Below are 57,671 nucleotides of genomic sequence, written 5' to 3'. Positions count from 1 at the left end.
AAATTGAGTTCCGTTGTGGGGTGCGGATTGTTGTCGCGCAGGCGCGTCAGAATTTCCAGCCTTTTTGCTTTGTTCATCAGACTTTCCCTGTTTCACCTGCCGGAACAGCGGAAGGCGCGGTTTCGGCGCGGCGTTTCTTCATTTTTTCATCAATAAGATATTTTACCGCCAGCATGAGCCCCAGGCCGATAAACGCGCCTGGCGGCAGCATCGCCAGCAGGAAAGGCGAGTCGGTGTGAAATATCTCGACCCGTAATACTTTTGCCCAGCCTCCCAGCAGGCTATCCGCGCCATCGAAAAGCGTACCATTCCCGAGGATCTCGCGCAGCGAACCCAGCACGAACATCGCGCCTGTCGCGCCCATGCCGATGGAAAAACCGTCCAACGCGGAAAGCCACGGTCCTTTTTTCGCGGCAAACGCTTCGGCGCGACCAACAACAATGCAGTTCGTTACAATCAGAGGAATAAAAATCCCTAAAGACTGATACAAACCGAACGCATACGCATTGATCAGCATCTGTACTGCGCTTACCACCGAGGCAATGATCATGACGTAAATCGGGATACGGATTTCTGCCGGCGTCCAGCGACGTAGTGCGGACACCGTAAGGTTGGTCAGCGTTAATACCAGCGTTGTGGCCAGACCCAGCCCCAGAGCGTTGGTTGCCGTAGACGTCACCGCCAGTAAAGGGCACAGGCCAAGTAGCTGCACCAGAGCAGAGTTATTTTTCCATAACCCCTGAACAACAATGTCTTTTATTTCGCTCATGGTTATTCTCCACAGGCGGTTAAATGGGGGAGCTGAGCGGGCAGTGATTCGGCGTACAGCCCGGCGCGTTTAACCGCATTCACCACGGCGCGCGGCGTTATTGTCGCCCCGGTAAATTGATCAAAATCACCGCCATCCTTTTTCACCGCCCAGTGCGTATCATTTTCACCGCTGATGGTTTTACCGCTAAAGTGGGTAATCCAGTCAGACAAACGGCGCTCAATTTTATCACCTAACCCTGGCGTCTCATGATGTTCCGTCACACGCGTCCCCAGGACGGTACCGTTGAAATCTGCGCCAACAATAAGCTGGATAGCGCCGGAATAGCCATCTGGCGCGGTGGCCTCAATGATGGCCGCTACGGGTTTATCATCCTTGCGAGCGATAAAAACACGGTGTGTGCCTTTGCCGAGGGCGGGCGCATCGACCAGATAACAGCTCTCTTGCAGATTATTATTGTAACGATCTGGCGGCAATACCTGATCGAACAGGGCATGTTGTTGTTGCAGCGCTTGTTCGTGGATGGTTGATTTTGTCATCTGATTAATCACCGCGGTCAATCCCGTAGAGCCTGCGGCAAAAAGCGCCAGCGTAATACCGTGTTTACGAATCGTTTTCAGCATGGTTTATCCTTTGCGATGTCCATAGACGCGGGGGCGCGTGTAGTAGTCGATCAGAGGAACCGTGATATTCGCCAACAGGACAGCAAAAGCAACGCCGTCCGGATAGCCGCCGAAGCTACGAATCAGCCACACTAATACCCCAGCCAGCGCGCCGAAAATTAAACGTCCACGGTTGGTCGTGGAGGCGGTAACCGGATCCGTCAAGATAAAAAATGCGCCCAGCATGGTGGCGCCTGACAGCAGATGAAGCTGCGGCGAGGCCAGCGTAGCGGGCGAGAAAAGCCAACCTAACGCGGCGCATAGCGCCAGCGTCAGCAGAAAACTGACCGGGATATGCCAGCGGATGGCTTTTTGCCACAGCAGGAATACGCCGCCGACAAGCCAGGCGAGGTTAACCCACTGCCAGCCCACGCCAGCCAGCGCGCCGCTGTATATCGGGTACTGCATGATTTGCTCAACGGAGTGCCCGGCGCGCAAGGACGTTTTAAACGTATCCAGCGGCGTCGCCTGGCTGATACCGTCAATACCGATACGTAGCAGCGTCATATCGCCGCCGCTGGCGGTATGCCCGGTAAAAATCATCCGCAACGTGTCCAGCATATCGGGCGTTGTTGCGGCTATTTCATAAGGCGGCAACCAGCTTGTCATTTGCACCGGAAAGGAAATTAATAGCACCACGTAACCGATCATGGCCGGATTAAAGGGGTTTTGTCCCAGCCCGCCATATAACTGTTTAGCGATAATAATGGCGAATCCGGTTCCCAGCACGACCATCCACCAGGGCGCAAGCGGAGGGATGCTGACCGCCAGCAAAAGCCCCGTCAATAACGCGGAATAATCCTGCAGGTGACTGGCGACCGATTGTTTGCGCAGCCTGAGGACAATGGCTTCTGCGACGAGCGCCGTGATAGCAGCCAGAACGATCTGGAAAAGCGTTCCCCAACCAAAAAACCACGTCTGCGCGGCAATCCCCGGCAGAGCGGCGATTAATACCAGCAACATGATTCGCGATGTCTGGCGCTGGTTATGGGTATAAGGCGAGCTTGCGATTCTGAATACCATTTAATCCTCGTTAACAACCTGCTGCTGTGCCGCTTTTTTTGCCTGAACGCGGGCGATAGCCGCAGCAACCGCGGCTTTACGCGGGTCGGCCGGTTCGGCAGGTTCGCTTCCGGCCTGCTGCTCCTGCTTACGGGCTTTGGCGCGAGCGATGGCCGCTTCCACTGCGGCTTTGCGCGGATCGATCGGTTCGGCAGGTTCGCTTCCGGTCTGCTGCTCCTGCTTGCGGGCTTTGGCGCGGGCGATAGCCGCTTCCACCGCGGCTTTGCGCGGATCGATCGGTTCGGCAGGTTCGCTTCCGGTCTGCTGCTCCTGCTTACGGGCTTTGGCGCGGGCGATAGCCGCTTCCACCGCGGCTTTACGCGGATCGACCGCTTCGACCGGTTCGCTTCCGGCCTGCTGCTCCTGCTTACGGGCTTTGGCGCGGGCGATGGCTGCCTCCACCGCGGCTTTACGCGGATCGACCGGTTCGGCAGGTTCGCTTCCGGCCTGCTGCTCCTGCTTACGGGCTTTGGCGCGGGCGATGGCTGCCTCCACTGCAGCTTTACTCGGGTCGTCGCCGGGTATCGCGCTGTCAGCCATCGGATGAGCGGCTTGTTTAGCGCGCGCTTGCGCTTTACGCGCTTCACGGGCCGCGATGACGGCGCTATTGTCTGGCTGACTACCCGCCTGAATAACCACCGGTTGCGTGGCCTGCGCCTGTTTCTCTTTTACCCGCGCCAGCGCAGCGGCAATGGCATCCTGATCTTTTGCCGCTGGTTGTACCGCTGCGCTCTTATGACGTGCAAGGCGGGCGGCTTTTTCGCGCTCCAGTCTTGCCTGACGAGCCTCAAAACGTGCTTTGGCTTCGGCGGCGCGTTTTTCTTCAAGCCTGATCGCATTAATCTCCGCTTTTTCCTGACGGAAATATTGGACGAGCGGAATATTACTCGGGCAGACCCAGGCGCAGGCGCCGCATTCTATACAATCAGCAATATGGTGAGCGGTAGCCTTGTCATGCTGCTGCCCTTTGCTGAACCAATAAAGCTGCTGCGGTAAAAGGTCGGCAGGGCAGGCGTCAGCGCAAGCGCTGCAACGAATACAGCTTTTCTCTTCCTGAGGCGCTCCCATTTCAGTCACGGATGGCGCCAGCAGGCAGTTGGTGATTTTTACGACCGGTACGTCAAGCCAGGGAAGGGTGAATCCCATCAACGGGCCGCCCATGATGACCATCTGGTCAGCAGAAGGGCAGAACCCGGCATCGTTAAGCAAATGACGAACGGGAGTGCCGAGCCGCGCCCAGACGTTACCCGGACGGCTTACCGCTTCACCCGTTAAGGTGACGACGCGTTCTGTGATCGGTTCGCCGTCAACCACGGCGCGTTTAACGGCATAAGCCGTACCGACGTTTTGCATCAGCACGCCAATATCAGAGGATCGCCCGCCGTGGGGAACCTGTTTTCCCGTCAGTATTTGGGTGAGCTGTTTTGCGCCGCCGGAAGGGTATTTGGTTGGGATCACACGTAACGAAATATCGTGGGCGTCAGCCAGTACGGCGCGCAGCATGGAAATAGCCTGCGGTTTGTTATCTTCAATGCCGATTAATACCTCACGCGGTTGCAGAATATGCGCCAGGATGCGAATACCTTCCACAATCTGCGCGGCGCAGTCCTGCATCAAACGATCGTCCGCCGTAATGTAAGGTTCGCACTCTGCGGCATTGATAATAAGCGTGGTGATTTTATCGCCGCCGCCCTGCAATTTAACGCCGGTGGGAAACCCCGCGCCGCCAAGCCCGGCAACGCCATACTGATGAATGCGCTCAATGAGCGCCTCACGGCTGTGGGCGCGGTAATCAGACCAGCCCTCGCGTTCAATCCAGCGGTCCTCGCCGTCGGCATCAATGATGACGCTTAACTCCGCCAGCGCCGAAGGATGCGCCGTCGAGTGGGGCGCAATAGCGATAACTGTCCCGGAGGTGGGCGCGTGTACCGGCAGCATTCTCCCACGTCCACGGGTAAGCGCCTGGCCGCGTAGCACGCGATCGCCGACGCTAACGCACAGCTCGCCCTCAGCGCCAATGTGCTGTTTTAAGGGGATAACGAAGCGCGGCGCTAAAGGCACCTGGCGCAGCGGCGTGCCGTTTGACTGGGTCTTCATTTCGGGCGGATGAATACCACCGTCGAAATCCCAGATTTTATCTTTTCTGAAAGCGGAAAATAGTTTAAGCATGTTGTTCCACGGGAATGATGCGAACGGGAATGGTGTTCAAATCCCATTTCCAACTGTCGGGCGTCTCATTCACCGGACGTAATTCGATGCAGTGCGTCGGACACGGATCGACGCACAGATTACAGCCAGTACAGAGATCGCTCATGACCGTGTGCATGGCGCGCGTTGCGCCAACGATGGCGTCAACCGGGCAGGCCTGAATGCATTTTGTGCAGCCAATGCAGTTATTTTCATCAATAATTGCCAGCATACGTACTGGCGCAGCCTGCTGTTCTTCACCATCGCATGGTTGCGGCTCTACGTTTAGCAACTCTGCCATTTTCAGCATGACGGCTTCGCCGCCGGGCGCGCAACGATTGATTTTCTCGCCCTGGAGACCCACGGCTTCGGCGTAGGGGCGACAGCCGGGATAGCCGCACTGACCACACTGACTCTGCGGCAAAATCGCATCGATTTTTTCAACAACCGGATCATCTTCAACCGCGAATCGGCGGGAGGCATAACCCAGAATGGCGCCGAACACCAGACCCAGAAGGGTCAGGGCGCCAACGGCAATCCAGATAGTATTCATTACAACTTCACCAAACCACTAAAGCCCATAAAGGCCAAAGACATTAATCCTGCGGTAATCAATGCTATCGCGTTACCACGAAAAGGGGCGGGCACATCCGCCACGGCAAGGCGTTCGCGGATGGCGGCGAACAGAACCATCACTAATGAAAAACCGACGGCGGCGGAAAATCCGTACAGCGCCGACTGAAGAAAGTGATGACCGAGATTAATATTCAGTAACGCTACGCCCAGAACCGCACAGTTAGTGGTAATCAGTGGTAAGAAGATGCCTAACAAGCGGTATAACGCCGGGCTGGTTTTCCGCACAACCATTTCGGTAAATTGCACGACCACAGCAATGACGAGGATAAAGGCCAGCGTCCGCAGATAAATCAGATCCAGCGGAATAAGTATCCAGGTGTCGATAAGCCAGGCGCATATCGACGCCAGCGTCATGACAAAGGTCGTCGCGAGACCCATCCCCATGGCGGTTTCCAGTTTTTTGGATACGCCCATAAAGGGACAAAGGCCCAGGAATTTAACCAGTACAAAGTTATTGACCAGTACAGTTCCGACAAAGAGCAGCAGGTAATCAGTCATGTTTCGGCCTGAAATAAAAAAGCCGCCTATTATCTGTCAAACTACCACAGGCGACAACAGGTTAACTGTAGGGTTATTACGGATTAACAAACGTTGTTTTAACGCGCGCTGAACGTTTGAGATAAGGCACAATGAGCGCCGTCGCCAACAATGGGAAGAGTAACTGACGCACGGCAAAGGCATCTGAGACGGGCGAAAAGGCAAATGCTTTAACCGCCAGTAACACAGACACCAGCAGCCAGATAATGTAATGCTTCGGCACGCAGCGTCTGCGCTTGAAGAATGCGATCGTCAACCACAGGGTATAGTACCACATGGCGATAGCGGTAATAAATGAAATGCCCCATAGCAGTAAATTACCGGTTTCCTGTCCGCTAAGCGTCTTGAACGTTTGCGGTGTGGCAAGCGCCATAACGTAGAGTAATAACGCCAGCGAGGCGCTCAACAACGCGACTAACAGCCAGGCTAACGGGCCAAGAAGCCAGCCTCCAATTCGTTGTGGCGGTGTTGTAGTCATATCTTCTCCGGGGTTACGCGCATTAACGGTCATGCCGCTCATTTTGGGGCAAATATTATAAGGTTTTTGATGTTAAACGCTACTTTCTTTATTGCACATAGCGCCAGACGGATTGCGGAACCTGACCTACATCAAACAGGCGTCCTCCGGAAACCAGTTCGGCACGGCGGTGATCTGCAGCGCGATACATATTAACAATGTCCATGTCATCAGTAAGGGTATAGTTAAGGTGGTCGAACAGTTTTTCCAGACTTTCGAGCGAACTAATTTTGCGGAATTTTAATAGATAATCCTGAACAGTCATATAAAGTTGATCCATATTAAATATAATGCCAACGGAGTAGTCACTGATAAAAAATAAACAAAACCGCACCAGTGAGAGGTCAGGGGTGCAGGTAAAAAGGGAATATTCTTACCGGTAAAGAGTCAGGCGCCACAGGGCGCCTGGGGCGAAAGGTTAACGCGCTTTCCTACAACAGGCAATAAACGTCAGACCAGATAGGACATATTTCGTTTTTTTTGCCGGTTTTTGACTTTTCTTTGCACCCCCCGGGGCGCCGCTTACCGTGCCACGCGAAAATGCCTTTACATTATCTGACGCTTACTTCTTCTGAACGGAAGCCGTGGGCTCTGGTGGTTGGTAATTGTCAATATGGTTGGCAATACCTAAAAGAATGACTGAGATAACGAGAACTATCCACCCAGTTAATTCAATAAGACGATTCATTATTGACGACATTTGCTTTGATTTATCCATAAACACAGGGGGTAAATGTTACTTTCCTGGCGAACGGTCGGCAAGAGGGAGGGAAACGTTTTCAGCCTCTGTTCTGTAACAAGTTAATCATTTGATGCTACGTTGATGGTCAGGACGCTATTGCGGCTAATCGCACGATGGTGTGGAATAGCGATATCTAAAACCGGAGGCAGTGAGATGAATGATAAAATCCGCGTTGGGTTAATCGGTTATGGCTACGCCAGTAAAACCTTTCATGCGCCCTTAATTATGGGAACGCCAGGGCTAGAGCTTGCGGCGGTATCCAGTAGCGATGAAACAAAAGTGAAAGCAGACTGGCCGGCGGTTTCCGTGGTCTCTGAGCCCCGACATTTATTTAACGATCCGCATATCGACCTGATCGTGATCCCGACGCCCAACGATACCCATTTCCCGCTGGCGAAAGCTGCGCTGGAAGCCGGTAAGCATGTGGTGGTTGATAAACCCTTTACCGTGACACTGTCACAGGCGCGAGAATTGGATGCGCTTGCGCGGAGCACTGGCCGGGTACTTTCCGTCTTCCACAACCGACGCTGGGATAGCGATTTTTTGACTCTGAAAGCCTTGCTGGCGGATGGCGTGCTCGGCGAGGTGTCCTTGTTTGAATCCCACTTTGATCGCTTTCGTCCCCAGGTGCGCGACCGCTGGCGCGAGCAAGGCGGGCCGGGAAGTGGTATTTGGTACGATCTGGCGCCGCACTTGTTGGATCAGGCAATTCAACTTTTTGGCCTGCCGGTCAGCATGACGGTGGATTTAGCGCAACTGCGTCCGGGCGCGCAATCTACAGATTATTTCCACGCGATTTTATCCTACCCCCAGCGCCGCGTGATTTTGCACGGTACGATGCTGGCCGCGGCGGAATCCGCGCGATACATCGTTCATGGTTCGCGCGGTAGCTATGTTAAATATGGCCTCGATCCCCAGGAAGAACGGTTAAAAAACGGCGAGCGTTTACCGCAGGAAGACTGGGGATACGACATGCGTGACGGCGTATTGACCCTGGTTGAGGGAGAGACGCGCAAAGAAGAGAACTGGCTTACGTTGCCGGGTAACTACCCGGCATATTATGCCGCCATCCGCGATGCGTTAAACGGTAACGGTGAAAATCCCGTGCCGGCAAGCCAGGCGATTCAAATTATGGAGTTGATTGAACTGGGCATGGAATCGGCAAAACATCGCGCGACGCTGTGTCTTGCCTGAGATGTCGCATTTCTCCGCCTGGGATAGCATTAAATCGCAGGCGGAGAGAGGGCGTTAGCATCAATAAAGCAATCTTACGCCGCGGCCACTTTTTCGCGCAGCGCACGTTTTTCGCCATCGCTCAGAAAGGCGATTTCCAGACCGTTAATCTGCGCCTGGCGAATCTGTTCGCGGCTCAATCCTGCCGCTGGCGCGGCGACGTGATATTCATGGATAATATCTACGCCCTGAACAGCCGGATCGTCCGTATTAAGACTGGCGAGAACGCCATGCTCAAGGAAGGTTTTGAGCGGATGATCTGCCAGCGATGCGACGGTACTGGTCTGAATATTCGAAGTCAGACAGGATTCAATACCGATACGCTGCTGTGCAAGAAAATCCATTAACGCGCGATCTTCGACAGCTTTTACGCCATGTCCGATACGTTCGGCCCCCAGTTCGCGAATCGCCTGCCAGATACTTTCCGGCCCTGCGGCTTCGCCAGCGTGAACGGTAATATGCCAGCCCGCATCGCGCGCCCGATTAAAGTGCGACAAAAACAGACTGCCGGGAAAGCCCAGCTCATCACCGGCTAAATCCAGCGCGGTGATTTTCTCTCTGTGCGCCAGCAGCGCATCAAGCTCCTGTAAACATGCCGCCTCGCCGAAGGTACGGCTCATAATGCCAATGAGTCGTGCCTCGACGCCAAACGTGTTACAGCCGTCGCGTACGCCGTCGATAACGGCTTCAACCACGCCTGCTATCGGTAACTGATGCGCCATCGCCATATAGCCGGGCGAAAAGCGAAGCTCGACGTAATGCAGGCCGTTACGTGCGGCATCTTCAATATTTTCAAAGGCCACACGGCGGCAGGCGTCAAGCGATGCCAGGACTTTTACCCCCCAATCGAGCTTAGTGAGAAAGCTTACTAAATCGGGTTCGGTTGAGGTGACCTGGACATGCGGAATCAGCGTTTCCAGCGTTTGGGCGGGAAGGGCGATGTTGAACTGCCGACCAAGATCCAGAATTGTTTGGGCGCGAATGTTGCCATCAAGGTGGCGGTGGATGTCAGTCAAAGGAAGCGTAATATCAATCATGGGCGCACTCAATTTTTAATAAAAGTGCGCACCATTATACTACAGATTGATAATGCTCTGGAAATTTTGCAAAAACGGAGTCATTACGTTGCAACTTCGCGAGAGCGCGGGAGAAATTTTGTATCATTCTCTTTAACGCGCCCCCGGTCAGCTCACGGGGGTTGTCTCTGTTATCGCCTCTCAGGATAAAGGGTCAACCCCCCGCTTGTAGACAGTATCAGCGAACGGTACGGATAGCGTTAATCAATCCGTTGACGCCTTTTTCAAGTTTCAGGCGAGGGCATCCGGCATTCAGACGCACAAATCCCCGGCCTTCTGCGCCATAGGTATCGCCGGGCATAATGGCGATTTTCTCCTGATGAATGAGCGTGTGCTGTAATTTTTGATCGTCAATGCCGAGTGGACGGAGATCAATCCAGGCCAGATAGGTCGATGGCGGCGCTTGCCAGTTCAACGTCGGAAAGGCGCCATTCAGCGCCTGCTCAATATAGCGCATATTAGCCGCCAGCGAGGCGCGTAACGCATCCAGCCACGGCGCGCCGTGCTGATACGCGGCAATATGCGCCGTGAGTGAGAGCACTGCTGGCGAAGAAGAGCGCAGGCCGACGCACAAGGTATTCCTGTCGTGTTTGCGTCACGCGCCAGCTATCTTGATGATGCGGATACCGTTCGGCCTGACAACATGCAGGCGGCGCAACTCCTGACGGAGTACCTTATTCGTCAGGGCCATCAGCGCATCGCCTGGCTGGGAGGACAAAGCGCATCTTTAACCCGCGCGGAGCGCGTGGGCGGCTATTGCGCGACGTTGTTAAAATACGGTCTACCGTTTCACAGCGAGTGGATCGTGGAATGCGCTTCCAGTCAGAAACAGGCGGCAGAAAGCATTACCGCGCTGTTGCGATACAATCCGACCATTAGCGCTGTCGTTTGTTACAACGAAACCATTGCGATGGGGGCGTGGTTTGGCCTACTGAGAGCCGGACGACAGAGTGGCGAGAGCGGTGTCGATCGTTATTTCGAGCAGCAGGTGTCGCTGGCGGCGTTTGCTGATGTGGCGGAGAACGCCCTCGACGACCTGCCGATTATCTGGGCCAGTACGCCGGCGCGAGAAATAGGCTATACCCTGGCCGAACGAATATTGCAGCGTATTGCTCACGACGAGCACCATGTGCGGAGTCAAACGATAGCCGCTCGCCTGGTAACGCAAAAGTAGAGGCTGCGCGTCGTTCGGCGCAGACCGGGTGCAGCGTCGCGACACCCGGCAAGGCGATTATTGTTGAGGCAGCGCCGGAACGTCCGGAACGGAAAGCGTCGGCATTCCAAACAGGCCGACAAAGTCTTCCAACGGCATTTTTTGTCCGTTGAGCGTGATCTGGCCATTGGCGTACTGCAAACTGGAGGCGATAGTATTATCCTTCAGCGTTGTCAGTCGGAACATCTGACCCATTGCGGACAGCCCCTGCACCTGCTGTTTTGCCAGTTTTTCCGCATCATCCTGCTGATAGCCTTCCAGTTTTGCTATCTGCGTCATAAACTCGACCGCCATATCCATTGGAATTGCCAGTTTCGCATCCAGCGATTTCACGGAGCGGTCGACTTCCTGCGCCAGCGTTTGCGGTTGTGCCGTTGTGGTTGCCGGATCTTTGAGGAACAGCGACAGATTCAGCGTGGTTTCCCCTTTGGCGTTTTTCCAGCTAAGCGGCGCCAGGGTCAGTACCGGATCGCCTTTTAACAGCACGGGGAGAGCGCTAAAGAACGCTTCAGTGACTTTTTGCTGATAAAGCTCAGGATTCTGCGCCACGTCCGGCTGATTCAGCAGCGCCTGCGTTTGCGCATGATATTGCTGACTAAACTGGTGCCAGGCTTCGCCGTCGATTTGACCGACTTTCAGCGTTAATTTACCGCTGCCCAAATCCTGATTCTGCACTTTCAGGCTGTTAAGCGAGTAATCCAACTGGCTGTTAATGGTTTTTCCGTCGTTGACGAGATCGGACTGGCCGGCAATTTCCATCCCTTCCAGCACCGCCATCTCTTTACCCTCAATGGCGATGGACAGTTTATCCAGCGTTAACTTTTGGTCGCCCACACGTTCGCCAAAGCTTGCCAGTTTACTGGTACCGTCGGTTTTCAAATTATTAAAGGTGAGTTGGACCTTCTGGTTATATTCGTTAACGGCATCGACCAGGCCGCTCTGCGCTTCGCCCGACAGCGAAACCACATTACCGTCTTTATCGGCGTTAAGCTGAAACTCGCCACCGCTAAAGGCGACCTTTTCACCGGCATTCTCGTAGTTTAACGGCTTGAGAGAGATATCGGAGCGGGTATCGCCGCCATAACCAATGCGGGTATTGATAACAAAGGGCGCGTCGCCTTTCGCGATATCAAAGAGGGGTTTTGCCGCATCGTTATTCACCAGCGTGGTTTTTACCGACGCCATAGAAGGGATCAGATTGAGCGTTTTGAGCTGGGCGAGCGGGAAGGGGCCATGTGAAACGGACTCGTCCAGCACAATGCTTTGCCCGGGCTTCAACCAGGTATTGTCTGCGCCGGCAACCGGTTTGACAACCAGTTGCAGATGGCTACTGAACACGCCACGCTGGTAGTTTTGATAACTTAATTCGACACCGGCCTCCGGCGCAGTACGCTTGAGCTGTTCATTGGCCTGAGTCACCATTTCTGCAAGATGGTTCTCCAGCTTTTTCCCCGTATACCAGGCGCCGCCTGTCCAGACGATGCCAAGTGCAATCACTACACCTGCAGCTACCAGTGTTTTTTTCATATCAATTGTCCATAAAAATGAAACCAGGCGGATTAAACCGCCTGGAGGAGTTTTACGTCTGTTATAAGCTTAGCAAGAGTTGTTAAAAAATTCAGTACGTTGCTACAGCTTGTTATAAACACGCGCTAAACGGCCCGTGCCGCTGGCGTTAACCGGAGACTCATCCGCGCCGATAAAGGCCGATTCACCCGGCTTCAGTACCAGACGCTGTTCATCTTTACGTAACGCCGCCTCACCCTCAACGCAGAACAGAATCGCGGCGCTGTGTTGGCCGATGCTCGTCTCCTGAAGCGCCAGGTCGTGCAGTGAAAAAGCAAAATCGTCAACCGGAATTGGGAAGTCCAGCTCCGCGCCGCTTTTCACCGGGGCAGTCAGCAACTCGCTGGCAGGTTTAGGTTCGAACTTCACGTTCGCGACCAGCTCAGGGATGTCGATATATTTTGGCGTAAGGCCAGCGCGCAGAACGTTATCGGAGTTCGCCATGACTTCCAGCGCAACGCCCTGCAGATAAGCGTGAGGCGTTTCGGCAAACAGGAACATCGCTTCGCCGGGATTCAGTTTGACCACATTCAGCAACAAAGGAGAGAAAAGCCCGCTGTCATCAGGATAATACTCTGAAATCACGCGGATCGTTTGCCACGGTTCGCCTTGCTGGCTGTTAAGCGCCGCTTTGAGTACGGCTAACGCGCGGGATTTTTCTTCGCCTTGCATATTCAACAGGCTGGCGAAAAGCTGGCTCAGACGTTCAGCGTTCGGCGCCTGCAAAAAGTGGGCGATAGCGGAATGCGCGCCGGCGACAGGTTGCAGTAAAGAGACAATGTCAGAAAATTCGCGGAACGCGTTCATCGCCAGGAAAGGCGTCAGGGCAAAAACCAGCTCTGGTTTATGGTTAGGATCTTTATAGTTCCGCTCTGCGGCATCCATGGGGATACCCGCCGCATTTTCTTTCGCGAAACCGATTTCGGAGTTGCGTTTATTCGGGTGCACCTGAATAGAGAGCGGTTGTGCGGCGCACAGTACTTTAAACAGAAACGGCAGTTCGCCGAAACGGTTGGCTACCGCTTCGCCCAGCATGGCGGTTTTATTCTTTTCGATGGCGTCACGCAGGGAGACGGTTTCGCCGTTGGCGGTGGTGATTCGCGAGCTGCTTTTGGGATGCGCGCCCATCCAGAGTTCAGCCATTGGCTGCTGCTGCGGATTGGCGATGCCATAAAGTTCCGTTAACGCAGTTTTACTTCCCCAGGCATAGTTTTGCACTGAGTTAATGAGTTTTTGCATTATCAAGCCCTGTTTCAATGTGGAGATCAATGGGAGGTATTAAACCAAGAAACCCGCATGAAGTAACCTCCGGGCGTAAAAAGTCGTACTTGTCTCAGTTTTTGTTAAAAAATTGTGTAGGATAGTGTTACTCGCTTTGAGTCGGGCAATGGAACACCTGCCCAGAGAATAACCATACCGAGCGGTAAGTGAGAGCACAATGTCAAACAAACCCTTCTTTTATCAAGACCCTTTTCCCCTCAAAAAGGACGATACCGAGTACTACTTGTTGACCAGCGAACATGTTTCCGTCGCCGAATTCGAAGGACAAGAGATCCTGAAAGTCGCGCCGGAAGCGCTAACGCTGTTGGCGCGTCAGGCCTTCCACGATGCGTCTTTTATGCTACGTCCCGCGCATCAGCAGCAGGTGGCGGATATTCTGCGCGATCCGCAGGCCAGTGAAAACGACAAATATGTCGCGCTGCAATTCCTGCGAAACTCCGATATCGCGGCCAAGGGCGTGTTGCCCACCTGCCAGGATACCGGTACGGCCATTATTGTCGGCAAAAAAGGCCAACGCGTCTGGACTGGTGGAGGTGATGAAGCGGCGCTGGCTCGCGGCGTATATAACACCTATATCGAAGATAACCTGCGCTATTCGCAAAACGCGGCGCTGGATATGTACAAAGAGGTCAATACCGGTACTAACCTGCCGGCGCAGATCGATCTCTACAGCGTCGATGGCGATGAATATAAATTCCTCTGTATCGCTAAAGGCGGCGGATCGGCGAATAAAACCTACCTCTATCAGGAGACAAAAGCGCTTCTGACGCCGGGTAAGCTCAAAAATTATCTCGTCGATAAGATGCGTACGCTGGGCACCGCCGCCTGTCCGCCGTATCACATTGCGTTTGTCATTGGCGGCACCTCGGCGGAAGCGAACCTGAAGACCGTTAAGCTGGCCTCGGCAAAATACTATGATGCGCTACCGACCGAAGGCAATGAACACGGGCAGGCCTTCCGCGATATTGAGCTGGAAAAAGAATTGTTGCTTGAGGCGCAAAATCTTGGCTTAGGCGCGCAGTTCGGCGGCAAGTATTTCGCTCACGATATTCGTGTCATCCGATTGCCGCGCCACGGGGCATCGTGTCCGGTAGGTATGGGCGTGTCCTGCTCCGCGGATCGAAACATTAAAGCGAAGATCAACCGGGAAGGGATCTGGATCGAGAAGCTGGAGCGCAATCCCGGTAAATATATTCCAGAGGCGCTGCGCCAGGCGGGAGAGGGCGAGGCGGTGCGCGTTGATCTTAACCGTCCCATGAGCGAGATACTGCAACAACTGTCGCAGTATCCGGTATCAACGCGCCTGTCGCTGAACGGCACGATTATTGTGGGCCGCGACATCGCGCACGCTAAACTGAAAGAACGGATGGACAGAGGCGAAGGTTTGCCGCAGTACATCAAAGATCATCCTATCTATTATGCGGGGCCGGCAAAAACGCCGGAAGGGTATGCCTCCGGGTCGCTTGGGCCGACTACCGCAGGACGAATGGACTCTTATGTTGATCAGCTCCAGTCGCAGGGCGGCAGTATGATCATGCTGGCGAAAGGCAACCGCAGCCAGCAGGTGACCGATGCCTGTAAGAAACATGGCGGCTTCTACCTGGGCAGTATCGGCGGCCCGGCAGCCGTTCTGGCGCAGGGTAGTATCAAGCGCCTGGAGTGCGTGGAATATCCTGAACTGGGTATGGAGGCTATCTGGAAAATTGAAGTGGAGGATTTTCCGGCCTTTATTCTGGTGGATGATAAAGGCAACGATTTCTTCCAGCAGATTCAGTCATCGCAGTGCGCGCGCTGCGTTAAGTAATGTCGCCGCCCTGCGGGGCGGTAACATGATTCGCTATTTTGCCGGAGAACGGCGCAAGCGCCTTATCCGGTCTACACCGTTGTGTTGTTATCGTTAATACTCATAAGACCGCAAACATGTGAGCAATGTCGACACATGATCTCATCAACTTGAGTAAGGAGCAGGTAATGGTAACGGTACGCCGCGAGAAAGATTCAATGGGCGCGATTGAAGTCCCGGCAGATAAACTGTGGGGGGCGCAGACTCAACGTTCGCTGGAGCATTTTCGGATTTCCACGGAGAAAATGCCCGTCTCGCTCATTCACGCTCTGGCGTTGACCAAGCGCGCTGCTGCGAAGGTCAACCAGGACTTAGGGTTGTTGGCGGCGGAAAAAGGCAGCGCGATTATCCAGGCGGCTGATGAAGTGCTGGCGGGAAAACATGCTGATGAGTTTCCGCTGGCGATTTGGCAGACCGGGTCCGGTACGCAAAGCAACATGAATATGAATGAGGTGTTAGCGAACCGCGCCAGTGAAATTTTGGGCGGCGTTCGCGGTATGGAACGCAAGGTGCATCCCAATGATGACGTCAATAAGAGTCAAAGCTCAAACGATGTTTTCCCAACCGCCATGCACGTGGCGGCGTTACTGGCGTTACGCGAACACCTTATCCCGCAATTATCCGCATTAACGGATACGCTTCGCGATAAATCCCACGCTTTCGCCGATATTGTCAAAATTGGCCGTACTCACCTGCAGGACGCGACGCCGCTCACCTTAGGCCAGGAGATTTCCGGTTGGGTAGCCATGCTGGAACATAACCTCAGGCATATTGAGCACAGTTTACCGCACGTCGCGGAACTGGCGCTCGGCGGAACCGCAGTAGGGACAGGGCTTAATACCCACCCGGAATATGCCCGGCGCGTGGCCGAGGAACTGGCGACGATTACCGCGGCGCCGTTTGTTACCGCCCCCAATAAATTCGAAGCGTTGGCGACCTGTGACGCGTTGGTACAGGCGCATGGCGCATTAAAAGGACTGGCGGCCTCGCTGATGAAAATCGCCAATGATGTTCGCTGGCTGGCGTCCGGCCCGCGCTGCGGCATTGGCGAGATTGCTATCCCGGAGAATGAGCCAGGCAGTTCCATTATGCCTGGTAAAGTGAACCCGACCCAGTGTGAAGCGGTAACGATGCTATGTTGCCAGGTGATGGGTAACGATGTGGCCATCAATATGGGGGGCGCATCGGGCAACTTTGAGCTCAACGTCTATCGTCCGATGGTTATTCATAATTTTCTGCAAACGGTGCGCCTGCTGGCCGATGGCATGGCGAGTTTCAATCAACACTGTGCGTCAGGAATCGAGCCAAACCGCGAGCGTATTACGCAGTTGCTGAATGAGTCGCTGATGCTGGTCACTGCGCTCAATACGCACATCGGTTACGATAAAGCGGCGGAGATTGCGAAGAAGGCGCATAAAGAAGGGCTGACGCTCAAAGCCTCAGCCGTGGCATTAGGATACCTTAGCGACGAGGAGTTCGACGCCTGGGTACGTCCGGAGTTAATGGTTGGCAGTATGACGCCGGGACGTTAATCCGCCACATACAGGTGCAGTCGCGGAATAATCAGTCGCAGCGGCTGCGCCTGTGGCTTAAAACGGTGCTGAATATTATCGGCGTCATAGTTTTCCAGCCCGCCAATATCCGGCACGCCAGCGCCGTTGTCCGTGTTGATTAATGCGATAATCGGCGAGGGGCAGGCGTGTTGCACCTGTTTCTGCTGGCCCTTATACCAGATGCGGGCGATCGGCTGTACCTTAACCGGGCGCTTAATCTTGAGTTTGGCCTGCTGCGGTAAGGCGGCGATATCCTGATATTCCCGTTCCAGCTTGAATTGCCATTGTTCGCGCGTCCACGGCGGGACGCTGCGCGGCGACGCGAGGCTTTTTTTCAACTGGCTCAGAACCTCATCCCGGCTTAAATTTTTAATAATATGTTTATTTGCCCAACCGAAACGTATGGTGGCGGGGTTATTGATAAGCGTCAGCGTGCGGTAAGCGTTCAGCGTAATTAAGCCGGGTAGATGCCGATGCACCCACTCAAAACGTGCCGCTGAGGGAAGACCGGACTCTACCGTAACCATCTGCTCGAAGGTGGTTTTCAACTGGTTAATGCGCTGTATCTGATTTTCCAGATCTAACTGTATCGCATTATCCACTTGATAGCATAAGACGCCAGGCAGGCGGACGGCGGCTTTACTGCTGCGGTTTTCGGACTGCTGTTGAATAAACAAATGGCGATAGTGACGTAGCGCCAGCGTTTCGGCCTCTTTCCCCAGATGTTGCGTTACCTCGATAGTATCCAGCGGCGCATGTTCCGCCTCTTTGGTCACCTGCGGCAGTGAAAAGACACGGGCGATAAGTAGCGAATGCTGCTGTAGATTATCCGTCAGCGCCGCCAGGTGTTGTTCTATCTGGCGAAAAGTGCCATTCAGGCGTTCAACGAGATCGTAGCGGGACATGGTATCACTCACTTTAGTTACAACATACTATCTGTATAGCACAGTTCCCGCCGCTCAACCAGCGTGCAAAATACGTCAGGCAGCGGTCACGTTGGGCATCGCGTGCCAGACCGGCCAGTGAAAGCTAAATTTTGCGCCGCCCAGTTCGCTCTCGTCACAGACGACGCTACCGCCCATCGCCAGGGCGATAGAGTGTACGATGGCGAGTCCAAGCCCGCAGCCGCCTGTCGCCCGGTCTCTACTGGGGTCGAGTCTGACAAAAGGTTCAAATACGCGCTCACGCGCATCCGCTTCAATGCCGGGGCCGTCATCTTCAACTATCAGCGTTGCCTGACTGCCGTCGAGTAACAGGCTGACCTGAACGGTGGTACGACTGTAGCGCAACGCATTATTCAGCAGGTTATCCAGCACTCGCGACATTAACCGCATATCAAGCGCGCCATAATCGCCGATTACACATGTGACAAGGTTTACGGCGCGTTCCGGGGTCACGCTTTGCACATCCTGCAAATGCGCGAGCAACCAGGCGGGGAGGTCGGGTTCGGTCAACATCAGTTCATTTTGCGGTCGGTCAAGGCGCGCATAGGTGAGCAGTTCTTCAATCAGCGCTTCCAGTTGACCAATATCGCGATTGAGCGCCTGTGATTCCGGCGGTGTCAGATTTTCACTCATTTCAAGCCGATAGCGTAAACGTACCAGCGGCGTGCGAAGCTCATGGGCGATACCGTCAATCAGCTGTTTTTTACTGGCGATCAGGGCATTAATGTTATCCGCCATCTGGTTGAACGCGACGCCCAGACGTTCGAAACTGGAACCATTATCGAAATGCAGGCGTTCAGTCAAATGACCCTCGCCAAAGCGCTGCGCGGCGGATTCGAGCCTGAGCATTTCTTGCCAGTGCGGGCGCATCCAGATAAACACAGGAAAGGCGAGAGAAAAGGCAATGAGCGCCATTAAGGCGATATCCAGCAGTCGCATTTGATGCAGGAAATAGAGATAGGGAACCGGGCCAACCGCCAGGACGTAATGGCTGCGCGGGATACGCTGAATAAAGGTGTATTGATCGTCAAGCGCGACGATATCGCCTTCACGCAGTCGCTGCGTGGTGGCGGCATCAAGCTTATAGTGATTTAACGGTTCAACGCGTAAATCGAAAGAGAGGTTCAGGTCCATCTCTTTTAACGTTTTTCCCCATTCACGCGGCGGAATTTCCCGCAGTTCGCTGCGCATCAGATAGAGCGAACTTTTCATCAGATCGTCGAGCGATTGCCTGCCCGCGCGTTCGGCAGTGAATTTGTACACCAGTCCGACCAATAAGGTCATGACCAGAAAACAGACGAACAGCAAAAGGTAAAACTGCACAAACAGCTTTTTCATCAACGCCCACCGGATCTCAATACATTAACTCTATCGCGGCGCTGACGGAAAAGATTTCCCGTCAGCGCCGCTGGTGGGTTATAAAAGCAGGCTTTGCGTCAACTGACAACCTCATTGTCCGGCGTTAAGGTCCGGACTTTCGTGAACAATGCGTCCATCGACAAGCGTCAAAACAGCGCGAATGGTATCAATTCTGTCTTCGGGCATCGTCATAAATGGCTGATTGAGTACCGCCAGATCGGCCTGTTTTCCGACGCTAAGCTGGCCCCGGTTTTGTTCGGCAAAGGCGAGCCAGGCGGCATGACGTGTATATAACGCTAGCGCTTCCAGACGCGTGAGCCGCTCGCTGGCGGGTTTACGCACGGAACCGCCTGACGCTATACCGGTGATATGATATTCGATAGCGTGCCAGACACCGGCAATGCCAATACGCGTCGAATCGGTACCGCCAGCCACGACAAGCCCTTTATCCAGCGCCAGTCGAACCGGCGGCGAATTGTCCGTCGCGCCGGGTGGATTGGCGTCACGGATGGCAAGCCCCTCAAAGTAAGGCCCCATTTGCACAGTGTATGCCAGACCCAGCTTACGCATTCGCTCAAGCGTCTGTGGCGAACCGGTATTCAGATGCGCAATAGACCAACGGAGAGGGCGCAGATCGTACTGCTGCGCTACCTGCTCAAAAATCGTCAATATCGTGTCGGCGCTATCATCGGTATAGGCGTGGATCTCAAGAGGTATTCCCCGTTTTGCCGCAAATGTCGCGACCTGGCGAAGCGCGGTTTTGTCCTGCTCTGAGGAAGAAAACCCTGGGGCCATCCGCACGCCGTCATTCATTCCGGCCACCAGGCTTTCCCCCAGGCCAAGAAAAGCCAGTTGCCCGTCATCGGCACGCGCCGGGCGAAAGGCCATCAGGTTGCTGAACCACTGCGCTTCATGACCTTTCGCTTCTGGCTGTACCGGAATGCGATACCCCACGCGCAGCGGTAAATCCCCCTGGTTTCGCATTGCAAATAAAGGCTCATAAGCGGCGGCAGGCCCGGCAGAGGGGTCAATGATGCCGGTCACGCCGCGAGCGTTCATATCAGCGAAAAATTGCCGCAGACCACCCTCGCGATCGGCGTTACGACTTATGCTGGCAAAAAGCTGGTTAAACGCGGCGATGTCACCAAATAATTTCCCCGTGGCGCTACCTTTTGCGTCGCGCTCTACGCCGATTCCCGCTAAATCAGGAGGAGGGGTGTCGTTAAGGCCAAGTACGTCTATACCGCGCTGATTCACTAACGCATAGTCGTACAGATACTGAATATAAGCCGGATGATCGGGAAGGGCGTGGCTCAGTTCGGCTACCGTCGGCGCCCGGTTTTCTGCAAATTGCGCCGGTATCCACGATCCCACTACGGCTACCCATTGATCGTGGGGACGACGGTTAGCGTCGGCGCGTAATTTATCCAGCGCGTCTTTAAGCGAAGGGCTGTCGTACCAGTAGGTTTCGAATGTCCAGGTTTGTCCGCCGCGAATGGCATGAATGTGGGTATCGGTCAGGCCGGGTATCACGGTTTTACCCTGTAAATCGATGGTACGGGTATGGTTGCCGCGCCATTCATTTGTCGCCGTATCATCGCCAATCGCCACAATCCGCGAGCCGGAAATCGCCAGCGCGCTGGCCTGCGGCTGGGCATCATTCAGAGTGATGATATTACCGTTATGCAAAATAATATCCGCTGCCGGGCGGGCGGCGGTGGCTGCGCCTGTGGCCGTGAGCAGAAAGAGAAGCGCAGTTCTGGAAAGCAGAGGCGGGACGAGACTGATCATTAGCATGTTCCTTTTGTCGGGCGATAAGCAAACCATAGAGAGCGAACAAGAATTGTTCAATCTGTGCCCAGGGAACAGTGCGTTCTGTTTTTAGAACGGTGGTAATGAAAAAAGAAAAGCCCGCCGAAACGGCGGGCTTGAGAAGAATTAATGAATAATTAGAACTGGTAAACCATACCCAGCGCGACGATATCATCAGTGCTGATACCGGCATCTTTATAGAACTGGTCGTCATCATCCAGCAGGTTGATTTTATAATCAACATAGGTGGAGAAGTTTTTGTTGAAATAGTAGGTAGCACCTACATCAGCATATTTAACCAGGTCTTTATCATCGCCATTAACGTTGTTATAGGTCAGATCTTTACCTTTAGACATCAGGAAAGAAACCGCCGGGCGCAGACCGAAATCAAATTGATATTGGGCTGTAACTTCGAAGTTTTGCGTTTTGTTTGCTACGCCGCCAGCATAACCCGCATCCGTTTTACCATAAGGCGTCATATTACGGGTTTCAGAATACATAGTCGCTAAATAGATGTTGTTGGCATCATATTTCAAGCCAGCTGTCCATGCATCCGCTTTGTCGCCGCCAGCAATCGTGCCGCCAGCATTGACTTGCTCATTAGTACGATCGGAAGTGGTATACGCAGCGCCTGCGCTGAAGCCCATGCCAATATCATAGGTAGTAGAAATACCGAAGCCATCACCGTTATCGTAACGAATATCGTCGCCATTATTACGGTTATTGGTACCGATATTTACATCGTCAGCGCTTTGGCTTTCATTTTTACCCTGATATTGCAACGCGAAGTTCAGACCGTCTACCAGACCGAAGAAATCAGTGTTACGGTAGGTGGCCACGCCGTTAGCACGACCGGTCATGTAGTTGTCAGCGTAAGTATAGGAGTCGCCGCCGAACTCAGGCAGCATATCGGTCCAGCCTTCCACGTCGTACAGGACGCCGTAGTTACGACCATAGTCGAATGAGCCGTAGTCGCCGAATTTCAGGCCGGCGAATGCCAGACGAGTCCAGGAATTAGCGCCTTCGCCTTCGGTAGTGTTAGCCTGAACGTTATATTCCCATTGGCCGTAACCGGTCAGTTGGTCGTTAATCTGTGTTTCGCCTTTAAAGCCGACACGCATATAGGTCTGATCGCCATCTTTAGAAGAGTCATCAGAGAAATAGTGCAGGCCGTCTACTTTCCCGTAAAGGTCCAGTTTGTTGCCGTCTTTGTTATAAATTTCAGCGGCGTGTGCTGCGCCAGCAGCCAGCAGAGCCGGGATGACAAGTGCCAATACTTTTCTTTTCATTTTTTTATCCTTAAAAACTTAACTTATTTGCAAAAGATTGAACTTCTACAGATTCGTTGAATCAAAGGCATCCTAATCTGAATAATATTATTTCAGCAAATGCTAACTTTTCTTATATGTTATTAATTAATACAAAAGTTACTATCGGAAACGAATATATTTATGGTGAATATATTTGTTATTATGTATTCATGTCTGTGATTTGTTTTATTTCACAATTTGCGAAAAAAGATGGCAATATAGCGGCGGGCAGACATTCTGTTATCAATTTTGTGAACTGGCTTCGAGTTTTTTTAATTTAACTTTCTTGAGCGAAAAAGACGTAATCATGAACCACAACGCAGAGAAAACGGTAATAAAGGGGCCGTTTCGACTAATAAAAATAGCATTCATGTATACAATGTCTGTTTTTTGAACAGTGGCGGTGATGAGCATCGCCACTATGACTTGATAAAGGCAGGTAAAATTTGTCGGCTAACTTATCCCGTCGTTTCGTCCCAGGCATGAGGGGCAAAAAGATAGCCTTTATTGCGAATGGTCTTTATACGATAGGGCTCAGCAGCGCTATCCAGCAGTTTCTTACGCAGGCGGGAAATCGCCACATCCACGCTGCGATCCAGACCATCATAATTGACGCCGCGCAGCGTTTTTAGCAACGCGTCGCGATCCATAATTTGTCCGGCGTGTGTCGCCAGTTCCCAGAGCAATTCAAAATCGGCGGTGGAGAGCGATATGAAATCGCCATTGAGCTGGACCGCCCGGTTAAGGGGATCGATGGTTAACGCGCCAAAACGCAGCGCTTTATGCGGCGTAAGCGCGCTCTCCTGAAGACTTTTTGCCTGTTGCGTTTGTTCGCTTTGCCGCAGGTGTAAGCGCAGACGTGCCAGCAAAACGGCCGGAGGCGTGGTTTTGAGGATGTAGTCGCAGGCGCCCATCTCCAGCGCCAGAATATGATTCATATCACTGTCCAGCGAGGTGAGCAGGACAATCGGGCCTTGCCAGCGGTGGCGCAGATCGCGGCATATCGTCATGCCATCTTTACCTGGAAGCATAATATCCAGTAAAACCAGATCGGGCTGAGTGGTGAGGATAAGATCCTCCGCCCGGTCACCACGCGGCTCAACAATGACATCAATATCATGTTTCGCCAGATAAGCGGCAATGAGAGAACCCACTTCAGCGTCGTCTTCAACAAATACAATGCGGTTCATATTATAAATGGAGAATAGAAAACGCCAACATACACCGCCTCTGTTTTCCCTTCCATAAATCTTTTCTAAACGAGAGCGGTTCCGTTATGCTACACGCTGTTGTTATTAGCGTGTTAAGGCAAGGTAATGGGACTCGTGATTAAAGCTGCCCTGGGGGCGCTGGTCGTCGTATTGATTGGTCTGCTGTCAAAAACGAAAAATTATTATATCGCCGGATTAATTCCTCTGTTTCCAACGTTTGCGCTTATCGCGCACTATATCGTGGCCAGCGAGCGGGGCATCGACGCGATGCGTACCACCATCGTCTTTAGCATGTGGTCGATTATTCCTTATTTCATTTATCTTGCAACGCTATGGTATTTCAGCGGCGTGATGCGCCTGCCCGTCGCGCTTGGCGGTGCGGTGGTCTGCTGGGGGCTAAGCGCGTGGCTGCTGATTTTTTGCTGGATTAAATGGCATTAATATTGGCAAAGACCGTGGTTTCCCCATCGTAATACAGACGGATATTACGATGGGGGGGTTAACCCACCAGCATCCACGTAGCCGGAACCGCCGCGACCAGCAATAAACCAATCAGCACGACTTCCTGACGATTTAATACGTTGTCATGCTTGTGCGTCCGACGCGCATACAGGAAAACCAGTAATCCAGGCGCGTACAGTACGACGGACAGCAGCAGGTGCATGGGACCCGACGCATATAATAACCATAAGCCATAAATACAGGCTCCGATACCGACCGCCCGATGGAGGGGACGTGTTGCAATCTTCAGCAGAAATGCGCCGACCAGAAAGTAGGGCACCAGAATCATTTCTGACGCAATCGTCAATAGCGTGTTGTAGTCCGAACCGGTCAGCCAGATCAGCACCAGACAGATTTGCACACAGATATTGGTGAGCCATAACGATGCAGAAGGCGCGCCTTGCGCATTTTGTCGCGCGAAGATGCCCGGGAAGGATTTATAGGCTGCCGCCAGAAATGGCACCTCCGCCGCCATAATAGTCCAGCTTAGATAAGCCCCGCAGACAGACACAATCAGTCCCGCTGCAATAATAATTTCTCCCCACGGCCCCATCATTTTTACCATTAGTCCGGCCATCGACGGGTTGCGCATCTCCGCCAGTTCCGGACGGGCAAGAACGCCAAGAGAAAGCAGCGTGACCAGGAGATATATTCCCAGCGCCGCGAGGACCGCCAGTAGCGTGGCGCGGCCTACATCGCGTTTATTTTTCGCTCGGGCCGAGACGACGACGGCGCCTTCAACGCCAATAAACACCCACAGCGTAATAAGCATGGTGTTCTTGACCTGTTCCCATACGGGAATACCGAGTTCAACACCAGTGAAGTCCAGTGTGAAGGTATCCAGTTTGAACATCATGATAGCCAGCACAATAAACGCGCCGAGCGGCAACAGTTTCGCCAGAGTCGCGACCAGATTGATGCTGGCTGCCGTTTGTACGCCGCGCAGGATGAGGAAATGGACAATCCAGAGCAGGACTGAAGCGCCGACAATAGCCTGCCAGGTATTACCGTCGCCAAACAGACGCAGCGCAGGCGTATCGGTAAAGAAACTCAGCGCTGAAAAAACGATAACCAAATAGGATACGTTGGCGATGACCGCGCACAGCCAATAGCCCCAGGCAGAACAAAAGCCAATCAGTTCGCCGAAGCCTTCGCGGGCGTAAGTAAAGATACCGCCGTCAAGCTCGGAGCGAATGCGTGTAAGGATTAACATGGCGAATGCCAGTAAGAGTATCCCCACGCCGGTAATGGCCCAGCCAATTAACAACGCAGCCGGACTGGCAACGGCGGCCATATTCTGGGGCAGACTGAAAACACCTGCGCCAAGCATTGAGCTTAAAACCAGCGCGGTCAGCGCGCTCAGTCCCAGTTTTTTTTCCATTGGTATCCAGCTATAAAAATGAAATTGGAAGAATAATTATTATGGCAAAACGCATAAAAATGGTGAAAGCCACTAAGGCGCGGGATTTTACGGAGAGAAGGGACCGCATGCAACGGCCTGGATAAGATTTATCGCCAAAAAAGCGAAAAGTGAGATTCATCGCGATATTTGACGGAACTGGCAACCCGCGGGAAAGTGCCGGATGGCGGCTTATCAGGCCTGCCGTTGAACGATAGTGTAGGCCTGATAAGGCAGGTATGCCGCCATCTGGCGAGAAAGCCTGATGGCGACGCGCGCCTTATTTATAGAGGTCGGCGCTGATGGTGATGTTATTACCGCGCTCCTGCCACTGACGCGTAATATGATAATACTTAGCGCCTTTCTTCGCCGCGCGTTTGGCGACCTGATAGGAGATTTCTGTCATATTGCCGTAGTTGCCGGTGAACTTAACGCTGTCGAAAGGCACCATCATCGCAGCCGTCGCTTTATTCAGCTCCTCAACTTTTGTGCCATCCGGAAGTGTGACAGTGTAACGTCCACCTTTGGAGGATTGCGTTTCGAAGAAACGGCCTACTTCGGCGCTCGGCGAGGCTGACGTGGCGACGCCTGGAATTTCGACTTTCTTCGCAGCTTCGCCGCCCTGAGCCAGCGCGGCGCGGCCAGCTTCAGAGTCTGCCGGAATAGCGTCCGGGCTCTGGACGATGCGTTTTTTCGCATCTTGTTTATAGATAAATGCAGTGATGCGCTGGTTTCCGCCCTGATTCGCATCTATCTGACGAACAATATAGAAAGCGTATGCGCCTTTTTGTTTCGCCGCTTTCGTAATGGCATCGTTAACTTCCGGCTGGCTACGGTAGAAGCCCTGAACGGTGACGGTATCATACGGTTCTAATTGTACGGCCTGGTCTTTCGGTAATTCCACGATGCCATTAATGACACGATTTTTGGGCGCGTCGGCTTTCGGCGCGTCGGCTTTATACACGTCCGCCACAACACGCCAGTTACCACTGTTGCCGAACTCCGAGGTGTCGACAACATAGAAGGAGGCTGCGCCTTCTTTATCTGCGCGGCGGGACACGGCGGAGACCGCATCGCCAATAGCATTAAAACGACCGGTAATAACGATGCGGTCATAAGGTTTTAGTGCAGCCGCTTGCTCCGGCGTCAGTTCTGTTGCTGCATGGACAGAAAAAGCAGCCGCAGAAAGCAGAGCCGACGCCAGGAGAGTGTTCTTAAGCTTCATAAAAATAATCCTTCGCCTTGCGCAAACCAGGTACTGGTATTGTTATTGACTAGAAACGTGGCTGATTATTGCATTTAAACCATATGGATGTCTGCGGGATTTTTCACGCATCGTGTCATGTATCCTATCTTTGATGATAACATTTGCCGATATGTCGAAAAAAACGGCGTCCGGGCGGCTAAGCTAATGAAGCGCATAAATTTAATAAGTTAATTTAATGTTAATTTCTTGATCGCGCCAGGGGTTTAATGATGTTTTGCTGTCAAATTTGAGCGAATTATCAGCCCTCGCAGGCCATTTTCAAGGCATTATGGCTGCTTAGCGGCTGAATCGTTCATGTTTTGCAAATTTGATAAAAAATTCTGTTTTTTGGCGCTAGATCACAGGCGTTATTTTCAGTAGGTTATAGAGAGTTTGTAACGGTTTTATTCTGCTGGGGTAACATTTACCTCAAACGCGGGCAGGCGTACGCTTCTCGCGCTTACTGACAAACCATCATCAAAAATATCGATGGAAGGGAACATTTATGCGAATTGGCATACCAAAAGAGCGGTTACCCAATGAAACCCGTGTCGCTGCGACGCCGAAAACGGTAGAGCAGCTACTGAAGCTGGGGTTTAGCGTCGCTATCGAAAGCGGGGCGGGTCAACTGGCAAGTTTTGACGACAAAGCGTTTGCGCAGGCTGGCGCGGATATTGTAGACGGCAATGCTATCTGGCAGTCGGAAATTATTCTCAAGGTTAATGCGCCTGAAGAAGAGGAAATCGCTTTACTGAACCCCGGGACTACGCTGGTCAGTTTTATCTGGCCTGCGCAAAATCCTGGGTTAATGGAGAAACTTGCCGAACGTAAGGTCACGGTGATGGCGATGGACTCCGTGCCGCGTATTTCCCGCGCGCAGTCGCTCGACGCGTTAAGCTCAATGGCGAATATCGCGGGTTATCGCGCCATTGTAGAGGCCGCGCATGAATTTGGGCGCTTCTTTACCGGCCAAATCACCGCCGCCGGGAAAGTGCCGCCGGCGAAGGTGATGGTGATTGGCGCGGGCGTAGCCGGTCTTGCGGCTATCGGCGCGGCAAACAGCCTGGGGGCGATTGTCCGCGCGTTTGACACTCGTCCTGAAGTCAAAGAGCAGGTCCAGAGTATGGGGGCTGAGTTCCTCGAACTGGATTTTAAAGAGGAAGCCGGTAGCGGCGATGGTTACGCCAAAGTGATGTCCGAGGCGTTTATCAAAGCGGAAATGGCGCTCTTTGCCGCCCAGGCCAAAGAGGTCGACATCATTGTGACCACTGCATTGATTCCGGGTAAACCAGCGCCGAAGCTGATTACCCGCGATATGGTCGATTCTATGAAGGCCGGCAGCGTGATTGTCGACCTGGCCGCGCAGAATGGCGGTAACTGCGAATATACCGTCGCCAATCAGGTTGTGACGACGGACAATGGCGTGAAAGTGATTGGCTACACCGATCTACCGGGGCGTTTGCCGACGCAGTCATCCCAGCTTTATGGCACCAACCTGGTTAACCTGCTGAAGCTGCTGTGCAAAGAGAAAGACGGCAATATTGACGTGGATTTTGACGATGTCGTGATCCGTGGCGTGACGGTGATTCGCGACGGCGACATTACCTGGCCTGCGCCGCCAATCCAGGTTTCCGCGCAGCCACAGGCCGCGCCTAAAGCAGCACCTGCGCCAAAAGAGCCGGAAAAGCCCACTTCACCCTGGCGGAAGTATGCGTTAATGGCGCTGGCGATCATTCTTTTTGGCTGGCTGGCCGATGTCGCGCCAAAAGAGTTCCTCGGCCATTTTACCGTGTTTGCGCTCGCCTGCGTGGTTGGTTATTACGTGGTGTGGAACGTGTCTCATGCGCTTCATACGCCATTAATGTCGGTGACCAACGCAATTTCAGGGATTATTGTTGTCGGGGCATTATTGCAAATTGGTCAGGGCGGCTGGGTCAGCTTCCTGAGCTTTATCGCGGTGCTTATCGCCAGCATTAATATTTTCGGTGGCTTCACCGTGACTCAGCGTATGCTGAAAATGTTCCGGAAAAACTAAGGGGTAACACATGTCTGGAGGATTAGTTACAGCTGCATACATTGTTGCCGCGATCCTGTTTATTTTCAGTCTTGCCGGGCTTTCAAAGCATGAAACGTCCCGCCAGGGGAATAACTTCGGTATTGCCGGGATGGCGATCGCGTTGCTGGCGACCATTTTCGGGCCGGATACCGGCAACGTAGCATGGATTCTGGTCGCCATGATTATTGGCGGCGCGATTGGCATCCGCATGGCGAAAAAAGTTGAGATGACCGAGATGCCGGAGCTGGTCGCGATTCTGCACAGTTTCGTGGGCCTGGCGGCGGTACTGGTTGGCTTTAACAGCTATCTGTACCATGACGCCAGTCTGGCGCCGGTGCTGGTGAATATTCATCTGACCGAAGTCTTCCTCGGTATCTTTATTGGCGCAGTCACTTTCACTGGATCGATCGTAGCGTTTGGTAAACTGCGCGGCAAAATCTCTTCTAAGCCGTTGATGTTGCCTAACCGTCACAAAATGAACCTGGCGGCGCTGGTTGTTTCTTTCCTGTTGCTGCTGGTTTTTGTCCGTACCGAAAGCGTGGGTCTACAGGTTCTGGCGCTACTGCTGATGACCATTATCGCGCTGGCGTTTGGTTGGCATCTGGTCGCTTCTATCGGCGGGGCGGACATGCCGGTGGTTGTTTCAATGCTGAACTCCTATTCCGGTTGGGCTGCCGCGGCGGCTGGCTTCATGTTGAGCAACGATTTGCTGATTGTAACCGGCGCGCTGGTCGGTTCGTCAGGCGCGATCCTGTCTTACATTATGTGTAAAGCGATGAACCGCTCTTTCATCAGCGTTATTGCTGGTGGGTTCGGTACTGACGGCTCCTCAACGGGCGACGATCAGGAAGCTGGCGAACATCGCGAAATCACGGCGGAAGAGACCGCTGAGATGCTGAAAAACTCCCACTCCGTCATTATTACGCCGGGGTACGGGATGGCGGTGGCGCAGGCGCAGTATCCGGTGGCGGAAATCACCGAAAAACTGCGTGCGCGCGGGATCAACGTGCGTTTCGGCATTCATCCGGTGGCGGGTCGCCTGCCGGGGCATATGAACGTGCTGTTGGCGGAGGCGAAAGTGCCTTATGACATCGTGCTGGAGATGGACGAAATCAATGATGATTTCGCCGATACCGATACCGTGCTGGTAATTGGCGCGAACGATACGGTGAACCCGGCGGCGCAAGACGATCCCCGCAGCCCGATCGCCGGTATGCCGGTTCTCGAAGTGTGGAAAGCACAGAATGTCGTGGTCTTTAAGCGTTCAATGAATACTGGTTATGCTGGTGTGCAGAACCCGCTGTTCTTTAAAGAGAATACGCAAATGCTGTTTGGCGATGCCAAAGCCAGCGTGGATGCAATTCTGAAAGCGCTTTAATCTTTTAAACGTGCGGCGGCCTCTTTGGAGGCCGTTTTTATACACTTCATCCTTTAAGCTGCCTCTTTGTTGGCTGCACTCAGAAACCCCGGTCACATCGTTATCTATGCTCCCGGGGATTTCTTCCCTTGCCGCCGCGAGGCATCTTGAATGATTTTGTGTATGTATTGCATTTTATCTTTTGTTTAAATCGCTAAGCAGAACGGCGATACTCTGCCCGCCGGTGGTCTGTTCGAGGGCGATTTTGACAATGATGGTTAACGGAACGGAGAGCAACATGCCCACCGGACCTAATAGCCAGCCCCAGAAAATTAACGACAAAAATACCACTAAGGTTGAAAGGCCTAAACCACGTCCCATAATTCGTGGCTCAAGGATATTGCCGAAGACCAGATTAATCAGCAGATAGCCTGCCAGCACCAGCAGCGCATTATAAAACCCGTTAAATACCAGCACCTGAATAATGGGCGGCAGGGCAGCGAGCACCGATCCAATATTAGGAATATAGTTCAGCGCGAAGGCCAGTAGACCCCAGACAAAGGCGAAGCGGACACCCAGCGCGGCCAGCATTCCCCATGCGACCAGCCCCGTCACGATACTGATCGCTGTTTTTAACACCAGATAATGGGAAACGCTATCAAGCGCGCGTTGAATTGCCGCCATGCCCTCCACCGGACGGCTCATCATCTGCTGCAGTTTTTCAGGCAGTTGTGGAACCTCCAGCAGCATAAATACCACGGTCAATAACAATAAAAAGATGGACGACATGGCATTGGACAGTTGGGTGAGCAGGTTCGTTACCAGAGTCATGGCGGCGTTTGGATCGATATATTTCGCCAGCTCATCAACCGACACGCCAATGCCTGCTCGCTGTAACCACGGTTCAATACGTTGCAACGGTATCACCAATGAGGAGCGATATTGCGGTAGCGTACGAGCCAGTTCATTTAATGATGTCCCCAAATAGGCCAGTAGCAGTACCATTAACATAACAATAATCACAATGAGCAATGATACGGCGATAACGCGCGGAATTCGGCATCGGGTCATCCGTTGCACAACGGGATTGAGAACGACTGCAATAAATAACGCCAAAATAAAGGGAACAATGATATCTGCGGCGAAGCGGATACCGCTCAGAATAACCACCAGCATTCCCAGCATAATGACGATTTTTAGACCATTGAGCGTGATGATCGGTTTTGCCATATCAGTCCCTGTTTTCTGATGCCGACACGAATAATAATATGATGTCGGTCGACCTGTTCTGGTTAAAATCAAACACTTCAGGTAAAGAAGTGAAAATATTTTGAGTTAATTCCTGGCTTATGATACAAATCAGGCGTGTTCAACTACCGAGGACAATTATCATCCGCGATGACGAGAAGCAACACTGCGGATAATTGTAATATTATGGACAATATGTTCAGCGCTTTTTTCTCCACGCAAACGCATCTTCACTCTACCTCCTTTTTCCTGCTTATCGGCGAGCAGCACTGGCGTAACGCGCTTTAGTCTCTCACTTCTGCCTGAGCTGGCGCAATGCGCTGTGCTAACTGATTTTATTTTTTAGTTTGCTGCGTGCAGCAGACTCGAAAGAGTATATTCTCATGCAGGAGAAGTGTCATGTTTTACTGGATTTTATTAGCTCTGGCTATCGCGACTGAAATTACCGGCACGCTCTCAATGAAATGGGCTAGCGTGGGTAATGGCAATGCGGGTTTTATTTTAATGCTGGTGATGATCACGCTGTCATATATATTTCTTTCTTTTGCGGTAAAAAAGATTGCCCTGGGTGTAGCGTATGCCTTATGGGAAGGGATCGGCATTTTATTTATTACCATTTTTAGCGTGCTGCTATTTGATGAAGCATTATCAACCATGAAGATTGCCGGCTTGCTGACGCTGGTCGCCGGCATCGTATTGATCAAATCAGGGACGCGTAAACCCGGCAAACCGGTGAAGGAGGCGACTCGTGCAACAATTTGAATGGATACACGGCGCCTGGCTTGGGTTGGCAATAATGCTGGAAATCGCGGCTAACGTACTGTTGAAATTTTCGGACGGCTTTCGCCGTAAATGCTATGGCATCTTATCGCTTGCCGCTGTTCTGGCCGCCTTCAGCGCGCTTTCCCAGGCGGTAAAAGGGATAGACCTGTCGGTGGCGTATGCGTTATGGGGCGGTTTTGGTATTGCCGCCACGCTGGCGGCGGGCTGGGTGCTCTTCGGCCAGCGCTTAAATCCCAAAGGCTGGGTTGGCGTGATATTGCTGCTCGCCGGAATGGTCATGATCAAATTTGCCTGAGACGATCGCTGCCGGTCAGGCAGCGATTCGCGTATTAGTCCTGCGCCAGGGCTTTCAGCTTATCGCGAAAGCCGGTAACGGATATAGCGCGGTTATCGGCGCGCCAGCGATCTTTAGCCGCAGGGGCGGAGCTTTGTACGCCAATGAGCTGCCATCCGCTATCCGTGTGCAATAATAACGGCGAGCCGCTGTCGCCAGGTAACGTGTCGCACTGGTGTGAGAGTACGGCATTCTGCGCCCAGCCGGTCACGACGCAATCCTGATGGGAATAGAGCGCATTCAGATGATCTTCCGGATAACCAGACTGCGTGACTTTTCGGTCTGCGGCTTTCAACGCCGCAGTGAGCGCCGCTTTATCGCCGGTAAATAAAGGCACTGGCGTGATACCGGAAGGTGGGTAGCGCAATATTACCAGACCAAAATCCCAGCTTGCCGCGGCAGGCGGCACAATCCAGCCATCGCCATCCGCTTTCAGGCGTCGGCCCAGCGACGGTTCAACGCGGCCTTCAATGCCGTGGATTTCATAGCGCCATACTCCTTTTCGCGCCACAAAACGCAGCGCAACCGCCTTGTCTGGTTTTCCTTTCGGTGGCGTTAGCAGGCAGTGACCTGCTGTCAGGGCGATATGCGGGGAGATAAGCGTTGCCGTACACAAATTACCGCTGGCGGTCTCTAGTTGCCCGATGGCATCCCACGGCGATTGGGTAGGATCGGCGACGGGCACCCGATCGTCATGGTTAAAAAAAAGCGTTTTAACGTCGCTGGCATCCGTGGCGTCTGTTTCAGCCCCCCTGGCTTTCGCCATAACCGGTAAAAAACACACTATGCCCAGTAATACAGCAATGGTTTTATGCATATCACACTCTGGTGGGTAATTATGATTATTAACAACAAACCCTCAGTACTACTATAGACGTGACGGTAAGAAAGTGGGAGTAAAATCAGATAACTACACTCAGGAAAGATAGAAATGCGTGGCAATAGCGGCGCATAAAATAAGCACGATAAGAATGAGCTCAAAGCGGTAGCGAGACACTTTTTTGCCCTCCCGGAAGGCGGCGCTAAACCAGAACAATTTAGCGCCGTAAAAACGGGCGCGGGGGCGCGCCGCAGCATGTTACGACTTACGCAGCCGGCTGCGAAGTTGTTTTTGACGTAGATTTGGCTGGGGCTTTTTTGCCATCTTTTTTCTGGTGCTTTTTAGCCGCCTGCGCTTTTTGCTCAACGGTTTTTTTATGCTGTTTTTTGTGGTGCTGGGTGTTCTGGGTTGTTTTGGCAGGCGCTGCGGTTTTCGCAGGCGTTGCAGTCTCAGCCGCGAATGCTGCGGAAGAGAGACCCATTGCAGCGGCAACAACCAGAGTTAATACTTTTTTCATTTTGATACCCTCGATTTGGTTTTCATTCAACCCCACTGCGGGGCCGGTGAAATGACTATATCGCTGTTATCAAAAGGCTTCCGTGAGTGATTGGTTTCGGCATGTAACGCTATGTACAATCCCCCGGTAACGCGATGTAAGCCCCCACCATAATAGGTAGCTTTACGTTACCGGCCGTTATTTTTGGTCGCAGAGTCGGTAATATCCGCCCTCCAGAATAACAGGCACACCGTATATGAATCCGATAATCTGGGTGGTATTTACGCTTCTGGCGCTGGATGCAATCAGAGAAGTTATGGGCGTATCAAGCCTGACAGGTCTATGGTGAACAGTGAGTCGTGGCGTGAAACCAGCCCGGCGATAGCGCACGTTGCTATCGCCGGATTATTTCTTTTCAGGCGTGAAGACGATGATGTAACCGCGTCCCGACCAGGATGGCCAGCACCAGCATTAGCGCGATAAAACCACCTACGCCGTTCCAGCCGTAACTATGCCAGAATACGCCGCCTAGCGTCCCGGCGATACTGGACCCCAGATAATAGCTGAAAAGATAAAGTGACGAGGCCTGTCCCTTCGCCCGGCGCGCACGCGGGCCAATCCAACTACTGGCCACGGAGTGCGCGGCGAAAAAGCCGGCGGAAAAAAGCAGCATCCCGGCAAAAATCAGCCAAAGCGAGGTAAAAAGCGTCAGTAAAAGCCCGCCCAGCATTACTGCGGTAGAGAACAGCATCACCGGCCCCCGGCCATAGCGTGAGGTCATTGCGCCAGCTTTCGGCGAGCTCCATGTGCCGGTGAGATAGGCTACGGATAACAGTCCGACCACGGCCTGGCTTAATTCCCAGGGGGAGAGCATCAGGCGATAGCCAATGTAGTTAAACAGGGTGACGAACGCGCCCATCAGTAAAAAACCTTCCGCAAACAGCAGAGGTAGCCCCCGATCGCGCCAGTGGAGACGGAAATTAATAAATAGCGTTTTAGGCCGTAGCGACGTGGGACGGAAATGTTGCGAGGCGGGTAAAATCTTCCAGAACATCAGCGCGGACGCCAGCGCAAAGCATCCGATGGCCGCCAGCGCGATGCGCCAGTTAAAAAAGTCGGTCATGACGCCGCTTAATAAACGCCCGCTCATCCCGCCGATGGAATTACCGCTAATATAGAGTCCCATAGAGAAAGCGACAAAGCTAGGATGGATTTCTTCGCTCAGGTAGGTCATTCCCACCGCGGCGACGCCGCTTAACGACAGACCGATCAGCGCGCGCATAATCAGAATACCATGCCAGCTGGTCATCATGGTTGATAACAATGTGCAGCAGGAGGCTAATAACAAGGCGGTGACCATCACCGGTTTACGGCCTATCGCATCAGAAAGCGGGCCGGTAAAAAGTAAGCCGATAGCCAGCATGGCGGTAGAAATAGAAAGTGAAACGCTGCTGCTGGCGGGGGAGACGCCAAACTCCTGGGAAAGTACCGGTAGTATAGGCTGAACGCAATAAAGGAGCGCGAAAGTCGCCAGGCCCGCGGAAAAAAGAGCCAGCGTGACACGCATGAAAGGTGCTGTACCGCGTTTAATAAATTGAACCGGCTGAGAATGGCGTTGTTCATCGATATCGCTCGCCGTGGCGTCATCGAGAATAGTTGTACGACTCACGTTAAATCCTTGCTTTACATCTCCGTCAACAGGAGACGGGTATAACCGACATGTAAAGCATAGAAAAAGCAAAATATTCTGTCTAATATATTAATTGTCTCAAATAAGACGTTAAAAATATGAATATCGAATTACGTCATTTACGTTACTTTGTGGCGGTAGCAGAAGAGCTGCATTTTGGTCGCGCCGCCGCGCGCCTCAATATCTCGCAGCCGCCGCTGAGTCAGCAGATACAAATTCTGGAGCAGCAGGTCGGCGCGCGATTACTGGCGCGGACCAACCGCAGCGTAGCGTTAACCGCCGCCGGGCGACAGTTTCTGGTGGATAGCCGACACATCCTGAGTCTGGTAAACGACGCCGCCGCTCGCGCCGAGCGGCTGCATCAGGGCGAAGCGGGTGAAATCCGTATTGGCTTTACGTCTTCAGCGCCTTTTATTCGGGCGGTATCGCATACCTTTTCGCTGTTCCGCCAGTCCTATCCGGGAGTGCATATGCAAACGCGTGAAATGAATACGCGTGAGCAAATCGCGCCGCTCAACGAAGGCGTACTGGATATTGGCTTGCTGCGGAATACGCCGCTGCCCGACACACTTAATCGCGAGGTGATTTTGCATGAGCCGCTTATGGCCATGATCCCGCGCGAACATCGGCTGGCGCAAAAGCCGGTCGTCAGTCTGACAGAACTGGCGGAAGAACCTTTCGTCTTTTTCGATCCGCATGTCGGGACGGGCCTCTACGACGATATTCTCGGCCTGATGCGGCGCTATAACCTGTCGCCGACCATCACGCAGGAGGTTGGCGAGGCAATGACCATTATCGGTCTGGTGGCGGCGGGGCTGGGTGTCTCGATTCTGCCGGCATCCTTTAAGCGTGTACAGATGAGCGAGATGCGCTGGGTTCCCCTGGCGGAAGAGGACGCCGTATCTGAAATGTGGCTGGTATGGCCAAAGCATCATGAACAGAGTCATGCCGTACAGCGGTTTTGCCAACTGCTATTACTGGCTGCCCGACGGGATTAATTACGCTTAAAAAGGGTGAAAATGTGCAGTTAATCACACGGCTAAGCAAAAAGTTGACGGCGAGTATTGAAGTGTTTCACCATAGCACACAGATTATTTCGGAGCGCGAAAATAAAGGGAGTGAGCGGTGGTTGCTGATAGTCAGCCTGGGCATATCGATCAAATTAAGCAGACCAATGCTGGCGCAGTGTATCGCCTGATTGATCAGCTCGGACCGGTATCGCGAATTGACCTGTCTCGTCTGGCGCAGTTAGCGCCTGCCAGTATTACGAAAATTGTTCGCGAAATGCTGGAAGCGCATTTGGTTCAGGAACTTGAAATTAAAGAGGCGGGCAGTCGTGGACGCCCCGCCGTCGGGCTGATGGTGGAAACGGAAGCCTGGCACTATTTATCTATTCGTATTAGCCGTGGCGAAATTTTCCTTGCGCTACGCGATCTTAGCAGCAAACTGGTGGTAGAAGAGTGTCTGGCGCTGCCGTTAACCGAAGCCACGCCGTTGCTTGAGCGAATTATTACGCACGTTGATCGGTTTTTTACCCGCCATCAGCAGAAACTGGAGCGTCTGACCTCCATTGCCATTACGTTACCGGGCATTATCGATACCGAAAACGGCGTTGTGCACCGGATGCCGTATTATGAAGATGTCAAAGAGATGCCTTTGGGAGATGCGCTGGAGCGGCACACCGGCGTACCGGTTTACATTCAGCATGATATTAGCGCCTGGACGATGGCAGAGGCGCTTTTTGGCGCCTCACGCGGCGCGCGCGACGTTATCCAGGTGGTGATTGATCATAATGTGGGGGCGGGCGTTATCACCGACGGTCATTTGCTTCATGCGGGCAGTAGCAGTCTGGTAGAGATTGGGCATACCCAGGTCGATCCTTATGGTAAGCGCTGTTATTGCGGTAATCATGGCTGTCTGGAGACCATCGCCAGCGTCGATAGCGTGCTGGAACTTACGCAGCTTCGGCTTAATCAATCGATGAGTTCAATGTTGCACGGCCAGCCGTTAACGGTAGATTCACTGTGTCAGGCGGCGATGCAGGGAGATCTATTAGCAAAAGATATTATTAGCGGCGTTGGCGCGCATGTCGGACGCATTCTGGCTATCATGGTGAATTTATTTAATCCGCAAAAAATTCTTATTGGTTCGCCGCTAAGTAAAGCGGCTGATATCCTTTTTCCAGCCATTGCTGACAGTATCCGTCAACAGGCGCTGCCCGCCTACAGCAGGAATACGGTTGTGGAAAGCACGCAGTTTACCAACCAGGGTACGATGGCCGGGGCGGCGTTGGTAAAAGACGCGATGTATAACGGCTCTTTGTTGATTCGTCTATTACAGGGTTAACATTTTTTAACTGTTGTACAAAAATTTGCGCTAACTCAAGCTGATTGCCCTTGCCATATCTTAGACTTTCTCCACTGTATTATTTTCCTGGCTTATATTTTCGAAGCATAACGGTGGAGTTAGTGATGCTGAAGCGTTTCTTTATTACAGGTACAGACACTTCTGTTGGGAAGACGGTGGTTTCCCGCGCATTACTACAAGCGTTAGCGTCGAGTGGTAAGAGCGTTGCAGGGTATAAACCTGTCGCTAAAGGGAGCAAAGAGACTGCAGAAGGGATGCGCAACAAAGATGCGCTGGTATTGCAAAGCGTCTCTTCGCTGGAGTTGCCGTATGAGGCGATTAATCCGATCGCGTTAAGCGAAGAAGAAAGCAGCGTCGCGCATAGCTGTCCTATAAATTACACCTTGCTGTCCAACGGTCTGGCGAGCCTGAGCGATAAAGTGGACCACGTGGTTGTGGAGGGTACTGGCGGCTGGCGTAGTTTGATGAATGATTTACGTCCATTGTCCGAATGGGTGGTACAGGAACAGTTACCGGTATTGATGGTGGTAGGGATTCAGGAGGGGTGCATTAATCATGCGCTACTGACTGCGCAAGCTGTCGCTAACGATGGACTGCCATTAATTGGCTGGGTGGCGAATCGTATCAATCCTGGCCTGGCGCATTATGCTGAAATTATTGATGTGCTTGGGAAAAAACTGCCAGCGCCGCTGATTGGCGAGTTACCGTACCTGCCGCGCGCCGAGCAGCGTGAGCTGGGGCAGTATATTCGTTTGTCAATGCTCGGCAGCGTGCTGGCGGTAGATAGAATCATGGCGTAACGTTCGCGAGAGCACTGACGCGACTACACAGGCAATCAGCAGACCGGGGAGTAACTGATACTCGCCGGTCATTTCACAAATCATCAGGGTGGACATTATCGGCGCATGGGTTGTCGCCGCCAGTAGCGTCGCCATACCCACCAGCCCCAATAAAATCGCTATTTCATCCGAGCCTGGCAGCCAGAATCCCCATATCCGACCCAGAAACATTCCAATGGATAATCCGACAAATAATGTTGGCGTAAAGACGCCGCCCGGCGCGCCAGACCCGCTGCTGGCGAGCACCGCCAGGATTTTGCACACAAAAATTCCGCCAATCAGCGAGAATAGCGGCGGAGAGAGCAAAAATGATTGTACGACGCTATAGCCGTTTCCCCATACCGTGGGCGTGAGTAACGACAGTAATCCGACAATAAGCCCGCCCAGCGCCAGTTGCCAGGGCGGGGACAGTTTTAAGCGTAAGAAACTATTATGGCTGGCCGTCATCAGCCACATCAGCAATGGGCCGCACAGACCGGCGACCAGGCCGGTACTGACTATCATGACGTACTCCCGCGCGTGGAGATCAACGGTCAGATGTACGGTATAGAGTAGTGAATCGCTACCGTTTAATACATGGGTGGTTAGCAGGGCGACGACGGCGGAAACGACAACCGGGCCGAGGGAAGCCAGCATTAAGGTACCGAACAGGATCTCCGCGATAAACAGGCTGCCCGCCAGCGGCGCATGGTAAGCGCCCGCCATGCCCGCAGCGGCGCCGCTGGCGATCCATAATTTCCATTCCTCACGCGGCGTGAAGCGTCGGGCAAAGCTGGATGCCGCCAGCGCGGCGAGGAGGATCATTGCGCCTTCGCGACCAATTGCGCTGCCGCTGACCACGACCAGCAGCGAGGCCAGCGATTTCACCAGACTGGCGCCAACGTCAAATTGCCCGTCGGTTTGCAATGCTTCCATATAGTCAGTGGGCGCATGGGGGCGCTGTTGGTTCATTTTTTGCCACCCCCACAGCAACAGACCAGCGGCCAGGCCGCCAAGCGCTGGCGTAATCAGCCGTCGCCAGGGCGAAAGCCCCTCAGCCGCATTCACCAGACTGCCGGTGTCATTACTCAGGAAAATCCACTCCAGCAATTGCATCGCATGACGGAAGGCGGCGACAGCCAGCGCCGCGAGAATACCGATGAGCGTAGCGATCAGCAGGCGACGAAACATCGCGCGCAGATCCGGGTAAGCGTGTAAACGATGCATGAGCGGGTAAACAGGGAGTTTCAGGATAGCCTATTCTGCGGGGAAATGGCGTCAGACGCAAAAGCACTATGTGCGATATAATATTGCGTACAATAATGATACTGCCGGATAGCGAGAGGCCATCCGGCGGCAACGTTAGCTGCTTTCGTGAATATTTAGCGCCCGACGCGTGCGGCCTGAGCTGAGATAATCGGCGATGTAATCCTGAGAGATTTCACCGTTATAGCGTCCGTCTTCATCAACGATCGGCATCCAGCTGGTATTACTTTCGTACAATCTGGACAGCACAATACGCAGGTTATCTTCCGCTTTGCCCGTAATACGGAAAGGATGGGTGATATCGGCGCAGATTCCGCTGGCGTTCCGCGCTTCCCGGCGCTTCACAAATCCCAGTGGCTTACCGTCGTTGTCAATGACGGTAATGGCGCGAATATCGTGATCATCCATAATGCCGAACGCCTCGCTTAACGGCGTGGAAGGCCGCGCGGTAATGGTTGGCTGTTGGTCGGTCACATCGCCCGCGGAGACCAGTAGCAAACGCTTTAACGTTCTGTCCTGACCGACAAACGACCCGACAAACTCGTTAGCCGGTTTGGCCAGCAGTTCATCAGGACTGGCGCACTGTACAATTCGCCCCTGACGGAACACGGCGATACGGTCGCCGAGTTTTAGCGCTTCGTCGATATCATGGCTGACCAGCATCACAGTCTTTTTTAGCTTACGCTGCATATCCAGAAACTGGTTCTGGATCACTTCGCGGTTAATGGGGTCCACCGCGCCGAAGGGCTCATCCATCAGCAGTACCGGCGGATCGGCGGCCAGAGCGCGGATCACGCCAATGCGCTGCTGCTGTCCCCCGGACATCTCCTTTGGATAGCGATGCAGAAATTTTCTGGCATCCAGCGCCACCATGTCCATCAACTCTTCGGCGCGTTGCTTGCAGCGCGCTTTGTCCCAACCCAACATGCGCGGCACAACGGTAATATTTTCTTCAATCGTCATATTAGGAAACAGGCCGATCTGCTGGATAACATACCCAATATTGCGGCGTAGCGTTACCGTATCCATATCGTTGGTATTCTCGCCGTTGATAAGAATATTACCGCTGCTGGGCGCGATCAGCCGGTTGATCATCTTTAACGTGGTGGTTTTGCCGCAGCCGGAGGGACCGAGTAAGACGCACATTTCGCCTTCCGGCACGTTCAGGTTGACGTTGTCGACGGCTTTTAGCGGCTGACCCTTTTTCTGTACAAATTGTTTGGTGAGATTTTCCAGTTTTATCATTATCGTATCCCCTTAGGTGTCAGTACGACTTGCAGACGATGCAACAGCCAGTCAAGCACAATTGCCAGTAGACAGATCATCAGCGCGCCGGCAATTAACATGCGAATATCGCTGCCGCTAATGCCGTTTAACAGTAGCAGTCCCAGACCGCCGGCGCCGATCACCGCGGCAATCGCCATTACGCCGATATTCATCACTACCGCGGTGCGGATACCCCCGAAAATAACCGGTAGGGCCATTGGGATTTCGACCCAGCGCAGCCGTTGCCAGAAAGTCATACCGATGCCGCGTCCCGCTTCACGCAGACCGGGCGGCAAACTATCAAGCGCAGTATGGGTATTACGGACAATCGGCAGTAAAGAGTAGAGAAAAACGGCCGTCACGGCGGGCAGAACGCCAATACCATGTCCGATCAGCGAAAAGAGCGGGATCATTAATCCAAACAGCGCGATAGACGGAATGGTAAGAAGTAGCGTGGCGGCGCCCAGTACCGGCGTTGCTAGCCATTTGTGGCGTACAATCAAAACGCCTAACGGTACGCCGATGATAATCGCCAGACCGACGGCCAGCGCGACCAGCCAGAGATGCTGAAAGGTAAGGCTGGCGAGATAGCCTGCGTTATCCAGCATATAATGTATCGTATCCATAGGCGCTCCTTACAGCAGACCTTTGTCCTGCAAAAATTGATGGGCTACCTGTTGCGGCGTGCGATGCTCGATATCGACCTGGGCGTTTAGGGTCGATATCACATCGTTATTGAGCAGGCCGGAAAGGGTGTTTAAGGCGTCATCAAGGCCAGGATTGGCTTCCAGCACCTCTTTACGCACCACGGGCGTGACAGCGTAACTTGGAAAGAAGCCTTTATCATCTTCCAGCACTTTCAGATCAAACCCTTTCACCCGTCCGTCGGTGGTATAGACCAGCCCGGCGTCAACCAGCCCATCCCGAACGGCGTTATAGACCAGCCCTGGGTCCATCTGTCGTATTTGCGGGCGATCAAGCTGCATTTGGTAGGCTTGCTGAAGGGGCTTCATCCCATCGCTGCGCCCGGCAAATTCCAGATCGAGACCGAGCATCCAGTTGTGGTCAGGATCGTTCTGCCGGACTTGTTCGATTTTTGCCACCATCTGCGAGATGGTGGTGATATTTTCCGACTCGGCGCGTTTGCGCTGCATCGCGAACGCGTAAGTATTGTTCATGTCAGCCGGTTTGAGCCATACCAGGCCCAGCTTCGCATCCAGGCGTTTTACCGTGTCGTAGGTTTCCTGTGGACTCATGCGCTTATCGATACGGTTGAAAATAATCAGCGATGTACCGGTGTATTCCCAGGTAATATCAATTTGTTTATTCACCATCGCATTACGTGAAATCACCGCGGCGATATTGGTTTGCGGCTGAACCTGAAAGCCTTTCTTCTGCAAATACTGAACGGTCATAGCGGAAAGAATATGCTGCTCGGTAAAGCTTTTGGTGGCGAGAACCAGCGGCGCGGCCTGCGTCTGGCTACTGAACAACAGCGTTGCGGCAAGCCATCCCAACAGGTGTTTTTTGAATCTCATTTAACGCTCCTTATTGTTATTTATGCGTTCAGACGGTATGAGGGCTAAGGCGTCGCCCAAACCAGGCAAGCAGAGTGTCAAGAATCAGCGCGAATAACGCCGTGGCCGTTGCGCCGAGGATCAACGTCGGAAAATCGTTGAGATAAATTCCCGGGAAAATCAGCTCGCCGTAGCTGCTGGCGCCGATCAGAAAGGCCAGCGGCGCGGTGCCGACATTGATGGCGGTCGCGATGCGAATACCGGACAGCATCACTGGCCACGCATTAGGTAGCTCTACCTGGCGAAGCCGCTGCCATTTTGTCATCCCAATCCCGTTCGCCGCTTCAATCAGTGAGGCGGGAACGGAACAGAGGCCCGCATAGGTATTGCGGACGATAGGCAGAAGGGAGGCCAGAAATAGCGCGACAATGGCGGGCGTATCGCCGATCCCGATAATCACCATCGCTAAGGCCAGAACGGCCAGCGGCGGCAAGGTATTACCAACATTAAAGATTTGCATGACATATTCAGCAAATCCTTTTGCCGCAGGTCGGCTGAGTAAAATCCCGCTCGGGATACCGACCAGTAAAGCAAAAAACATGGACGTAAAGACCAGCATCAAATGCCGTTGTCCGAGATACAGCAGATCGACCTGACGCGCTTTCAGCGTCTCCAGACCGATTCCCCAGATAAACAGCGCCAGTAACAGCAGAATGACGATAGTGAACCCAAGTACGCGTTTTAGGGTGAGGGTGTGCATTGCGGTGTGTCTCCCTGTTTGCATGTGTTATGGCGACGTTAAGAGTCGCGTGTTGTTATGCCATGTTCCGGCAGGGTACTTTGAGCTATAGCAACAGGTTGGGAAGGATTCCAGCGGAGCGTGATGTTTAACACTGTTAAACATCTATTAACAATTATGTTTTGCCCTTATGCGGCTTAGCGTGAACATTCACGATAAAGAATTATCTTAAAAATAGAAGCGTGGTGTGACGTTGTCACTTTTTGTAGATAAAAATAGGCCGCAATGAGAGAAAAGGCAGGTAAAATCCTGCCTTTTGTGGGGATTAACGGAATAACGGTTTTACAGCGACGGGAATAATGAGTTGAGCTTGCCATTGCGCCAGCGTCAGACGCGCCAGTTGCCCCAACGCCTGATAAAACGGATGCCCGGCATGATCGATAAATACGTCCAGAAAGCGGGACGACCACGGAAACAGATGCCAGGTCAGGAGTTGTTCGCATTCATGATGACGATCATTCTCGGCAAGCCAGGCCGCCAGCAGCAACAGCGACCCAAAATGATCTTCTGGCTCGTTTTGTTGCATTTCAAACTGAATTCCGTTTTCGCGCATCCACTGACGTAGCGCCAGCGTAGAATCGCCAAATAATACGCTCTCACGATCCAGCCAGACGGAACCCCACGGCGGAGACGGCAGAGCGTAAGGGCCGATAAACAGACGCTGCCAGGCCTGTGGCAACGACTCTTCGCTGTGGGTCTTAAACATAGCCGCCACAGGCGCAAGCGCCTCGGCATCAAGCGGCCACTGCGCCTGCCAGTCGTCGTTTAATAGCGCCTGGACCAGAGGAGCGGTTTCGTGGCTTTCCGGCGAATAATAAAACAACGCGCCAAGAACACGCGCCGTTACTGCAAAATCATCACGTTGTAAAAAAGTGGTCATTCAAACAATCCCGAAAGGTGCGGGTCGCCCCGCACGCATAAATTAACCTGCGACGGCCATACCTACGGTCATATGCAGGCCATAAAAAAGTCCGCGGCCAATAATTTCGCCTGCCAGCACCAGCACGACACCGAGCAGCAAACCAACGGTATGCGGTTCGCGGCGACGGATTAGCGGACATAGCCAGCAGCCTAATCCGGCAGCAAGCAAGACAATGCGCCAGACCTGTAGCATACCGTAATCCGGTGCGAGATGGCTGGCCTGTTGCACGGAACTGTGAATGGTTGAGAGAGACAGCCCTTGTAGTACGATGACCGCCACGCACACCACCAACGCCAGGCCGCTAATACTGGCAAACGTCACGCTGCAAAATGGGACGCGCGCGATGCGTAGCAGTAGCGCCGCAAACACCGGGCCGCACAGGAATGCCGTGAGGAAAAAGGCCAGCGTGGTGTAGCCATTATACCAGGTTGGCACGGTATCTATCTGATAAACAAGCGTCATTGCCCAGATGAATGCAACGCCGAGCGCCATACTGACCAGCAGCCACACTTTACCCAGCGCCGGGGGCATTTTACCGAGTACCGCCACCAGCCACCAGATGCCGCCTACGGCAAAGAACACCGATCCTGTGGCGATTTCATTACTCAGTGCGGAAGCGCCTACGCGGTTAAGCGAGTTAAACGCGCGCATCGGCGAGCCGAGATGCATAATCGACGCGAGGAATCCCAGTCCCATCACCAGCCACAGAAAAAACATGCTGCGCACGATGCGTTGTTTTGCCACATCGTCTTTCGTGGTTAACCAGCCATATCCACTCACGATCAGCGCCCCGGCCACACATTGACCCAGCACCGTAAACAGGACCAGCGGCCATTCATGCCATCCACTTCCCATCTTATACCTCCTTCGGATTGGCCAGATAACCGGTAGTGTCCCCGGTCGGGCGGCTGTTGGCGTTGGGTTTAATCACAATATTCGGCTTCGTGAAATGCGCGCGCGGCAGCGGCGCGACGGCAGCCAGCTCACCGTGTTTTTTGCGCAGTTCGTCTATCGGGCCGAAATCCAGCGCCCGCAGCGGACAGGATTCGACACAGATCGGTTTCTTGCCTTCCGCCACCCGGTCATAACAGCCGTCGCACTTGGTCATATGACCTTTGGCGGCGTTGTACTGCGGCGCGCCGTACGGGCAGGCCATGTGGCAGTAGCGGCAGCCGATACAGACCTCTTCGTTCACCACCACAAAACCGTCATCGCGCTTGTGCATCGCGCCGCTCGGGCAGACTTTGGTACAGGCCGGGTCTTCGCAGTGGTTGCACGAAATGGAGAGGTAGTAGGCAAAGACGTTCTGGTGCCAGACGCCGTTATCTTCCTGCCAGTCGCCACCTGCGTATTCATATATCCGCCGGAAACTGACGTCGGGAGTGAGATCTTTGTAGTCCTTGCAGGCCAGTTCGCAGGTTTTGCAACCGGTGCAACGACTGGAATCAATAAAAAATCCATACTGGGTTGTCATCGGTTACTCCTTACGCCTTTTCAACCTGAACAAGATTACTGTGTGACGGATTACCTTTCGCCAGTGGGGAAGGCCGGTGCGACGTCAGAATGTTAATGGAGCCGCCGCGATCGATTTTGTCGCCAAACATGTCGGCATTTAACCAGGCGCCCTGGCCGATAGCGGTGACGCCAGGCAATATGCGCGGCGTGACTTTTGCCGGAATGAGCATCTCTCCGTTCTGGTTAAAAACCCGCACGGTGTCGCCGTGCTGAATGCCGCGCGCTTGCGCATCAATCGGGTTGATCCAGATCTCCTGCGGACACGCCTGTTGCAGGACGTCGATATTGCCGTAGCTGGAGTGGGTACGCGCTTTATAGTGGAAGCCGGTTAGCTGTAGCGGGTAGCGCTGACGAAGCGGATCGTCCCAACCGTCAAAGCCTGGCGTATAGGCGGGTAAAGGATGGATAATCTCATCTTTCTTCAGCTCCCACGTGTTGGCGAGGGTTGCCAGACGCTCGGAATAGATTTCGATTTTACCGGACGGCGTTTTCAGTGGGTTGGCGGCAGGGTCTTCGCGGAAGGCGCGGAAAGCGACGTAGTGCTCCTCCGGGCATTTTTTCTTGAAAATCCCTGTCTGTTTCATCTCTTCGTAATCCGGCATTTCCGGGTTACGCGCTTTGGTTTTTGCGTGCAGGTATTTGACCCACTCATGCTGCGTGCGGCCTTCTGTGAAGGTCTGGTATACGTCTGGACCAAGCCGTTTAGCCACTTCACTGAGCGTCCAGTAAATGGGCTTTCTTTCAAATTTCGGCGAGGTGGCGGGCTGACCAAGAATGACATAGCCCATATTGCCTGCGGATTCGTGGGAAATCAGATCTTCCTGCTCGGTCGGCATTAAATCAGGCAGCAGAATGTCGCAATATTTTGCCGATGCGGTCATAAAGTGCTCGATGCCGACGATCATTTCACATTTACTGTCGTCCTGAAGCACCTCGTGGGTGTGGGCGATATCGCCATGCTGATTGATCAGCGTATTACTGGCGTAGCACCACATAAATTTGATCGGCACGTCGAGCTTGTCTTTTCCCCGCACGCCGTCGCGTGTGGCGGTCATTTCCGCGCCATGATCGATAGCGTCGGTCCAGGTAAAGACCGAAATCTGGGTTTTTACCGGGTTCTCCAGCATAGAAAACCATTCGACGCCCAGATCCCAGGTGCCTTCGCGCACGCCGGAATTACCGCCATTTATGCCGACGTTACCGGTGAGTACAGACAGCATGGCGATTGCGCGTGCGGTCTGCTCCCCGTTAGAGTGGCGTTGCGGTCCCCAGCCCTGGCAAATGTAAGCCGGTTTCGCCGAGCCGATTTCCCGCGCCAGTTGAATGATTTTTTCCGCCGGAATACTGGTAATCTGCGCGGCCCATTGCGGCGTTTTGGCGATACCGTCTTCGCCCTGACCCAAAATATAGGCTTTATAGTGCGCGTTACGCGGGGCCGAGGCGGGCAGAGTGGTTTCGTCGTAGCCGATGCAGTATTTATCCAGAAACGGTTTATCAATAAGATCTTCGGTAATCAGCACCCAGGCGATTGCCGCCGCCAGCGCGCCATCGGTACCCGGGCGAATCGGCAGCCACTCGTCTTCGCGGCCGGCAGCAGTGTCGTTATAACGCGGGTCAATGACGATCATCCGGGCGTTGGAGCGTTCGCGCGCCTGTTCGACATAGTATGTCACGCCGCCGCCGCTCATACGTGTTTCCGCGGGGTTATTGCCAAACATCACCACCAGTTTTGTATTGGCGATATCATCCGGACTATTGCCGTCGTTGCCGCCGAACATATAGCTCATGGCCGCGCTGATTTGGGCGGTGCTGTAGCTACCGTAACGGCTGAGATAGCCGCCGCAGGCGTTCATCAGGCGATACGGTACGTTAGAATTGGTAATATTGCCGCCGTCCACGCCGGTACCGTAAAGGACATGTACCGCTTCGTTGCCGTAATCCTTGAGGATACGTTTCAGGTTATCGCCGATGGTATCCAACGCTTCATCCCAACTGATACGTTCGAATTTGCCTTCTCCTCGTTTACCAACGCGTTTCATCGGATATTTCAGGCGATCGGGATGATTCATCCGGCGACGAATAGAACGGCCGCGCAGGCAGGCGCGTACCTGATGGTTGCCATATTCATCGTTGCCCGTGGTATCTGATTCAACCCAATATACGGTGTCATCTTTTACGTGCAGGCGCAGCAGGCAGCGGCTGCCGCAGTTAACGGTACATGAACTCCAGACCGCTTTTTCTGCCACATTGCCGGATGCGAGGTCTGCTGCGGCGTGTGCGATGCGGGAGAACGGAAGGGTGAAAGCGCTACTGGCAAGCGCAAGGCTACCGATAGCGGAGGTTTTCACCAGGCTTCGTCGGCTGATACTGGCCGCCATTAATGCCTCAGGGTTGGTGATTTTCATAACAGCTCACTATGCTCATCCAAAAAAGAGTTTTAAATGTCGTTGTGTTCGCAAAACGGGGAGCTCCGGGCGCGTAAAAACGTCCCGGAGCAGGCGGCTTAGATTTTTTCGATTTCCACCAGATTTGTATGTTGAGGATTCCCTTTTGCCAGGGGGGAAGGACGCAGCGTCGTGAGCGTATTGATGCAGGCGCCGTGGTCAATTTTATCGCCAGCCATATCCGCATTATGCCATGCGCCCTGACCCATCGCGCTGACGCCCGGCAGAATACGCGGCGTGACTTTGGCGGGTAGACGCACCTCTCCACGATCGTTAAAGACGCGAACCTTATCGCCATTCGCGATACCGCGTTTTTGCGCATCGAGCGGATTTATCCACACCTCCTGGCGACAGGCGGCCTGCAGAACATCAATATTGCCGTAGCTTGAATGGGTACGGGATTTATAGTGAAAGCCAAGCAGCTGTAGCGGGAAGGTGCTCCGCTTCGGATCGTCCCATCCTTCAAAAGTAGGGGTATAAATCGGCAGTGGGCTTATCACGTCGCCTTCCGCCAGCTCCCAGGTACTGGCGATGTGAGCGAGTTTGCTTGAGTAGATTTCGATTTTACCGGACGGCGTTTTTAACGGATTGGCCTGCGGATCTTCACGAAATTTTTTATAGGCGACAAAGTGGCCGTTGGGATCTTTGCGTTTATAGATGCCCATTTTTTTCAGATCGTCATACGCGGGCAATGCCGGATCTCTTGCCTGCATTTTGGCGTACAGATATTGCAGCCATTGCGCCTGTGTACGGCCTTCGGTAAACCGCTGATACACATCGTCGCCGAGGCGTCTGGCGATTTCGCTGAGTACCCAGTAGATGGGCTTGCGCTCGAACTTAGGCGTCGTCGCCGGTTGGATAAAAATCAGATATCCCATATTGCCGGCGTAATCATTGGGGATGATATCCTCCTGTTCGACGGTCATGAGATCCGGCAGTAAAATATCAGCGTACTTCGCGGAAGAGGTCATAAAGTTGTCGATGACCACAATCATTTCGCATTTCGCTTCATCCTGAAGAATTTCATGGGTTTTATTAATATCCGAATGCTGATTAATCAGGGTGTTGCCAGCGTAGTTCCATAGAAATTTGATCGGGACATCCAGCTTATCTTTGCCGCGTACGCCGTCGCGCAGGGCGGTCATTTCCGGGCCGCGCGCAATGGCGTCCGTCCAGCTAAAGCAGGAGATGGCGGTTTTAACGGGATTCTCCAGGACCGGCAGACGTTCAATGGTAATGGTGTAAGTGGATTCGCGTGCGCCGCTATTACCGCCATGAATGCCGACGTTGCCGGTCAGAATCGGTAACATGGCGATGGCGCGAGCGGTTTGTTCGCCGTTCGCCTGACGCTGCGGGCCCCAACCCTGACAGATGTAGGCCGGCTTGACGCTGCCTATCTCGCGCGCCAGTTTGATAATCCGATCGGCGGGGATGCCGGTAATATGCGATGCCCACTGCGGCGTTTTGGCGATACCGTCCTCGCCCTGACCCAAAATATAAGCCTTATAATGGCCATTGGGGGGCGCGTCAGCCGGAAGGGTTTTTTCATCGTAGCCGATGCAATAGTTATCGAGAAAAGGCTGGTCAACGAGATTTTCGTTAATCAATACCCAGGCAATTCCCGCCACCAGCGCGGCATCGGTGCCGGGGCGAATCGGTATCCACTCGTCTTCACGTCCGGCAGCGGTATCGGTATAGCGCGGATCTATTACGATCATGCGCGCATTTGAGCGTTCACGCGCTTGCTCCAGAAACCAGGTAATGCCGCCGCCGCTCATGCGTGTTTCAGCCGGATTATTGCCGAACATGACCACCAGTTTACTGTTTTCGATATCAGATGTGCTGTTGCCGTCGTTGGAACCATAGGTGTAGGGCATGGCGCAAGAAATTTGCGCGGTACTGTATGAGCCGTATTGATTCAACGAACCGCCGTAGCAGTTCATCAAACGCTTCACCGGCGAGGCGGCAGGCGACGAGCGGGTTATGTTGCCGCCTACGATGCCGGATGAATAGTGGATATAAACGGCTTCATTGCCGTAGGTCTCTACGGTCTTTTTCAGGCTGGCGCTAATGGTGTCCAGTGCTTCCTGCCAGCTAATGCGTTCAAATTTGCCTTCGCCGCGGCGGCCAACGCGTTTCATGGGATAGTTAAGGCGATCCGGATGGTTAATACGCCGACGGATTGAACGGCCCCGCAGGCAGGCGCGAACCTGATGATTGCCGTAGACATCGTCGCCAGTGTTATCAGTTTCAACCCACCAGACTTCATTATCTTTTACATGCAGACGCAGGGCGCAGCGACTGCCGCAGTTGACCGAACAGGCGCCCCAGACGATTTTATCTTCTTCGTTGCGCATAGCCTGCTGCACCGCCGCGGCCGCGGTACGCATCCCAAACGGTAAAGATACGCCTCCGGCAGCCAGCGCCAGTGAGCCAAGCGCCGCTGATTTCACTAACGTCCTGCGGCTAACGCCTGTTTGTTGCTTTTCTCCGGGCATCACTCACTCCATTGTCGTTATTATTTCGCTATATATTGATAACTATAACGAAATTATTAACATGCTAATGATGTAATGAGTTTACCCCTTTGGGAGTAAGGATTATTAATCCATGTCAAAGAGCGTTACCCTCCGGACCCGGAGGGCAGGAGGAGGTTATTGCGGTTCGGCGGATGAACCGTCCTGAGCGGGAGAGGTATTGGCTGGCGCATTGCCGCTGCTGGTGCGGGTATAAAGAATTTTATGCGTGTCGTTCGCGCAATGGCCCACCACCTGTGAGTCCGGCTGATCGGCCTGGTCGTTAGGAACGATAGTGAGCGTAAAATTATCCGCCGGCACGCCGTTATTGATGATACGTTGTTCAATATCGCTTTTTACTCTCTCGCACGATCCCGGTGCCGCCATCACCAGCGAGGGGGCGCTAACTAACGCCAGAGCGGCTATTGCAGTTGCGATTTTCATCATGAACTCCTGTGATTAATGACGATGTTCTAAGCTTAGCATTTTTCGTGTAAATAACTGTATTTGCTAATATGATGATAAATATCTTTTCATCCTGGTGATACGTGTGAAGAAACCCCTTTTACTGACGTTATTGTGCATGATACTGGCAGGTTGTGATAACCCGAAATCCCTTGAGTCTTTTACGCCGGAAATGGCCAGTTTTTCGAACGAATTTGATTTTGATCCATTACGTGGTCCGGTAAAGGATTTCAGCCAGACATTGATGAGTGAGAATGGCGAAGTGGCGAAGCAGGTCACCGGTACGCTTTCACAGGAAGGCTGTTTTGATACGCTTGAGTTACACGATCTGGAGAATAATACGGGGCTGGCGCTCGTGCTGGATGCCAATTATTACCGGGATGCTCAGACGCTGGAAAAAAAGGTGCAGTTACAGGGGAAGTGCCAGCTGGCGGCGTTGCCTTCGGCGGGCGTGACCTGGGAGACGGACGACAACGGTTTTGTGGTATCGGCGACGGGCAAAGAGATGAAGGTCGAGTACCGCTATGATAGCGAAGGCTATCCGTTAGGTAAGACAACCATAAACTCGCAGAATACGCTCTCTGTGACGGCAAAACCCTCCGCGGACCCGCGTAAAAAGCTGGATTACACGGCAGTCAGCCGGGTGGATGATCGACAGGTCGGCAACGTCACACAGAGCTGCGAATATGATGCGTACGCGAACCCTGTTGACTGCCGGCTTGTTATCGTCGATGAGAGCGTTAAGCCGGCAGTGTCCCACCATTACACCATTAAAAATCGTATCGATTACTACTAAACCGGGCGCGGTGCGACTCTCCGTGACTACCGCGCCGCGTTTACTGCGCGGTGGGTTTCAGGAGCGTAGAACCGGACGTTTTATGTTCATCCAGATACTGCTGCTGGAAGATACACATGCGGATGGTGTTACGGTATTCGCCGTTAATGAAGAACTCATGAATCAGCTCGCCTTCTACTCTAAACCCGAGTTTACGGTAGATGTGAATCGCTTTTTCATTCTCTTTATCGACGATCAAATACAATTTATAGAGATTGAGTACGGTAAATCCGTAATCCATCGCCAGTTTGGCCGCGCGTGACGCCAGGCCTTTTCCCTGGTACTCCGGCGAGATAATAATCTGAAATTCCGCCCGCCGATGCACATGGTTAATTTCCACCAGTTCTACCAGCCCGGCGTTTTCACCGTCGCATTCGACGACAAAGCGCCGTTCGCTTTGGTCGTGGATGTGTTTGTCGTAGAGATCCGACAGTTCGACAAAAGCCTCATACGGCTCTTCAAACCAGTAACGCATAACGCTGGCATTATTATCAAGCTGGTGGACAAATCGTAAATCTTCACGCTCAAGCGGGCGCAGTCTGACCTTGTAGTCACTTGTCATACTGTATCCTTACACTTCCTTTTAGTTATCCTGCATCAGGGCGTAATAACGCGACCTGTACGACGATCCAGACACCGCAGCGTATTGGGCTCCCAATAGGCGTTGATGTTGGCGCTTTGCTCGCATTTATCGCGGTTATCAAAGGCGGCATCGGCTTTGTCCCACTCTTTTTCTGCGCGGGTATTCACTTTCTGGCGCAGACTGCGAGTGTCGTTCCATTGTTCCTTTTCCATCGCCGCTTCCTGACGACTTTGTGCGCTATCTCCCGATTCAATCACCAGTTTACTGGTTTCAGCGAATGCGGAAGTAGTATATACAACGGCCGCCAACGTAAGCATTGCCGTCAGGCACAGGCGTTTGCTCAGCGTATTGTTCATCACAACATCCTTTCATTAGAGGGGAAAAGCGGTAAACCACCTGTAAATTCTACACCAATCCTTATGCCTGGCATATACACAAGAATGGCCGGATAACCGTAACGATATTCTGTTGTATTATCACTTATCATTTCGTAACCAAATGAATCTCATGCTAAAGACGACTCTGCTTTTCTTTGTCACCGCCCTCTGTGAAATCATTGGATGTTTTCTTCCCTGGCTATGGCTTAAGCGCGGCGCCAGCGTGTGGTGGCTTCTGCCCGCCGCCGCGTCACTCGCGTTATTCGTCTGGCTTTTGACCTTGCATCCGGCGGCGAGTGGGCGGGTTTATGCGGCTTACGGTGGGGTATATGTCTGTACTGCGCTCCTGTGGTTACGTGTTGTCGATGGCGTCCGGCTCACGGTTTATGACTGGTGCGGCGCGCTGATCGCGCTGTGTGGAATGCTGATTATCGTCGTCGGATGGGGACGTACGTAACATTGCCGCGCGACCAGAACATTTTGTGATCTGGCAGCGCTTTTTACATCAATATACTTGTATGGTAGTAGCTCAGTTGGGTAAATTTCCTGCATCCCATAATGCGATGTAAGGAATAAAAATGAAGATTGTAGGGGCTGAAGTTTTTGTTACGTGTCCAGGGCGTAACTTCGTCACCTTAAAGATAACCACGGAAGACGGGATCACCGGTCTGGGGGATGCCACCCTGAACGGACGCGAGCTCCCGGTGGCCTCGTACCTTACCGATCACCTGTGCCCACAGCTCATCGGGCGGGATGCTCGCCGCATCGAAGATATTTGGCAGTTCTTCTACAAAGGCGCGTACTGGCGCCGTGGCCCTGTCACCATGTCCGCCATTTCCGCGGTTGATATGGCGCTATGGGATATTAAAGCCAAAGCCGCCAATATGCCGTTGTATCAGTTACTCGGCGGCGCTTCGCGTGAAGGCGTCATGGTGTATTGCCATACCACAGGCCACACCATCGACGATGTGCTGGAAGACTACGCGCGTCATAAAGAGCAAGGGTTCAAAGCAATCCGCGTGCAGTGCGGCGTTCCGGGGATGAAAACCACCTACGGCATGGCGAAAGGCAAGGGGCTGGCCTATGAGCCCGCGACAAAAGGCCAGTGGCCGGAAGAACAATTGTGGTCAACGGAAAAGTATCTCGATTTTACGCCAAAGCTGTTTGACGCCGTGCGTAATACGTTCGGGTTTAATGAACATCTTCTGCACGATATGCATCACCGACTGACGCCTATTGAGGCTGCCCGCTTTGGCAAAAGTATTGAAGACTATCGTTTGTTCTGGATGGAAGACCCGACGCCGGCTGAAAATCAGGCGTGCTTCCGCCTCATCCGCCAGCATACGGTCACGCCGATTGCCGTAGGCGAAGTCTTTAACAGTATCTGGGATTGCAAACAGCTCATTGAAGAGCAATTGATTGACTATATCCGCACCACGCTTACCCATGCCGGTGGTATTACCGGGATGCGCCGCATTGCTGATTTTGCCTCGCTCTACCAGGTGCGTACCGGTTCGCATGGGCCGTCCGATCTGTCGCCGGTTTGTATGGCCGCTGCATTACATTTCGACCTGTGGGTGCCTAACTTTGGTGTGCAGGAGTTTATGGGCTACTCCGAACAGATGCTGGAGGTTTTCCCGCATAACTGGACGTTCGAGGGCGGCTATATGCATCCGGGCGACAAGCCAGGACTGGGCATTGAGTTCGATGAAAAACTGGCGGCGAAATATCCGTACGATCCAGCCTATTTGCCGGTGGCCCGCCTGGAAGACGGCACACTGTGGAACTGGTAAGGAGCGAAAAATGAAAAGCATCGTAATCGAAAAACCGAATACATTAACTATCGAAACGCGCGCGCTTCCGCAGCCTGCGCCGGGCGAAGTTCGCATTAAAGTGAAACTGGCGGGTATCTGCGGTTCCGATAGCCATATTTATCGGGGACATAATCCCTTTGCAAAATATCCCCGTGTCATAGGCCATGAATTTTTCGGTGTCATCGACGCGGTAGGCGACAACGTCAATCGCGACCGGATAGGAGAACGGGTATCCGTCGATCCGGTGATCAGTTGCGGGCATTGTTACCCTTGTTCAGTCGGTAAACCCAATGTGTGTACCTCGCTGGTGGTGCTGGGCGTGCATCGTGACGGCGGTTTCAGCGAGTATGCGGTGGCGCCGGCCCGTAATGCTCATCGCATACCGGACAGCATCGCAGATCATCATGCCGTCATGGTTGAGCCGTTTACCATTGCGGCAAATGTGACGGGGCAGGTGAATCCGACCGAGCAGGACGTGGCGCTTATCTATGGCGCAGGCCCGATGGGACTGACGACCGTACAGGCGCTGAAGGGGGTTTATCAGGTTAAAACGGTCATAGTCGTTGATCGCATTGAAGAGCGTTTAGCGATGGCGAAGCAGAGCGGCGCTGACTGGACCCTCAATAATGGTCAACATTCACTGGCGGAATTTCTACAGCAGAAGGCGCTAAAACCGACCTTGATTGTCGATGCCGCCTGTCATCCCGCTATCCTGCAAGAGGCGATTACACTTGCATCGTCTGCGGCACGCATTGTCCTGATGGGATTTTCCAGCGACCCGTGTGAGATTGTACAGCAGGGTATTACCGGAAAAGAGCTGGCTATTTATTCATCGCGTCTTAATGCCAATAAATTCCCGGTCGTGATTGACTGGCTGAATAAAGGGCTTATTGATCCGGATAAGCTGATAACGCATACATTTGATTATCAACATGTCACCGACGCGATTGAGCTTTTCGAGAAAGACCAGCGTCAATGCTGCAAAGTCTTACTCACGTTTGCGAAATAATATAAATAATTGCGAGTAAGTGGTACGCATCTTACCTCTTAGAGATTGCCTATATGACACAAATAAAGCATGAACGATCGACTCAGGATTTAGTGCGCGCTGCCGTATCTGGCTGGTTAGGCACCGCGCTTGAATTTATGGATTTTCAGTTATATTCACTAGGCGCGGCTCTGGTCTTCCATGAGATATTTTTCCCGGAACAGTCTGCCGCGATGGCGCTTATTCTGGCAATGGGCACCTATGGTGCAGGTTATATAGCCAGAATTATCGGCGCCTTTGTTTTTGGTAAAATGGGCGACCGCATCGGACGAAAAAAAGTATTGTTTATTACTATCACCATGATGGGGATCTGCACCACGCTGATTGGCGTACTGCCGACGTATGCGCAAATCGGCATTTTTGCGCCAGTATTACTGGTAACATTGCGAATTATACAGGGGCTGGGCGCCGGGGCGGAAATTTCCGGCGCGGGTACCATGCTGGCCGAGTATGCGCCGAAAGGAAAGCGTGGCATCATTTCCTCGCTGGTCGCGATGGGCACCAATTGCGGTACGTTGAGCGCGACGGCGATCTGGGCGGTGATGTTCTTTGCGCTTGAACGCGAACAACTGATCGCCTGGGGATGGCGTATTCCTTTCCTGGCGAGCGTCGTTGTTATGATATTCGCGATCTGGCTGCGAATGAATCTGAAAGAAAGTCCGGTATTCGAAAAAGTAAGCGAAGGTGAAAAATCGCCAGCGTTAACGCCTGCGTCAGAAAATACATTGGGCGCGATGTTTACCAGCAAATCTTTCTGGCTGGCCACAGGTTTACGTTTTGGACAAGCGGGGAATTCCGGACTTATTCAAACCTTCCTTGCCGGATATTTAGTTCAGACGTTATTATTTAACAAATCTATCCCAACCGATGCGTTAATGATAAGTTCCGTAATTGGTTTTATCACTATCCCACTATTAGGGTGGTTGTCCGATAAATACGGCCGTCGGCTGCCGTATATAATATTGAATATCTCCGCGATTATTCTCGCCTGGCCGATGCTGTCTATTGTGGTAGATAAAACGTATAGCCCTGGCGTTATTATGGCAGCGCTCATTGTTATTCATAACTTTGCCGTGCTGGGATTATTTGCGCTGGAAAACATCACCATGGCGGAAATTTTCGGATCGCGTAATCGCTTCACCCGGATGGCGATTTCAAAAGAGGCTGGGGGGCTGGTGGCGGTTGGCTTTGGCCCCGTCCTCGCAGGGATCTTTTGTAACATGACCGATTCCTGGCTGCCCATCTTAATTATGCTGGTGCTCTACTCGTGTATTGGTCTGATTTCTGCGCTGTTGATGCCGGAGGTCAGAGATCGCGACCTGAATCTGCCTGAGGATGCGGCGGAAGCGACAGCGGCAGAGAAGTTACGCCACTCCGCAACCCAGACGAGTTAAATCGTGTCGACGGTATGGCCGGAACGCTAATGCGGTTTCGGCCATGCTGTCCGGTCACTTTTGTTTAATCAGTGTAAATCCAAATGCACCAGGGCAGGCGTTACTCTGCGACTGTTCCGCTTTCAGAATATAGAGGTTATAAAATGCAAAACAGGCTTTTATCGGCAAAGGCGACGCTTCCTGATTACGATCGCGCGGCGCTGGCGGCGCGGATGGTCCATCTCGGTTTTGGCGCGTTTCATCGCGCGCATCAGGGGGTTTATACAGATATTCTGGCTGCGG

General features: G+C 53.1%; 55 protein-coding genes and 2 pseudogenes (2 of these 57 running past the window's edge). 19 read left to right on the top strand and 38 right to left on the bottom strand.

Going from position 1 to position 57,671, the window contains the following annotated elements; translation table 11 throughout:
• From nth to blr, 10 genes are all read right to left on the bottom strand, one after another.
• Positions 1–77 carry the beginning of an endonuclease III gene (gene nth, locus ACLJNW_RS04430; RefSeq protein WP_001030318.1) on the bottom strand. It extends 559 nt beyond the left edge of the window, so the window shows 77 of its 636 coding nt (coding positions 1–77); the start codon lies at positions 75–77; its stop codon lies beyond the left edge, outside the window.
• The gene (locus ACLJNW_RS04425; RefSeq protein WP_001289628.1) at positions 77–769 is read right to left on the bottom strand and encodes an electron transport complex subunit E; all 693 of its coding nucleotides are present in this window, start codon (positions 767–769) and stop codon (positions 77–79) included. Before ACLJNW_RS04425 ends, nth begins: the two co-directional genes overlap by 1 nt.
• 2 nt (positions 770–771) lie before the next feature.
• Entirely contained in the window at positions 772–1,392 is a 621-nt protein-coding gene (rsxG, locus tag ACLJNW_RS04420; protein ID WP_000920822.1) for an electron transport complex subunit RsxG, read from the bottom strand.
• A gap of 3 nt (positions 1,393–1,395) precedes the next feature.
• Positions 1,396–2,454: an electron transport complex subunit RsxD gene (gene rsxD / locus ACLJNW_RS04415; protein WP_000231891.1), complete on the bottom strand. Its 1,059-nt coding sequence runs from the start codon at positions 2,452–2,454 to the stop codon at positions 1,396–1,398.
• Positions 2,455–4,662, bottom strand: coding sequence for an electron transport complex subunit RsxC (gene rsxC / locus ACLJNW_RS04410; RefSeq protein ID WP_024154580.1), 2,208 nt, complete (start codon positions 4,660–4,662; stop codon positions 2,455–2,457).
• Positions 4,655–5,233, bottom strand: coding sequence for an electron transport complex subunit RsxB (gene rsxB / locus ACLJNW_RS04405; RefSeq protein WP_001092599.1), 579 nt, complete (start codon positions 5,231–5,233; stop codon positions 4,655–4,657). The genes rsxC and rsxB overlap by 8 nt, the downstream gene beginning before the upstream one ends.
• A complete protein-coding gene (rsxA, locus tag ACLJNW_RS04400; RefSeq protein WP_000133179.1) occupies positions 5,233–5,814 on the bottom strand; it encodes an electron transport complex subunit RsxA in 582 nt (193 codons plus the stop codon). Before rsxA ends, rsxB begins: the two co-directional genes overlap by 1 nt.
• 76 nt (positions 5,815–5,890) lie before the next feature.
• A complete protein-coding gene (locus tag ACLJNW_RS04395; RefSeq protein WP_000214061.1) occupies positions 5,891–6,331 on the bottom strand; it encodes a DUF2569 domain-containing protein in 441 nt (146 codons plus the stop codon).
• Between the two features lie 88 nt (positions 6,332–6,419).
• Complete coding sequence (gene ydgT, locus ACLJNW_RS04390) at positions 6,420–6,635, bottom strand: transcription modulator YdgT (protein ID WP_000217946.1); 216 nt, start codon at positions 6,633–6,635, stop codon at positions 6,420–6,422.
• Positions 6,636–6,932: 297 nt separating this feature from the next.
• The gene (gene blr / locus ACLJNW_RS04385; protein WP_001708800.1) at positions 6,933–7,058 is read right to left on the bottom strand and encodes a division septum protein Blr; all 126 of its coding nucleotides are present in this window, start codon (positions 7,056–7,058) and stop codon (positions 6,933–6,935) included.
• Between the two features lie 207 nt (positions 7,059–7,265).
• Between blr and ACLJNW_RS04380 the strand changes: the two genes are divergently transcribed.
• On the top strand, positions 7,266–8,306 hold the full coding sequence (locus ACLJNW_RS04380) for an oxidoreductase (RefSeq protein WP_000998242.1): 1,041 nt from the start codon (positions 7,266–7,268) through the stop codon (positions 8,304–8,306).
• Positions 8,307–8,380: 74 nt separating this feature from the next.
• On the opposite strand, the gene add is transcribed toward ACLJNW_RS04380, so the two are convergent.
• Both add and ACLJNW_RS04370 read right to left on the bottom strand, forming a co-directional pair.
• On the bottom strand, positions 8,381–9,382 hold the full coding sequence (add, locus tag ACLJNW_RS04375) for an adenosine deaminase (protein ID WP_000565565.1): 1,002 nt from the start codon (positions 9,380–9,382) through the stop codon (positions 8,381–8,383).
• 217 nt (positions 9,383–9,599) lie between these two features.
• Positions 9,600–9,974 (bottom strand): annotated as a pseudogene (locus ACLJNW_RS04370) (aminotransferase class I/II-fold pyridoxal phosphate-dependent enzyme); the annotation flags it as partial.
• Positions 9,975–9,992: 18 nt separating this feature from the next.
• On the opposite strand from ACLJNW_RS04370, the pseudogene malI reads away from it, so the two are divergent.
• Positions 9,993–10,595, top strand: a pseudogene (malI, locus tag ACLJNW_RS04365) (Mal regulon transcriptional regulator MalI); the annotation flags it as partial.
• A 57-nt stretch (positions 10,596–10,652) separates the two neighbouring features.
• Here the strand turns inward: malI and ACLJNW_RS04360 are convergent.
• Positions 10,653–12,161, bottom strand: coding sequence for a YdgA family protein (locus tag ACLJNW_RS04360; protein ID WP_023203826.1), 1,509 nt, complete (start codon positions 12,159–12,161; stop codon positions 10,653–10,655).
• Positions 12,162–12,263: 102 nt separating this feature from the next.
• On the bottom strand, positions 12,264–13,439 hold the full coding sequence (manA, locus tag ACLJNW_RS04355; protein WP_024154581.1) for a mannose-6-phosphate isomerase: 1,176 nt from the start codon (positions 13,437–13,439) through the stop codon (positions 12,264–12,266).
• 199 nt (positions 13,440–13,638) lie between these two features.
• Here manA and fumB point away from each other — a divergent pair, with 199 nt between their 5' ends.
• The gene (gene fumB / locus ACLJNW_RS04350) at positions 13,639–15,285 is read left to right on the top strand and encodes a class I fumarate hydratase (protein ID WP_000066609.1); all 1,647 of its coding nucleotides are present in this window, start codon (positions 13,639–13,641) and stop codon (positions 15,283–15,285) included.
• A gap of 167 nt (positions 15,286–15,452) precedes the next feature.
• A complete protein-coding gene (gene fumC, locus ACLJNW_RS04345) occupies positions 15,453–16,856 on the top strand; it encodes a class II fumarate hydratase (protein ID WP_023203825.1) in 1,404 nt (467 codons plus the stop codon).
• Here the strand turns inward: fumC and tus are convergent.
• The 5 genes from tus to rstA form a co-directional block, all read right to left on the bottom strand.
• Positions 16,853–17,782, bottom strand: a complete 930-nt coding sequence (tus, locus tag ACLJNW_RS04340; RefSeq protein ID WP_023203824.1) for a DNA replication terminus site-binding protein — start codon at positions 17,780–17,782, stop codon at positions 16,853–16,855. The two genes, fumC and tus, sit on opposite strands and share 4 nt — an antisense overlap.
• 75 nt (positions 17,783–17,857) lie before the next feature.
• Complete coding sequence (gene rstB / locus ACLJNW_RS04335) at positions 17,858–19,159, bottom strand: two-component system sensor histidine kinase RstB (protein ID WP_000732955.1); 1,302 nt, start codon at positions 19,157–19,159, stop codon at positions 17,858–17,860.
• A 111-nt stretch (positions 19,160–19,270) separates the two neighbouring features.
• Entirely contained in the window at positions 19,271–20,977 is a 1,707-nt protein-coding gene (locus ACLJNW_RS04330) for an amidohydrolase (protein ID WP_078012181.1), read from the bottom strand.
• A 152-nt stretch (positions 20,978–21,129) separates the two neighbouring features.
• On the bottom strand, positions 21,130–22,281 hold the full coding sequence (gene ompS2, locus ACLJNW_RS04325; protein WP_000824320.1) for a porin OmpS2: 1,152 nt from the start codon (positions 22,279–22,281) through the stop codon (positions 21,130–21,132).
• Between the two features lie 479 nt (positions 22,282–22,760).
• Entirely contained in the window at positions 22,761–23,492 is a 732-nt protein-coding gene (gene rstA / locus ACLJNW_RS04320) for a two-component system response regulator RstA (RefSeq protein ID WP_001080048.1), read from the bottom strand.
• Positions 23,493–23,618: 126 nt separating this feature from the next.
• Here rstA and ACLJNW_RS04315 point away from each other — a divergent pair, with 126 nt between their 5' ends.
• Positions 23,619–23,954 (top strand): GlpM family protein, encoded by a 336-nt coding sequence (locus tag ACLJNW_RS04315; protein ID WP_000524877.1) that lies wholly within the window; start codon positions 23,619–23,621, stop codon positions 23,952–23,954.
• Between the two features lie 58 nt (positions 23,955–24,012).
• Here the strand turns inward: ACLJNW_RS04315 and ACLJNW_RS04310 are convergent, their stop codons facing one another.
• A complete protein-coding gene (locus tag ACLJNW_RS04310; protein WP_000412353.1) occupies positions 24,013–25,395 on the bottom strand; it encodes an amino acid permease in 1,383 nt (460 codons plus the stop codon).
• A gap of 298 nt (positions 25,396–25,693) precedes the next feature.
• Positions 25,694–26,638, bottom strand: a complete 945-nt coding sequence (gene ydgH / locus ACLJNW_RS04305) for a DUF1471 family protein YdgH (protein ID WP_000769294.1) — start codon at positions 26,636–26,638, stop codon at positions 25,694–25,696.
• Between the two features lie 526 nt (positions 26,639–27,164).
• Here ydgH and pntA point away from each other — a divergent pair.
• A complete protein-coding gene (gene pntA, locus ACLJNW_RS04300; RefSeq protein WP_001219362.1) occupies positions 27,165–28,694 on the top strand; it encodes a Re/Si-specific NAD(P)(+) transhydrogenase subunit alpha in 1,530 nt (509 codons plus the stop codon).
• 10 nt (positions 28,695–28,704) lie between these two features.
• Positions 28,705–30,093, top strand: a complete 1,389-nt coding sequence (gene pntB / locus ACLJNW_RS04295; protein WP_000014056.1) for a Re/Si-specific NAD(P)(+) transhydrogenase subunit beta — start codon at positions 28,705–28,707, stop codon at positions 30,091–30,093.
• A gap of 174 nt (positions 30,094–30,267) precedes the next feature.
• On the opposite strand, the gene ACLJNW_RS04290 is transcribed toward pntB, so the two are convergent.
• Entirely contained in the window at positions 30,268–31,302 is a 1,035-nt protein-coding gene (locus ACLJNW_RS04290) for an AI-2E family transporter (protein WP_023204080.1), read from the bottom strand.
• A 417-nt stretch (positions 31,303–31,719) separates the two neighbouring features.
• On the opposite strand from ACLJNW_RS04290, the gene mdtJ reads away from it, so the two are divergent.
• A complete protein-coding gene (gene mdtJ / locus ACLJNW_RS04285; protein WP_000500278.1) occupies positions 31,720–32,082 on the top strand; it encodes a multidrug/spermidine efflux SMR transporter subunit MdtJ in 363 nt (120 codons plus the stop codon).
• Positions 32,069–32,398, top strand: coding sequence for a multidrug/spermidine efflux SMR transporter subunit MdtI (gene mdtI / locus ACLJNW_RS04280; protein ID WP_001183821.1), 330 nt, complete (start codon positions 32,069–32,071; stop codon positions 32,396–32,398). Before mdtJ ends, mdtI begins: the two co-directional genes overlap by 14 nt.
• Positions 32,399–32,432: 34 nt before the next feature.
• Here the strand turns inward: mdtI and ACLJNW_RS04275 are convergent, their stop codons facing one another.
• Together ACLJNW_RS04275 and asr are read right to left on the bottom strand one after the other, a co-directional pair.
• Positions 32,433–33,254: a trypsin-like serine peptidase gene (locus ACLJNW_RS04275; RefSeq protein WP_000549649.1), complete on the bottom strand. Its 822-nt coding sequence runs from the start codon at positions 33,252–33,254 to the stop codon at positions 32,433–32,435.
• A gap of 268 nt (positions 33,255–33,522) precedes the next feature.
• Complete coding sequence (gene asr / locus ACLJNW_RS04270; protein ID WP_023204081.1) at positions 33,523–33,774, bottom strand: acid resistance repetitive basic protein Asr; 252 nt, start codon at positions 33,772–33,774, stop codon at positions 33,523–33,525.
• A gap of 235 nt (positions 33,775–34,009) precedes the next feature.
• Here asr and ACLJNW_RS04265 point away from each other — a divergent pair, with 235 nt between their 5' ends.
• Positions 34,010–34,102 carry a KPN_01571 family protein gene (locus ACLJNW_RS04265; protein ID WP_001068154.1) on the top strand — a complete coding sequence of 31 codons (93 nt, stop codon included), beginning with the start codon at positions 34,010–34,012 and terminating at the stop codon, positions 34,100–34,102.
• Between the two features lie 66 nt (positions 34,103–34,168).
• Here the strand turns inward: ACLJNW_RS04265 and ACLJNW_RS04260 are convergent, their stop codons facing one another.
• Positions 34,169–35,422: an MFS transporter gene (locus tag ACLJNW_RS04260; RefSeq protein WP_000091796.1), complete on the bottom strand. Its 1,254-nt coding sequence runs from the start codon at positions 35,420–35,422 to the stop codon at positions 34,169–34,171.
• Positions 35,423–35,541: 119 nt separating this feature from the next.
• Here ACLJNW_RS04260 and ACLJNW_RS04255 point away from each other — a divergent pair, with 119 nt between their 5' ends.
• The 3 genes from ACLJNW_RS04255 (at position 35,542) to bioD (ending at position 38,610) form a co-directional block, all read left to right on the top strand.
• Entirely contained in the window at positions 35,542–36,441 is a 900-nt protein-coding gene (locus ACLJNW_RS04255; protein WP_001019577.1) for a LysR family transcriptional regulator, read from the top strand.
• 127 nt (positions 36,442–36,568) lie between these two features.
• Positions 36,569–37,789, top strand: a complete 1,221-nt coding sequence (gene mlc, locus ACLJNW_RS04250) for a sugar metabolism global transcriptional regulator Mlc (protein WP_000225092.1) — start codon at positions 36,569–36,571, stop codon at positions 37,787–37,789.
• A gap of 125 nt (positions 37,790–37,914) precedes the next feature.
• On the top strand, positions 37,915–38,610 hold the full coding sequence (gene bioD, locus ACLJNW_RS04245; protein ID WP_000919233.1) for a dethiobiotin synthase: 696 nt from the start codon (positions 37,915–37,917) through the stop codon (positions 38,608–38,610).
• On the opposite strand, the gene clcB is transcribed toward bioD, so the two are convergent.
• The 11 genes from clcB to ACLJNW_RS04190 all read right to left on the bottom strand — a co-directional run bounded on the left by clcB (position 38,566) and on the right by ACLJNW_RS04190 (position 51,320).
• Positions 38,566–39,855 carry a voltage-gated ClC-type chloride channel ClcB gene (gene clcB, locus ACLJNW_RS04240; RefSeq protein WP_023209372.1) on the bottom strand — a complete coding sequence of 430 codons (1,290 nt, stop codon included), beginning with the start codon at positions 39,853–39,855 and terminating at the stop codon, positions 38,566–38,568. The two genes, bioD and clcB, sit on opposite strands and share 45 nt — an antisense overlap.
• Before the next feature lie 135 nt (positions 39,856–39,990).
• Positions 39,991–41,139 carry an osmoprotectant ABC transporter ATP-binding protein OsmV gene (gene osmV, locus ACLJNW_RS04235; RefSeq protein ID WP_000593093.1) on the bottom strand — a complete coding sequence of 383 codons (1,149 nt, stop codon included), beginning with the start codon at positions 41,137–41,139 and terminating at the stop codon, positions 39,991–39,993.
• Entirely contained in the window at positions 41,139–41,786 is a 648-nt protein-coding gene (gene osmW, locus ACLJNW_RS04230; RefSeq protein WP_000379677.1) for an osmoprotectant ABC transporter permease OsmW, read from the bottom strand. Before osmW ends, osmV begins: the two co-directional genes overlap by 1 nt.
• 9 nt (positions 41,787–41,795) lie before the next feature.
• The gene (gene osmX / locus ACLJNW_RS04225) at positions 41,796–42,698 is read right to left on the bottom strand and encodes an osmoprotectant ABC transporter substrate-binding protein OsmX (protein WP_001211193.1); all 903 of its coding nucleotides are present in this window, start codon (positions 42,696–42,698) and stop codon (positions 41,796–41,798) included.
• 28 nt (positions 42,699–42,726) lie between these two features.
• Positions 42,727–43,437: an osmoprotectant ABC transporter permease OsmY gene (gene osmY, locus ACLJNW_RS04220; RefSeq protein WP_000557304.1), complete on the bottom strand. Its 711-nt coding sequence runs from the start codon at positions 43,435–43,437 to the stop codon at positions 42,727–42,729.
• A 304-nt stretch (positions 43,438–43,741) separates the two neighbouring features.
• Positions 43,742–44,356, bottom strand: coding sequence for a Tat proofreading chaperone DmsD (gene dmsD, locus ACLJNW_RS04215; RefSeq protein ID WP_024154584.1), 615 nt, complete (start codon positions 44,354–44,356; stop codon positions 43,742–43,744).
• 42 nt (positions 44,357–44,398) lie between these two features.
• A complete protein-coding gene (locus ACLJNW_RS04210) occupies positions 44,399–45,253 on the bottom strand; it encodes a dimethyl sulfoxide reductase anchor subunit family protein (RefSeq protein WP_000534721.1) in 855 nt (284 codons plus the stop codon).
• 1 nt (position 45,254) lies between these two features.
• Positions 45,255–45,872: a dimethylsulfoxide reductase iron-sulfur subunit DmsB gene (dmsB, locus tag ACLJNW_RS04205; RefSeq protein ID WP_000213069.1), complete on the bottom strand. Its 618-nt coding sequence runs from the start codon at positions 45,870–45,872 to the stop codon at positions 45,255–45,257.
• Between the two features lie 10 nt (positions 45,873–45,882).
• The gene (gene ynfF / locus ACLJNW_RS04200; RefSeq protein ID WP_024154586.1) at positions 45,883–48,318 is read right to left on the bottom strand and encodes a selenate/tellurate reductase subunit YnfF; all 2,436 of its coding nucleotides are present in this window, start codon (positions 48,316–48,318) and stop codon (positions 45,883–45,885) included.
• A gap of 98 nt (positions 48,319–48,416) precedes the next feature.
• Positions 48,417–50,855, bottom strand: coding sequence for a selenate/tellurate reductase subunit YnfE (gene ynfE / locus ACLJNW_RS04195; protein WP_024154587.1), 2,439 nt, complete (start codon positions 50,853–50,855; stop codon positions 48,417–48,419).
• Between the two features lie 156 nt (positions 50,856–51,011).
• Positions 51,012–51,320, bottom strand: a complete 309-nt coding sequence (locus tag ACLJNW_RS04190; RefSeq protein ID WP_000975516.1) for a DUF1161 domain-containing protein — start codon at positions 51,318–51,320, stop codon at positions 51,012–51,014.
• A 103-nt stretch (positions 51,321–51,423) separates the two neighbouring features.
• Between ACLJNW_RS04190 and ACLJNW_RS04185 the strand changes: the two genes are divergently transcribed.
• A complete protein-coding gene (locus ACLJNW_RS04185; RefSeq protein WP_000743122.1) occupies positions 51,424–52,134 on the top strand; it encodes a YnfC family lipoprotein in 711 nt (236 codons plus the stop codon).
• Between the two features lie 40 nt (positions 52,135–52,174).
• Here ACLJNW_RS04185 and speG read toward each other — a convergent pair whose 3' ends face one another.
• Positions 52,175–52,735: a spermidine N1-acetyltransferase gene (speG, locus tag ACLJNW_RS04180; RefSeq protein ID WP_000199997.1), complete on the bottom strand. Its 561-nt coding sequence runs from the start codon at positions 52,733–52,735 to the stop codon at positions 52,175–52,177.
• 35 nt (positions 52,736–52,770) lie between these two features.
• Positions 52,771–53,112: a DUF1283 family protein gene (locus ACLJNW_RS04175; protein WP_001066440.1), complete on the bottom strand. Its 342-nt coding sequence runs from the start codon at positions 53,110–53,112 to the stop codon at positions 52,771–52,773.
• A 151-nt stretch (positions 53,113–53,263) separates the two neighbouring features.
• Between ACLJNW_RS04175 and ACLJNW_RS04170 the strand changes: the two genes are divergently transcribed.
• From ACLJNW_RS04170 to ACLJNW_RS04150, 5 genes are all read left to right on the top strand, one after another.
• On the top strand, positions 53,264–53,590 hold the full coding sequence (locus ACLJNW_RS04170; protein WP_000921389.1) for a YnfA family protein: 327 nt from the start codon (positions 53,264–53,266) through the stop codon (positions 53,588–53,590).
• 121 nt (positions 53,591–53,711) lie between these two features.
• Positions 53,712–54,926 carry a starvation-sensing protein RspA gene (rspA, locus tag ACLJNW_RS04165; protein WP_000706269.1) on the top strand — a complete coding sequence of 405 codons (1,215 nt, stop codon included), beginning with the start codon at positions 53,712–53,714 and terminating at the stop codon, positions 54,924–54,926.
• A gap of 10 nt (positions 54,927–54,936) precedes the next feature.
• Positions 54,937–55,956, top strand: a complete 1,020-nt coding sequence (locus tag ACLJNW_RS04160; protein ID WP_000836499.1) for a Zn-dependent oxidoreductase — start codon at positions 54,937–54,939, stop codon at positions 55,954–55,956.
• 53 nt (positions 55,957–56,009) lie between these two features.
• A complete protein-coding gene (locus ACLJNW_RS04155; protein ID WP_023203928.1) occupies positions 56,010–57,389 on the top strand; it encodes an MFS transporter in 1,380 nt (459 codons plus the stop codon).
• A 143-nt stretch (positions 57,390–57,532) separates the two neighbouring features.
• On the top strand, positions 57,533–57,671 hold the 5' portion of the coding sequence (locus ACLJNW_RS04150; RefSeq protein ID WP_001181253.1) for a mannitol dehydrogenase family protein. 1,328 nt of this gene lie beyond the right edge of the window; only the first 139 of its 1,467 coding nucleotides appear in the window; it begins with the start codon at positions 57,533–57,535; its stop codon lies beyond the right edge, outside the window.

Origin of the sequence: Salmonella sp. SAL4457 (assembly GCF_046548235.1) — a bacterium.
Classification (GTDB): domain Bacteria; phylum Pseudomonadota; class Gammaproteobacteria; order Enterobacterales; family Enterobacteriaceae; genus Salmonella; species Salmonella enterica.
The sequence above is the reverse complement of the archived record's forward strand: the minus strand, read 5'-3'. Positions and strand labels throughout refer to the sequence as shown.

Bases quoted from the DNA above. Each gene is read 5' to 3' on its own strand.
- ACLJNW_RS04275 (WP_000549649.1), bottom strand. From the start codon at position 33,254: ATGCATAAAACCATTGCTGTATTACTGGGCATAGTGTGTTTTTTACCG.
- tus (WP_023203824.1), bottom strand. From the start codon at position 17,782: ATGTCCCGCTACGATCTCGTTGAACGCCTGAATGGCACTTTTCGCCAG.
- rsxG (WP_000920822.1), bottom strand. From the start codon at position 1,392: ATGCTGAAAACGATTCGTAAACACGGTATTACGCTGGCGCTTTTTGCC.
- rsxC (WP_024154580.1), bottom strand. From the start codon at position 4,662: ATGCTTAAACTATTTTCCGCTTTCAGAAAAGATAAAATCTGGGATTTC.
- ompS2 (WP_000824320.1), bottom strand. From the start codon at position 22,281: ATGAAAAGAAAAGTATTGGCACTTGTCATCCCGGCTCTGCTGGCTGCT.
- ACLJNW_RS04190 (WP_000975516.1), bottom strand. From the start codon at position 51,320: ATGATGAAAATCGCAACTGCAATAGCCGCTCTGGCGTTAGTTAGCGCC.
- ACLJNW_RS04255 (WP_001019577.1), top strand. From the start codon at position 35,542: ATGAATATCGAATTACGTCATTTACGTTACTTTGTGGCGGTAGCAGAA.
- manA (WP_024154581.1), bottom strand. From the start codon at position 13,439: ATGCAAAAACTCATTAACTCAGTGCAAAACTATGCCTGGGGAAGTAAA.
- osmW (WP_000379677.1), bottom strand. From the start codon at position 41,786: ATGGATACGATACATTATATGCTGGATAACGCAGGCTATCTCGCCAGC.
- rspA (WP_000706269.1), top strand. From the start codon at position 53,712: ATGAAGATTGTAGGGGCTGAAGTTTTTGTTACGTGTCCAGGGCGTAAC.
- pntA (WP_001219362.1), top strand. From the start codon at position 27,165: ATGCGAATTGGCATACCAAAAGAGCGGTTACCCAATGAAACCCGTGTC.
- ACLJNW_RS04425 (WP_001289628.1), bottom strand. From the start codon at position 769: ATGAGCGAAATAAAAGACATTGTTGTTCAGGGGTTATGGAAAAATAAC.
- fumC (WP_023203825.1), top strand. From the start codon at position 15,453: ATGGTAACGGTACGCCGCGAGAAAGATTCAATGGGCGCGATTGAAGTC.
- ACLJNW_RS04265 (WP_001068154.1), top strand. From the start codon at position 34,010: ATGAATCCGATAATCTGGGTGGTATTTACGCTTCTGGCGCTGGATGCA.
- ACLJNW_RS04360 (WP_023203826.1), bottom strand. From the start codon at position 12,161: ATGAAAAAAACACTGGTAGCTGCAGGTGTAGTGATTGCACTTGGCATC.
- ydgH (WP_000769294.1), bottom strand. From the start codon at position 26,638: ATGAAGCTTAAGAACACTCTCCTGGCGTCGGCTCTGCTTTCTGCGGCT.
- ACLJNW_RS04155 (WP_023203928.1), top strand. From the start codon at position 56,010: ATGACACAAATAAAGCATGAACGATCGACTCAGGATTTAGTGCGCGCT.
- ACLJNW_RS04170 (WP_000921389.1), top strand. From the start codon at position 53,264: ATGCTAAAGACGACTCTGCTTTTCTTTGTCACCGCCCTCTGTGAAATC.
- ACLJNW_RS04175 (WP_001066440.1), bottom strand. From the start codon at position 53,112: ATGAACAATACGCTGAGCAAACGCCTGTGCCTGACGGCAATGCTTACG.
- pntB (WP_000014056.1), top strand. From the start codon at position 28,705: ATGTCTGGAGGATTAGTTACAGCTGCATACATTGTTGCCGCGATCCTG.
- ACLJNW_RS04315 (WP_000524877.1), top strand. From the start codon at position 23,619: ATGGGACTCGTGATTAAAGCTGCCCTGGGGGCGCTGGTCGTCGTATTG.
- dmsD (WP_024154584.1), bottom strand. From the start codon at position 44,356: ATGACCACTTTTTTACAACGTGATGATTTTGCAGTAACGGCGCGTGTT.
- speG (WP_000199997.1), bottom strand. From the start codon at position 52,735: ATGACAAGTGACTACAAGGTCAGACTGCGCCCGCTTGAGCGTGAAGAT.
- ynfE (WP_024154587.1), bottom strand. From the start codon at position 50,855: ATGCCCGGAGAAAAGCAACAAACAGGCGTTAGCCGCAGGACGTTAGTG.
- ACLJNW_RS04310 (WP_000412353.1), bottom strand. From the start codon at position 25,395: ATGGAAAAAAAACTGGGACTGAGCGCGCTGACCGCGCTGGTTTTAAGC.
- ynfF (WP_024154586.1), bottom strand. From the start codon at position 48,318: ATGAAAATCACCAACCCTGAGGCATTAATGGCGGCCAGTATCAGCCGA.
- mdtJ (WP_000500278.1), top strand. From the start codon at position 31,720: ATGTTTTACTGGATTTTATTAGCTCTGGCTATCGCGACTGAAATTACC.
- asr (WP_023204081.1), bottom strand. From the start codon at position 33,774: ATGAAAAAAGTATTAACTCTGGTTGTTGCCGCTGCAATGGGTCTCTCT.
- ACLJNW_RS04290 (WP_023204080.1), bottom strand. From the start codon at position 31,302: ATGGCAAAACCGATCATCACGCTCAATGGTCTAAAAATCGTCATTATG.
- rsxA (WP_000133179.1), bottom strand. From the start codon at position 5,814: ATGACTGATTACCTGCTGCTCTTTGTCGGAACTGTACTGGTCAATAAC.
- rstA (WP_001080048.1), bottom strand. From the start codon at position 23,492: ATGAACCGCATTGTATTTGTTGAAGACGACGCTGAAGTGGGTTCTCTC.
- clcB (WP_023209372.1), bottom strand. From the start codon at position 39,855: ATGCATCGTTTACACGCTTACCCGGATCTGCGCGCGATGTTTCGTCGC.
- ACLJNW_RS04395 (WP_000214061.1), bottom strand. From the start codon at position 6,331: ATGACTACAACACCGCCACAACGAATTGGAGGCTGGCTTCTTGGCCCG.
- add (WP_000565565.1), bottom strand. From the start codon at position 9,382: ATGATTGATATTACGCTTCCTTTGACTGACATCCACCGCCACCTTGAT.
- rsxB (WP_001092599.1), bottom strand. From the start codon at position 5,233: ATGAATACTATCTGGATTGCCGTTGGCGCCCTGACCCTTCTGGGTCTG.
- ACLJNW_RS04330 (WP_078012181.1), bottom strand. From the start codon at position 20,977: ATGCTAATGATCAGTCTCGTCCCGCCTCTGCTTTCCAGAACTGCGCTT.
- blr (WP_001708800.1), bottom strand. From the start codon at position 7,058: ATGAATCGTCTTATTGAATTAACTGGGTGGATAGTTCTCGTTATCTCA.
- dmsB (WP_000213069.1), bottom strand. From the start codon at position 45,872: ATGACAACCCAGTATGGATTTTTTATTGATTCCAGTCGTTGCACCGGT.
- bioD (WP_000919233.1), top strand. From the start codon at position 37,915: ATGCTGAAGCGTTTCTTTATTACAGGTACAGACACTTCTGTTGGGAAG.
- osmV (WP_000593093.1), bottom strand. From the start codon at position 41,139: ATGATAAAACTGGAAAATCTCACCAAACAATTTGTACAGAAAAAGGGT.
- rsxD (WP_000231891.1), bottom strand. From the start codon at position 2,454: ATGGTATTCAGAATCGCAAGCTCGCCTTATACCCATAACCAGCGCCAG.
- ydgT (WP_000217946.1), bottom strand. From the start codon at position 6,635: ATGACTGTTCAGGATTATCTATTAAAATTCCGCAAAATTAGTTCGCTC.
- osmX (WP_001211193.1), bottom strand. From the start codon at position 42,698: ATGAGATTCAAAAAACACCTGTTGGGATGGCTTGCCGCAACGCTGTTG.
- fumB (WP_000066609.1), top strand. From the start codon at position 13,639: ATGTCAAACAAACCCTTCTTTTATCAAGACCCTTTTCCCCTCAAAAAG.
- ACLJNW_RS04210 (WP_000534721.1), bottom strand. From the start codon at position 45,253: ATGGGAAGTGGATGGCATGAATGGCCGCTGGTCCTGTTTACGGTGCTG.
- osmY (WP_000557304.1), bottom strand. From the start codon at position 43,437: ATGCACACCCTCACCCTAAAACGCGTACTTGGGTTCACTATCGTCATT.
- ACLJNW_RS04160 (WP_000836499.1), top strand. From the start codon at position 54,937: ATGAAAAGCATCGTAATCGAAAAACCGAATACATTAACTATCGAAACG.
- rstB (WP_000732955.1), bottom strand. From the start codon at position 19,159: ATGAAAAAGCTGTTTGTGCAGTTTTACCTTTTGCTGTTCGTCTGTTTT.
- ACLJNW_RS04380 (WP_000998242.1), top strand. From the start codon at position 7,266: ATGAATGATAAAATCCGCGTTGGGTTAATCGGTTATGGCTACGCCAGT.